Genomic DNA, 57,671 nt, shown 5'->3' with positions numbered 1-57,671 from the left:
CCGCCGAGCAGCACGTGCAGCACCACCCGGACGGCGAGCACCACCAGGGCGAACTTGAGGAACACGCCGTACGCGCTCGCCCACGGCGTGTCCTCGCGGCACGACACGGCGACGTACCCGGCGACCGCGATCACCAGCGCCAGCAGCAGCGGGTTGGTGGTGCGGGCCGCGACGGCGGCCAGGCACAACGCCCACAGCCACCACGCACCGGGGTGCAGGCTCACTCCGCCGCCCTGGCGCGCCGCCGCGCGGTCCACACCCCGAGGCCGGCCAACGCGGCGATCACCACGATCCCGATCACCAGGCCGACCGCGCCGCCCGAGTCCGGCGTCGGCTCGGCTCCTGCTTCCGGTGACGCGCCGTCCGTCGGCACGACCGGACTCGACGAAGTGCCGCCGACCGTCGTTTCCTCGGCGGAGGAAGGCGGCGTGGTCGTCGTCTCCGCCGTGGTGGTGGTCGTCTGCTGCGTGGGTTCGGCGGTCGGCGGGCCGGGCTGCCGCGGCGCGGGCGGTTGCGGCTGATTCGGTTGGCCGGGTTGACCCGGTTGCGCCGGGTTCGGCGCGGGTTGCCCGGGGTCGGGCGCGGGGGGCGCCGGTGGGGCGGGCTTCGGCGCGGGCGCCGGCGGCGCGATGCCCGGCGGCTCGCCCGCGCCGAACGACCAGCCCTCGACGGTGCCCGGCGCGGGGTCGTACGCGCTCGCGCTCGTGCTGCTGTAGACCCACGACTCGCCGGGCCGGCCGTGCCAGTAGCCCCAGTAGGCCGTGGTCGGCGACGTGGTCCGGCACGGGTCGCTGCTCGGCTTGCCGTTGATCCGGCACACGAACCCCGGCTGGAGGGCGGCGAACGTGTAGCCGAATCCGGCGGCGCTGAGCGCGTCCGTCCCCGTGGCGGGGTCACCGGGCGCGCACCCGGTCTGCACGCCGCCGCCCAACGAGCGGAAGTCCACGACGACCGTGACGCCCGCGCAGTCAGCCGCCTGCGCGGTCAGCGGGGCGTTCGTCATCGCGAGCCCGACGACGGCCGCCGCCGTCAGCGCTCGCGCCCACCGGCCGGTCACTTCCGCGCATCCGCGTACCGCTTGCGCGACAACAGGACCGTGAGCACCCCGCCGACCAGCAGCAGCGCGCCGACCCACAGCGCCGGGCCGACGTCCGCGCCAGTGCGGGCCAGGTTGCCCCGGTTGGCCGTCACGGCCACCACCGCGGCGGTCGTGGTGGTGGCCGTGACGGAGGCGTCCGTCGTGGTGGTGGTCGCGTCGGTGCCGGTGGTCGTCGTGGTGTCGGTGCTCGTGGTGGTGGCCGCGGTCGACGACGTGGTGGTGGCCGGGCAGTCCAGCACCGGCGTGCCCGGCGTGCCGCCGTCGGCCGTCAGGTCGCCGAAGCCGACGCCGACCAGGCCGAGGACGCCCTGCGCGCTGGCGCGCAACGACGAGGCATGCTGGAAGCCCGTCGCGTCGAACGCGATCGCGCCCCGGTCGGCCTCGGCGGCCGTGCAGCCGACCTGGAGCGAGGTGAGGAACCGGACGGCGAGGTCCGCGGTGGCCGTGCGGCCGCCCGCGCGCAACGCCTGCGCGGCCAGACCGGTGCTGTTGGCGTTGCCCGCGTCGGTCGCGCCCTCGTCGCGGAAGCCGCCGCCGGGCTGCTGCACGCCCTCCAGCCAGTCGAGGGCCTCGCCGGCCGCGGCGGTGTCGCCGACGGCCACCAGCGCCTGCACGGCCATGGACGTGGCGTCCACGTGCGACACGCAGGGCGTGGCCTCCAGGATCAGCGGGAAGCCGCCGTCCCCGCACTGCTGACCGACGAGGTAGTCCACGGCGGCCCGCGGCGCGCCCTGCGCGCGGTCCAGGGCGAGCACCGCGAACGCCTGGCTGAACCCGTTGGAGAAGTCGCCGTACTGCGACTTGTTGACGAACCGGCCGGACGGGGCCTGCAACGCGGTGAGGCCCGCGATCAGGTCCTCGCCGCCGAAGTCCGACGGGTCGCCGCCGCGGACCTGGACGGCCAGCGCCAGCTTCGCGTAGGAGCCCGCGAACGACTCGGCGGGGTCGTCGAAGTGCAGGTAGTTGGCGATGACCTCCGGCCGGGCGAGCCACGCGAGCGCCTTGTCCGCGCTGTCGGAGGCCACCCCGGCGGCGGTGAACGCGAACAGCGCGTCCAACGTCGAGCCCTGGTCGGGGGAGGTCGTGCCGGGGTAGAGGAAGTGGTCGCCGTCGACGAGCTGCCGGGCCAGCCACCCCGCGGCGGCGTCGCTCGCGTCCGTCGTCGGCACCGCCCGCGCCTCGTCCTGGCTCCGGGCGGCGGGGGCGAGCGCGAGCGCGGTGACAGCGGCGGCGGCGATGACGGCGGCGGTCCGTCTCAACGACATGTTCTGCCTTTCCGGGGCGCAAGGCGCGAGCGGACCCCGGACAGCCGTGCTCGCCGCTTCCCGGGCTCCGACCCGTTGACCTCGACGGTGTCAGGAGCGTGGCACGCGCGACGGGTGTTCGGGCTCGTCCCCGGGAGGGGCCTACCGTTGCGGGTCAGCGCCGGATTTCGACCGGCTTCCCCCGTTTCGCGCGCGATTGCCGATCGTCTGTCAAGGACCCTGTCGTGTCAATCCGCCTCTAGCGCGATGCTGCTCACCCCTACGTACGGTTACCGTCGGTCGATTCGATCTGGGGAAGAGGGGTGTTCGATGACGACTCTGGCGTCCGTGCGCGACGGCTTGGTGGCGTGGGTCGCACGGCGTTCGGCGACGCGGTGGGTGCTGGGCAAGATCGGTTCGCGGGCGTTGTCGCTGCTCCCGGACCGGGCGCTGGTCCCGTTGAAGCGGGACGGGGTGGTGCCGGTCGCCGAGTTGGAGCGGATGCGGGAGGCCGGCGCGGTGCACCGGATCCCGGTGCCGTTCGGCTTGCGGGTGTGGTTGGTCACGGGGCAGGACGAGGCGAGGAAGGTGCTGTCCGACACAGGCGCGTTCAGCAACGACTACGCGCGGCTCGGCGCGGCGGTCGGGCGCATCGAGCAGTCGCCCGGCGGCCTCGGCTTCGCCGACCCGCCCGACCACACCCGGCTGCGCAAGCTGCTCACGCCGGAGTTCACCATGCGTCGGCTGTCGCGGCTGGTGCCGCGCATCGACGCGATCGTGACCGAGCGGCTGGACGCCATGGAGGCCGTCGACGGGCCGGTCGACCTGGTCAAGGAGTTCGCGCTGCCGATCCCGTCGCTGACGATCTGCGAGCTGCTGGGCGTGCCCTACGAGGACCGCGACCGGTTCCAGGAGCTGGCGGCGGCGCGGTTCGACCTGTTCGGCGGCGCGGGGCAGGCGTTGGGCGCGATCTCGGAGTCGCTGTCCTACATGGAGGAGATCGTGCGCCGCGAGCGCCGGTCGCCGGGCGACGGGCTGATCGGCTCGATCATCCGCCAGCACGGGGACGACGTGAGCGACGTCGAGCTGGCGGGCCTGGCCGACGGCGTGCTGACCGGGGGGTTCGACACCACGGCGTCGATGCTGGCGCTGGGCGCGATCGTGCTGCTGAAGGACGACGCGGCGCGTGCCGCGATGCGTGACGACGACGCGGCCGCCGCGCCGCTGGTGGAGGAGCTGCTGCGGCACCTGAGCGTGGTGCAGGTGGCGTTCCCGAGGTTCGCCCGGCACCCGCTGAAGGTCGGCGACCAGCAGGTGGAGGAGGGCGACGTGGTGATCGTGTCGCTGTCGGCGGCCAACCGCGAGGACGCGTCGGACTTCGACCCCTCCCGGCCGCCGACGTCGCACCTGGCGTTCGGGTACGGCGCGCACCGGTGCGTGGGGGCGGAGCTGGCCCGGATGGAGCTGCGCGCCGCCTACCCCGCGCTGCTGCGCCGGTTCCCGGGCCTGCGCCTGGCCGCCGCGCGGCCCGCGTTCCGCACCGCGTCGATCGTGCACGGCGTGGACTCGCTGTTCGTCCACACGCGCTGAGCGTTGAACTCGGGGGTCCCGGACGTAGGACACACGCGTTCCGGACGTAGGACTCACGCGTGAGTCCTACGTCCGGGACCCGAGTGTCGAACGTTGGGGACCCCCGAGTTCCACGTTCGGGATGATCTTGTAGTGCTGCTTAACGCGCGGTCACGAGGTTTCACTTTTCTTGAAGACGGTCGTGGGGGACGGTGGCCTCATGACCGGACGTGGCGCGGTGCGGATGGGACTGCTGGCCCTGCTGTGGGGCTCCTGCTTCCTGTGGATCGACCTGGCCCTGACCGGCCTGTCGCCGGCGCAGATCACGGTCGCGCGCTCCGCGCTGGGCGCGGCCGTCCTGCTCGTCCTGGCCCGCGCGAGCGGCCAGCGGCTGCCCCGGGGGCTGTGGGGCCGGCTCCTGGTCGCCGCGTTCTTCTGCAACACCCTGCCGTTCCTGCTCTTCGCCGTGGGCCAGCAGACCGTCGACTCCGGCGTGGCGGGCGTCCTCAACGCCACGACCCCGCTGTTCTCGCTACTCATCGGACTCGGGCTCGGCACGGACCGCGGCCTCACACCCGCCCGCGTCACCGGCCTGGTACTCGGCTTCGCGGGCGTCCTGCTGATCTTCGCCCCCTGGCGGCACGGCGTGTCGGGCGTCGGCGCGCTCGCGCTGCTCGGCGCGGCGGTCAGCTACGCGGTCGCGTTCGCCTACATGGGGCGCAGGCTCGTCGGCCACGGCGGGCCCCTGGCCGTCTCGGCCGCCCAGCTCACCGCCGCCACCGGCCTGAGCGCCCTCCTGCTGCCGTTCGACCACGCCCCGACCACGCCCAACGCCACCGCGATCGTCGCCGTCGTGGTGCTCGGCGTCTTCGGCACCGGGGCCACGTTCGTCCTCAACTACCGGATCATCGCCGACGAGGGCCCGACCAGCGCCGCCACGGTCGGCTACCTGCTGCCCGTGGTCTCCGTCGCGCTGGGCGCGCTCGTGCTGGACGAGCCGCTGACGGTCCGCGTCGTGGCGGGCATGGCCGTGGTCCTGGTCGGTGTCGCCCTGACCCGCTCGCCCACGCCCGCCCGGACCGCGGGTGAGCCGGCCGGGCGCCGCTGAGGTTCCCGATGACGCCGTTCCGCCGACGGGACGTCCCCATCGGTGCCAAGCTCGACCCATGGGGACGACCGCGCTGGTGCTGCCGCTCGCGGACCGCGACGCGGACCTGGGGACAGTTGGCGGGAAGGGCGCCTCCCTGGCCCGGCTCGCCGCCGCCGGGCTGCCCGTGCCGGACGGCTTCCACCTGACCACCCACGCCTACCGCCGGTTCGCCGCGGACCTCGACGGCGAGATCCGCGCGGCGCTGTCCGGCGCCGACCCGGCCGTCGCCATCGCCGCCGCCTTCGAGCGCCGCGACCTGCCGGCGGAGGTGGCCGACGCGATCCGCGCGCACCTGCCGGCCGGCCCGGTCGCGGTGCGGTCGTCGGCGACCGCCGAGGACCTGCCCGACCTGTCGTTCGCGGGCCAGCACGACACGTTCCTCGACGTGACCGGCCTCGACGCGGTGCTGGCCGCGGTCAAGCGCTGCTGGGCGTCGTTGTGGACGGCCCGGGCCATCGCCTACCGGGCCCGCCACGACATCACCGACGTGGCCATCGCCGTGGTGGTGCAGGAGATGGTGCCCGCCGAAGCGGCGGGTGTGCTGTTCACCGCCAACCCGGTCACGGGCGCGCGCACGGAGACCGTGGTCAACGCCGCGCCCGGCTCGGGGGAGGCCCTGGTGGGCGGGTCGGTCACGCCCGACGAGTACGTGGTGACCGCCGACGGCGGGATCCGCCGGTCGGGCGACCTGCTGCCCGACGCCCGGGTGCGGGAGCTGGCCGCGCTCGGCACGCGGATCCAGGACCTGTTCGGCGTGCCGGTGGACGTCGAGTGGGCCGTGGCGGGCGACCGGGTCGCGGTGCTCCAGGCGCGGCCGATCACCGCGCTCGCCGAGGTCTGGAACGACACCCTGCGCGGCGACTACCTGTGGACGTGCGCGAACCTGCGCGAAGCGGTGCCGAGCGTGATGACGCCCGCCACCTGGTCGCTCGCCCGCGCGCTCGCGCAACCCCCGATCGCGGGGCACCCCACGTCGGGCAACATCGGCGGCCGGTTCTACCTCAACCTCAGCGCCGCGCTGGCGGTCGGCCGGGCGCTCGGCCTCGGCCGCTTCCTGCTCCGGACGGCGGAGCAGCACTTCGGTCGCATCCCGGCGGGCGTGGAGGCGCCGCCGCTGCCGCTGTCGCGCCCGGCCGTGCTGCGCGCCGCGGTCGGCGCGGTGGTGCCGTTCCTGCGGCAGGGCCGGGAGTACCGGGCCAGGATCGACGGCCTGCTGGCCGCCGCGCCGGCCCGCGCGGAGGGGCTGCACGCCGCCTTCCGCGCCGCCGCCACGCCCGCCGAGCTGCTCGCCCTGTGGGAGTCCGACGTGCACGACGTGCTGCACGTGGAGGCCAGGGTGTTCGACGCCGGCGCGCGCACCGGCTCCCTGTCGGCGCTGAAGGTCCGCCGCCGGCTGGAGCGGCTGGTGGGGCCGGAGGACGCCACCGCGTTGCTGACCGGCGCGCACGGCGCGGCGGGGGAGCTGGAGAGCCTGGGCCCGGTGCTGGGCCTGGCGCGGCTGCGGCGCGGCGAGATCACCCGCGAGGACTACGTCCGGCAGTACGGCCACCGGTTCGCCGACGAGTTCGAGGTGTCCGCGCCGCGCCCGGCCGAGGACCCGGACTGGCCCCGCCCGGACGACCACGGCGTCGACCCGGAGGAGCTGCTGGCCCGGCAGGCGGCGGTGCGCGACGCCGCGTGGGAGCGGCTGCGGGCGGCGCACCCCGGCCGGGTCGCCGCGATGCGCCGCCGGGTGGCGCGGGTCGCCCGGCTGGCCCGGCAGCGGGAACGCGCGCGGACGGAGTTCGCCCGCACGTTCGCCGTGCTGAGGGCGTTCCTGGTGCGCGCGGGCGAGGTGACCGGGCACGGCGACGCCGTGTTCTTCCTGTCGATCGACGAGACCGTGCGCGTGCTCGGCGGCGACGGGACGCCGCTGACGGCGGTGCCGGCGCGGCGCGCCGCCTACGACCGGTACCGCGCGCTGCCGCCGTACCCGACGGTGATCCGCGGCCGGTTCGACCCCGAGGCGTGGGCCGCCGACCCGAACCGCCGGTCCGACGTCCACGACGCCTCCGCCGCACCCCCGGGCGACGAGGTGTCCGGCTTCCCCGGCGCGGCGGGCGTGGTGGAGGGCGTGGCGCGGGTCGTCCACGACGTCGCCGGGGGCGAGGCGCTGGAGCCGGGGGAGGTGCTGGTGACCACGGTGACGAACATCGGCTGGACCCCGCTGTTCCCGCGCGTCGCCGCCGTGGTCACCGACGTCGGCGCACCGCTGTCGCACGCCGCGATCGTCGCCCGTGAGCTGGGCATCCCGGCCGTCGTCGGCTGCGGCAACGCCACCTCCCGCATCAGGACCGGCGACCGCGTCCGGGTGGACGGCGGGCGCGGCGCGGTCACCGTGCTGGGCTGAGCCCGCGCGCCGGGGCTAGGTGCCCGGAGGCAGCACGGTCGCCGGGCACGCGGGAGCCGGTGCCGTGCGCGCTGCGCCGTGGTGACCCCGCCCTTCGTTCGAGTGACCGTTGCGGCAGCCGGAGTATTCCAATGCGGTGACGGGATCGTTACAGTCAGTTTCTGGGAACGCTCCCAGAAACGACAACGAAGGGGTTGTTGTGCGAAATCTGCTGGCGGCGGTGGCCGCTGTGGTGTCGATAGCCGGTTTGGTGGTGATCGGCGGGACCAGCACGGCGGGTGCGGCTCCCGTCTGCGCCGTGGACTACAAGCTCAACCAGTGGTCCAACGGGTTCACCGCCAACGTGACCGTGACCAACCAGTCCGCTCCGGTCACCTCGTGGAAGCTCACCTGGACCTTCTCGGGCAACCAGGCGGTCACCTCCGGGTGGAGCGCCGACGTGAGGCAGTCCGGCGCCGTGGTGACGGCGTCCAACATGCCGTGGAACGGCACGCTCGGCACGGGCGCGAGCGCCCAGTTCGGCTTCCAGGCGTCCTACAGCGGCACGAACGCGGTCCCGACCGACTTCGCGTTCAACGGCGTCTCGTGCAGCGGCGACGGTCCGACGACCACGTCCACGTGGCCCACGGACACGTTCACCACCACCACGACGACGACCACGTCCACGACGACGACCACGTCCACCGTGCCGGTCGGCTGCGGCACGGCGACGGTGTGCGACGACTTCGAGCAGCAGACCGGGTCCACCCCGGGCGGCCGCTGGACCGTCGGCGCGGCCAACTGCACCGGCCAGGGCTCGGTCGCCATCGACAGCTCGGTCGCGCACAGCGGCCGCAAGTCGGTGCGGGTCAACGGCGCGTCCGGCTACTGCAACCACATCTTCTTCGGCACGCCGATCTCCGGGTCGTCCACCGTGCACGGCCGGTTCTACGTCCGCCACACCACGGCCCTGCCGATGGCGCACGTGACCTTCATGGCCATGAAGGACGCGAACGACGGCGGCAAGGACCTGCGCATGGGCGGCCAGAACGCGGCGCTGCAGTGGAACCGCGAGTCCGACGACGCCACCCTGCCCGAGCAGAGCCCGACCGGCGTGTCGAAGAGCAAGCCGCTGCCGACCGGCCAGTGGAACTGCGTGCAGTTCACCGTCGACCCGGCGGGCCGGCTGTCCACCTCGCTGAACGGCTCGGTGGTCGAGGGCCTGGTGGCCGACGGCGTGTCCACGCCCGACATCGACTCCCAGTGGCTGCGCAAGACCAACTGGCGGCCCGGCGTCACCGACCTGCGGCTGGGTTGGGAGAGCTACGGCGACGGCGCGAACACCCTCTGGTACGACGACGTCGCGGTGGGCTCGTCCCCGATCGCCTGTTGAGCACGGACGTGGGGAGGGCCGGCGGACCGACCCTCCCCACGCGCCGGTGATCAGGCCGCGGTCACCGAGATGTCGTCCAGCACGAACGAGGTCTGGTAGGACCAGTCCTCCGCGCCGACGAAGCTCAGCGTGACGCTCTGGCCCGCGTACGCGCCCAGGTTGAAGGTGCGCACCTGGTAGCCCGAGGGGTTGAGGTTGGTGTAGGTCGCCAGGGTGGTCGAGCCCGCCTTGACGGTCAGGGTGTCGAACACGTCCGGCTCGTACTCGTCGGTGCTGATCTTCAGCCACAGCGACAGCGTGGTGTTGGCGCAGCCCGCCGGGATGGTGACGGTCTGGCTCAGCGTCTCGGTGCTGGTGTAGCCGTAGCCGCCGATCCAGGAGGAGCGGGAGCCGGTGCGCGGCGCGCCCGCACCGGTCCAGGCGCCGATCGTCCAGGTGCCGTCGGACCAGCCGGTGGTGCCGCTCTCGAACCCGCCGTTGACCAGCTTCTCGCCGGGCGCGGCGCACGCGCCGCCGGCCGGGTTGACGGTCCAGGAGAACGTGGCGCTCGAGGACTTGCCGGCGCTGTCGGTCACCGTGGCGGTGACGGTGTAGGCGCCGGCGGTGGTCGGCGTGCCGGAGATCAGGCCGGTGCCGGCCGCGATCGCCAGGCCGGGCGGCAGGCCCGTGGCCGACCAGGTGTAGGGCGGGGTGCCGCCGGACGCCTTCAGCTGCAGGCTGGTGGCGACGCCGACGGTGCCGGTCTGGTTGCCCGGCGGGGTGACCGCGGGCGTGCCGGGGCCGGGGCCGCCGCCGGTGTTGACGAACAGCAGCTGGTTCGGCGAGCCGGTGCCGGGGCTGGTGATCTTGTTGGCGGTGGAGTTGGTGATCATCGCGGCGGCGACCTGCGCGGGCGTCAACGACGGCGTGGCGCCGAGCAGGAGGGCCGCGCCACCCGCGACGTGCGGCGCCGCCATGGACGTGCCGCTGATCGTGTTGGTGGCCGTGTCGTTGGTCATCCACGCCGAGGTGATGTTCTGGCCCGGGGCGAAGATGTCCGTGCACGTGCCCCAGTTGGAGAACGAGGCGCGGGCGTCGGTGTTGGTGGAGGCGTTCACCGTGATGGCCTCGGCGACGCGGGCCGGGGTGAAGTTGCAGGCGTTGGCGTTGGAGTTGCCCGACGCGATGGCGTAGGTGACGCCGTCGGCGATCGAGTTGCGCACCGCGGCCTCGCCGGTCGGGTCGCTGCCCGAGCCCCCGAGGCTCATGTTGGCCACGGCCGGGCCGGAGGTGTGGTGCCCGGTGACCCAGTCGATGCCCGCGGCGACGCCCGCGAACGAGCCGGAGCCCGAGCAGTTGAGCACCTTGACCGCGATCAGCCGCACGCCCTTGGCGACGCCGTGCGCGGTGCCGCCGACCGTGCCGGCGACGTGGGTGCCGTGGCCGTTGCAGTCGGTGTTGTTGGTGTCGACCGTGTTGGTGCCCCAGGACGCGCGCCCGCCGAAGTCGGAGTGCGTGGTCCGGATGCCGGTGTCGATGATGTACGCGGTGACGCCGGAGCCGTCGTTGGGGTAGGTGTAGGACGAGTCCAGCGGCAGGTCGCGCTGGTCGATCCGGTCCAGGCCCCAGGAGGGCGGGTTCGGCTGGGTCGCGGTGGTCTTGACCTCGCCGTTCTGCTGGACGTAGGCCACGCCGGGCTCGGCGGCGAGGCGGCGCGCGGCCCGTTCGGACAGCGTGCCCGCGAAGCCCTTGAGCGCGTGGCGGTAGGTGTAGTCGACCTTGGCGTCGTACTTGGCGCTGAGGTCGGCGGTGAGCGCGTCGACGCTCTGGGTGGACAGCTCGTCGTAGACGACGATGTAGCTGTCCTTGATGGCGGTCGGGTTGCCCGTGCCGACGATGTCGCCCTCGGCCGCGGCCGGTGTGGCGCCGGTGGCCAGCGCCGCGGCGGTGACCGCGACCGTGGCGAGCCCGATCAGGGCACGTCTGGATCCGCGAACGTCTCCCATTGCAGGGTTCTCCCTCGTGCAGGGGTTCCGGCAGGCCCACTGCGGGACGGGCCGGCCGGGGAGCGGAGGTTCTGCGATCACGTTCGCGCGGACGTGATCGGCAACGTTAGAGCAGCGCCGGGGACCGGACAATCGGCCGGCAGTGGGAACGACCTGCGGAGTTCCGAACGGCGACCGTTTCGGGGCGCGGTCGCCGCTCGGGTGCGGGGGAGGGGCTCGGCGGCGGCCTCAGGGCCTGCGGCCGCGGAACGTGCGGCGCAGGTCGTCCACCCACGCGTCGGGGTTCTCCCAGGGGATGAAGTGGCCGCCGCGGTCGTGCGCGGTGACGTTGACGTGGTTGAACCACCCGGCCAGGGGACCGTCGCGGAACGCGCGGACGCGGTCCTCGGCGGTGTGCACGCCCGGCGGGTTCTCGTGGGTGACGAAGGTGATGCCGACCGGGGCCTGCACGACCGGGGTGCGGTCGTGGGAAGGGCTCCAGGGGTGGCGGTTGGCGTTGGCGTAGTAGCGCATCGACGTGGCGATGGAGTTGTTCACCCAGTAGATCGTGGCGTGGGTGAGCAGGTCGTCCTTGGTGAACACCGATTCGACGTCGCCGCCGTTGTCGCTCCAGGCGTGCCAGCGGCGCAGCAGCCAGGCGAGCAGCCCGGCGGGGGAGTCGCTCAGCGCGTGGGCGAGGGTGGCCCCGTCGAGCACGTGCACCGCGAGGTGCGAGGCCCAGCGGTGGTCCAGCTCGACGATGCGGGCCCGGACGTCGGCGGGCTGGTCGTCGGTGAGGGGCCGGTTGCGGGCGAAGTCCCAGGCGCGGGGGCCGGTGAAGAAGTCGAGCGGCAGCCCGGAGCCGATGTGGATGCCGTACAGCGAGTCGGCGTACTTGTGGCCGAGCTGGCTGGAGACGATCCCGCCGATGTCGCAGCCTCCCGCCGCGTACCGGTCGTGGCCTAGGGTCCCGGTCATCAGGCTGTGCCAGAGGTCGGCGACCTTCCAGAAGTTGACGTCCGGGAAGCCGGTCAGCGGGCCGGGGAAGCCGAAGCCGGGCAGCGACGGCACGATGACGTCGAACGCGTCGGCGGGGTCGCCGCCGGTCGCGGCCGGGTCGGCGAGCGGGTCGATCACCTTCGACCAGTGCCAGAACGTCCACGGCCAGCCGTGGGTGAGGATGAGCGGGATCGGGCGGGGGCCGCGGCCGGGTTTGCGCAGGAAGTGCACCGGGACGCCGTCGACGGTGACCCGGTGGTGCTCGTAGGCGTTGATGGCGGCCTCGGCCTCGCGCCAGTCGTAGCCGTCGCGCCAGTGGGCGACCAGCTCGCGGAGGTAGCCCGCCGGGACGCCGTAGGACCAGTCCTCGTTCCCCTCGTCCACCGGCGGGCGGGTGAGCGCGAGCCGGGCGCGCAGGTCGTCCAGGACCTCGTCGGGCACGTGGATCGGCGTGGGCTCCAGGGGGAACGCGGTCATGGCGTGGTTCCTCTTCCCGCGGCGACGGGCCGGACACCCCGATGGGATGACGCTCGCCCCACTGGTCAACGATCTCGATAACTTCAGTGTTGACTAAAACAAGTCTTGCCCCGGTGGCTCGGGCACCACCGGGGCAAGACTCCACCAAAAACGGCCGAGACGATCAACCCGCGACGTACTGCCGGAGGTGCTGGGCGGTCAGCGTGCCGCCGTGCTCGACCAGGTCGGCCGGGGTGCCGGTGAAGACGACGCGGCCGCCGTCGTGGCCCGCGCCGGGGCCGAGGTCGATGATCCAGTCGGCGTGCGCCATGACGGCCTGGTGGTGCTCGATCACGATCACCGTGTTGCCGTCGTCCACGAGCCGGTCGAGCAGGGCAAGCAGCTGGTCCACGTCGGCGAGGTGCAGGCCGGTGGTGGGCTCGTCCAGGACGTAGGTGGACGCCTTCTCGGCCATGTGGATGGCGAGCTTGAGCCGTTGCCGCTCGCCGCCGGAGAGGGTGGTGAGGGGCTGGCCGAGGGAGAGGTAGCCGAGGCCGACGTCGACGAGCCGGTCGAGGATCGCCTTGGCCTGCTTCTCGGTGAAGAAGTCGCGGGCCTCGGTGACGGACATGGCGAGGACCTCGCTGATGTTCTTGCCGCGCAGGGTGTGGGTGAGGACTTCGGCGGTGAACCGCTTGCCCTCGCACTTCTCGCACACGGTGGCGACGCCGGCCATCATCGCGAGGTCGGTGTAGACGAGGCCGATGCCCTTGCACTGGGGGCAGGCGCCTTCGGAGTTGGCGCTGAAGAGGGCGGGTTTGACGCCGTTGGCCTTGGCGAAGGCGGTGCGGACGGGGTCGAGCAGGCCGGTGTAGGTGGCGGGGTTGGAGCGGCGGGAGCCGCGGATGGGCGACTGGTCGACGGTGACGACGTCGTCGCGGTGGGCGAGGGAGCCGTGGACGAGGGAGCTCTTGCCGGATCCGGCGACGCCGGTGACGGCGGTGAGGACGCCGAGGGGGATGTCGACGCTGACGTCCTTGAGGTTGTGCAGGGTGGCGCCGGTGATGGGGAGCCGGCCGGTGGGGGTGCGGACGTGGTCGCGGAGGCGGGCGCGGTGGTCGAGGTGGCGGCCGGTGAGGGTGTCGGAGGCGCGGAGTTCGGCGACGGTGCCGGTGAAGGTGATGTGGCCGCCGGCGACACCGGCGCCGGGGCCGAGGTCGACCACGTGGTCGGCGATGCGGATGGTCTCGGGTTTGTGCTCGACCACGAGGACGGTGTTGCCCTTGTCGCGCAGGCGCAGGAGGAGTTCGTTCATGCGCTGGATGTCGTGGGGGTGCAGGCCGGTGGTGGGTTCGTCGAAGACGTAGGTGATGTCGGTGAGGGCGGAGCCGAGGTGGCGGACCATCTTGACGCGTTGGGCCTCGCCGCCGGAGAGGGTGGCGGCGGGTCGGTCGAGGCTGAGGTAGCCGAGGCCGATCTCCACGAGGTTGTCGAGGAGTTCCTTGAGGGTGGTGAGCATGGGGCCGACGGAGGGGTCGGTGATCTTGGCGACCCAGTCGGCGAGGTCGCTGATCTGCATGCTCGAGCAGTCGGCGATGGTGAGGCCGTCGATCTTGGAGGAGAGGGCGGCGGCGTTGAGGCGGGCGCCGTGGCAGTCGGGGCAGGTGGTGAAGGTGACGGCGCGGTCGACGAAGGCGCGGATGTGGGGTTGGAGGGATTCGCGGTCCTTGCCGAGGTAGAGGCGTTGGACTTTGACGAGGAGTCCTTCGTAGGTGACGTTGGTCTTGCCGATTTTGACTTTGGTGGTGTCGCGGTTGAGGAGGGCGTCCCATTCTTCGTCGGTGAAGTCCTGGAGTTTTTTGTCGGGGTCGTAGAAGCCGGAGTGGACGTAGGTCTGGACGTACCAGTTGTCGACGGTGAAGCCGGGGACGGTGATGGCGCCTTCGTTGAGCGATCTGGTGCGGTCGACGAGTTGGTCGGGGTCGACGGTGGAGACGCGGCCGAGTCCTTCGCAGTGGGTGCACATGCCTTCGGGGAGGTTGAAGCTGAAGGCGGCGGAGGTGCCGATGTGGGGTCGGCCGAGTCGGCTGAAGAGGATGCGGAGCATGGTGTGGGCGTCGGTAGCGGTGCCGACGGTGGAGCGGGAGTTGGCGCCCAGGCGTTCCTGGTCGACCACGATGGCGGCGCTGAGGTTGCGGAGGGCGTCGACGTCGGGGCGGCCGAGGCTGGGCATGAAGGATTGGATGAAGGCGGTGTAGGTCTCGTTGATGAGTCGTTGTGACTCGGCGGCGATGGTGCCGAAGACGAGGGAGGACTTGCCGGAGCCGGAGACGCCGGTGAAGACGGTGAGGCGGCGTTTGGGGATGTCGAGGGAGATGTCGGCGAGGTTGTTCTCGCGGGCGCCGCGGACCTGGATGGCGTCGTGGCTGTCGGCGGGTGCGGGCATGCGTGTTTCCCCCTGGTTTGTTTATGTCGTAAGGTGACCGGCGCACGATACTTTAGGGCGTAAAGGGGCGGCAAGTGGCAGTGTTCGCGGGGCAGGGTGACGCGGGGCGGTCGTTGCGGTTGTTGTGGCGTGCGCCGGGTGGTGGTGGTCCGGGGTTGTCGGTGGACGCGATCGTGGACGCGGCGGTGGAGGTGGCGGACCGGGAGGGTTTGGCGGGGTTGTCGATGCGGGCGGTGGGGGAGCGGTTGGGGCGTTCGGCGATGGCGTTGTACGCGTACGTGCCGGGCAAGGCGGAGTTGGTGGACCTGATGTGCGACCGGGTGTTGGGCGGGTTCCCGGCGCAGTACCCGGTGGACGCCGGGTGGCGGGTGGCGTTGCGGGCGTGGGCGGTGGACGCGCGGGGGTTCTTCCTGGCGCACCCGTGGGTGTTGCAGGTGTCGCAGGCGCGGCCGGTGTTGGGGCCGAACGAGTTCGCGATGGTGGAGGGGTTGTTGGGGATCCTGCGGTCGACGGGGTTGGGTGCGCCGGTGGTGCGGGGTGTGGTGGGTGCGGTGGTGCAGTTCGTGCGGGGTGCGGCGGGGGTGGTGGCGGAGGCGCGGCGGGCGGCGCGGGAGACGGGGTTGTCGGACGAGGAGTGGTGGTGGTCGCGGTCGGGGGTGTTGGCGGAGGTGGCGCCGGATTTCGCGGAGCGGTTCCCGTTGTCGGCGTGGTTGGGGGCGGAGGGGTCGGGGGCGGGGGTGTCGTTCGTGGAGCGGGGTGCGGTGGAGGCGTTCGAGGTGGGGTTGGAGGTGTTGTTGGACGGGGTGGAGGCGGCGGTGGCGCGGGCCGGTGGGGCGTCGTCGGTGGGGTAGGGTGTGGCGGTTCGCGCGGCTCGGGGAGGTGGGACCCATTTTCGGTGGTGTGCGTCGGGTCGCTTCCGGCCGTGTCGTGGCGGTGTGAGGGGCGCCTGCGGGTTTCTTCGCGAGAGGCGTTTCACGGTGAGGGTCTTCGAGGTCGTCGCGCGGCTGCGTGCCGCGGGTTGTGTGTTCGCCGAGGACGAGGCGCGGGTGTTGGTGGAGGCCGCGCGTGGTCCGGAGGAGTTGGCGTCGTTGACGGCGCGTCGGGTGGCGGGGGCGCCGTTGGAGCACGTGGTGGGGTGGGCGGAGTTCTGCGGGTTGCGGGTGGTGGTGGGTCCGGGGGTGTTCGTGCCGCGGCGGCGGACGGGGTTGTTGGCGCGGTTGGCGGTGGAGGGGGCGCGGCCGGGTGGGGTGGTGGTGGATCTGTGTTGCGGGTCGGGTGCGGTGGGTGCGGTGGTGGTGGACCGGGTGCCGGGGGTGGAGTTGCACGCGGTGGACGTGGATCCGGTGGCGGTGGCGTGTGCCCGGCGGAACGTGGGTGGGGGTCGGGTGTACGAGGGTGATCTGTACGGGCCGTTGCCGGTGTCGTTGGCGGGGCGGGTGGAGGTGTTGGTGGCGAACGCGCCGTACGTGCCGACGGGGTCGATCGGGTTGATGCCGCCGGAGGCGCGGGAGTTCGAGCCCCGGGTGGCGTTGGACGGCGGGGTGGACGGGTTGGCCGTGCAGCGGCGGGTGGTCGCGGGTGCGGCGCGGTGGTTGGCGCCTGGTGGTGTGGTGTTGGTGGAGACGGGTGCGGTGCAGGCGGCGGGCACGGTGGAGGCGTTCGCGCGGGGTGGGTTGCGCGCGGAGGTGGTGTCGGACGAGGAGTTGTCGGCGACGGTGGTGGTGGGTCGGTTCGGGGTCAGGTGACGGCGTCGTCGGGGTCGCGGGCGGGTTCGACGGTGAGGCGGGCGGTGGCGCGGGGGCCGTCGGTGTGGAGGGCGGCGCCGGCTTTGCGGAGGGCGGCGAGGGCGGCGTGGTTGTCGGTGGTGGTGTGGGCGACGAGGGTGGTGATGCCGCGTCGGGCGGCTTCGTCCTTGAGGCGGTGGAGGGTGGCGGGGCCGGTGCCGCGGCCGCGGGCGCAGCGGACGAGCCACATGCCGATGTCGCCGTGGGCGGTGAGGCGGGCCATGCCGACGGTGCGGTCGCCGTCGACGATCTCGTAGGCGTCGGGTTGGAGGTCGCGGTAGAAGTCGCGGAACTCGTCGGGTCGGTCGACGGTCCAGCCGGGTGGCATGACGTCGGCGGGGTCGGTGTCGGCGACGGCGAGGCCGAGGAGGCGTTCCACTCCGGAGTCGTCGAGGGGTCGCAGGTGGATCACTTCGCCAGCTCCTTCTCCAGTGGGGTGCGGAAGCGGGGGATGACGCGTGCGCCGTCGAGGCAGGTGGCGAGTCGTTCGGCGGCGCGGGTGATGGCGGCGCGGGCGTCGGCGCCGACGTCGTCGAGGAGGCGCCAGGCGATGTCGCCGTCGGGGCGTTGGGCCCAGCCTCCGACGACGGCGCCGCGCCACCAGACGGTGGGGCCGACGTTGCCGGCGGTGTCGAACAGGTGGGGGCGGTGTCGGTCGGGGAGGTACCAGTCGCGGGTCTGCCAGCCCATGGGGGTGGGGTCGAGGGCGGGCAGGAGGGCGGCGGCGGGTTCGGGTTCGGGGACGGGGTCGAGGTCGTCGGGCAGGGCGTGGCCGGGGCCGGTGGTGAGGGTGACCTGGACGGCGCCGGCGGCGGCGAGGGCCTGGCGGGTGTGGGCGAGGGTCCAGCCGGTCCACCACTTGAGGTCGGTTTCGGTGCCGGGTCCGTAGGAGGCGAGCCAGCGGCGGGCGAGTTCGGCGCGGGCCCCGGCGGGGTCGAGGTCGGGCCAGGGTGTGGCGGGTTCCCAGCGGAACTGGGTGCCGAGCCAGGTGCCGAGGGGGCGGCCGCGGCGGATGCGGCCGTCGGCGGCGAGGACGCGGATGATGCGGCTGGAGACGTTCTGGCGGGTTTCGTAGCGCTTGCCGGGTGCGACGAGGACCTGTTCGAGGAGGGCGGGGACGTCGCGGGTGAGTTCGGTGGTGGTGGCCCGGCCGCGGCGGCGCAGGGCCGCGAGGGTGTCCTCTTCGACCTCGGCGAGGCGTTCGGGGGTCCAGCCGAGTCCGTCGGCGAGGTGGGTGAGGAGCTTGCGGCGTTCGGCGGCGGCGATGGCGGCGCCCGCGGCGGCCTGGACGACGGGTGCGGTGTCGGCGGTGACGGCGAACATGGTGCGGCGCATGCACAGCAGGCGGACGAGGGTGTGCCGGTCGTAGAAGGCAGCTTCGACGGCGGCGACGGAGGGGTCGCGGAGGCGGGCGCAGGCGGAGAGGTGGACGGTGGCGGGGTCGGTGGCGTGCAGCCCGACGAGGGCGTCGGCGACCTGCTCGGGTGTGTCGGTGGGGCGGGCGAGCAGGTGGCGGGTGGCGAGGCGGGCTCGTCGCTGTGCGTCGTCGATCGTGGCGGGCGTCACCCGTCCATCCTCGGCGATTTACCCTGTTCGGCGGAACCGGGATTCGCGGAATCCGGGTGTGGGGCGACTGGGGGCGCGATGTCGGCGACGCGGCTGCTGGTGCTCGGTGTGGTGCGCGGGTACGGGCGTGCGCACGGCTACCTGGTGGGGAACGACCTGATGTCGTGGGGTGCGGGGGAGTGGGCGAACGTCAAGTGGGGGTCGATCTACCACGCGTTGAAGCAGTTGGCGAAGGAGGGGCGGCTGGTCGACGTGGAGGTGCCGCCGGCGCGCACGGACTACGAGATCACCCCGGAGGGGGAGGTGGAGTACCGGCGGTTGTTGCGGGAGGCGTTGCGGCGTCCGGGGACGCGGCCGGACCTGCTGGCGGCGGGGTTGGCGATGTTGCCGTCGTTGGGGCGGGCGGAGGCGGTGGGGTTGTTGACGGAGCGGTTGGCGGCGTTGGAGGCGCGGCGGGACGCGGCGCGGGCGCGGGCGGCGGAGTGGGGTGGGCCGCCGCACGTGACGGAGCTGTTCGGGCTGTGGGAGCACACCGCGTCGGGTGGGGTGGGGTGGACGCGGGGGTTGTTGGCGCGGTTGGGGGACGGGGCGTACCGGATGGCGGGCGAGCCGGGATCGCCGGGTGAGCCGGGCAGCTGGGGTAGGCTCAAATTTGAGTAGCGAGGGGGAGCGCTGAACACAGGGTTGGAGCGGTGCGCGGTCGTGTTCGAGGCCGCCGACCCGCCACGCACGTCCACCGTCGTCTTCTACCCCGCCCCGGACGCGCCCGGTGACGTCGCGGGCTTCGACGACCGGGTCACCGTGGCCGCGCCCGACGGCGCCCGGCGCGCGGTGCCCGCGGTGCGGCTGCCGGTGGCCGAGGCCGTGCCGCTGCTGAGCCGGGCCCGCCGGGCCGCGCACGCCCACCCGGCGGCCGCGTTCTGGGGCGCGGCGGTGGTGGTGGCGTTGCAGCTGGTGGCGCGCGGCCGGGTGCGGCCGGCGGTGACCGACGGCGACTTCGACGCGTGGCTGCTGGGGCCGTTGGACGCCGCGGACCACGCGCGGGTGCGCGACCTGGCCGCGGCGATGCCGCCGCACGCGCGGGCCGTGCCGCTGCCGGGGCGCGACCCGCTGGAGCTGCCCGACGCCGAGCCGCTGCTGCGCGCGTTCCTCGACGCCGTGGCCGACACCATGCCGCGCGGCGCGGCGGCCGTGCACGCGGCGGGCGGCCCGGCGTTCGCGGCCGTGGCCCCGCAGCGGGTGCCGCACCTGCGCGAGTGGGCCGACCAGGGCGTGCGGGTGTCGTTGCGGATCGAGGGCTTCGGCCCGTTCCGGGCCGTGGTGCAGGTGCACAGCCTGGCCGAGCCGGCGCACGTGGTGGACGCCGCGGAGCTGTGGGCGTCGGCGACGCGGCGGTCGCGGTCCGACGCGCTGGTCGCGGTGCGCCGGGCCGCCCGCGCGTGGGCGCCGCTGGAGCGGCTGCTGGACCGGCCGGTGCCCGACGAGGTGGCGTTGCCGGACTCCGACGTGGAGGACCTGCTGGCCCGGGGCGCGGTCCGGCTGGCCGCCGCGGGCGTGGACGTGCACTGGCCCAGGGACTTGGTGCGGGACCTGTCGGCGAAGGTCGTCATCGGCGACCGCCCTGCCGACCGGCCCTCGTTCTTCGGCCCCGACCAGCTCACCTCGGTGGACTGGCGGCTGGCCCTGGGCGACGACCCGCTGACGCCCGCCGAGCTGGACCTGCTCGCCGAGGCCACCCGGCCGGTCGTGCGGCTGCGGGACCGGTGGACGCTGGTCGACCCCGAGCTGGCCCGCCGCGCCCGCGAACGCGACCTCAAACCGGTCTCCGCCATCGACGCGCTCGGCGCGGCCCTGACCGGCACGACCACGGTCGACGGCGTCGAGGTCGAGGTCGCCGCCACCGGCTGGCTGGAGGAGCTGCGGTCGCGCCTGACCGACCTGGACGACGAGCCGATCGCCGCGCCCGCGGCGCTGACCGCGACCCTGCGCGACTACCAGCTGCACGGCCTGCGCTGGCTGCACCGCATGACCTCGCTGGGCCTGGGCGCCTGCCTGGCCGACGACATGGGCCTGGGCAAGACCGTCACGCTCATCGCGCTGCACCTGCACCGCGCCGCCCACGACCCCGGCCCCACGCTGGTGGTGTGCCCGGCGTCGCTGATGGGCAACTGGCAGCGCGAGGTCGAGCGGTTCGCGCCCGGTGTGCCCGTGCGCCGCTTCCACGGCCCGCGCCGCGAGGTCGCGCACGAGGGTTTCGTGCTCACGACCTACGGCACGATGCGCCTGGACGCCGACCGGCTCGCCGGCGTCGAGTGGGGCCTGGTCGTGGCGGACGAGGCGCAGCACGTGAAGAACCCGACCTCCGACACCGCCCGCGCGCTGCGCCGCATCCCGGCCCGCGCCCGCGTCGCCCTCACCGGCACCCCGGTGGAGAACGCCCTGGCGGACCTGTGGGCGATCCTCGACTGGACCACTCCCGGGCTGCTCGGCACCCGCGCCGCGTTCAAGGCCCGCTGGGCCGGGCCCATCGAGGCCGACCACGACCGCGACACCGCCGAGCGGTTCGCCCGGCTCGTGCGGCCGTTCCTGCTGCGCCGCCGCAAGACCGACCCCGGCATCGCGCCCGAGCTGCCGCCCAAGACCGAGACGGACCGGCCGGTCGCGCTCACCCGCGAGCAGGCCGCCCTGTACGAGGCGGTCGTGCGGGAGCTGATGGCCGAGGTCCGCGAGGCCGACGGCATCGCCCGCCGCGGCCGGGTCGTCAAGCTCCTCACCGGCCTCAAGCAGGTGTGCAACCACCCCGCCCAGTACCTGAAGGAGACCTCGCCGCGCCTGGCCGGCCGTTCCGGCAAGCTCGAACTGCTCGACGAGCTGCTCGACACGATCCTCGCCGAGGACGGCGCGGTGCTCGTGTTCACCCAGTACGTCGCCATGGCCCGCCTGCTCGAACGCCACCTGGGCGGCCGGGGCGTCCCCACCCAGCTCCTGCACGGCGGCACGCCCGTCGCCGCCCGCGAGGAGATGGTGCGCCGCTTCCAGGACGGGCGGTGCCCGGTGTTCCTGCTGTCGCTCAAAGCCGCCGGCACCGGCCTCAACCTCACCCGCGCCGACCACGTCGTGCACTACGACCGGTGGTGGAACCCGGCCGTCGAGGACCAGGCCACCGACCGCGCCCACCGCATCGGCCAGACCCGGCCCGTGCAGGTGCACCGCCTCATCGCCGAGGGCACCATCGAGGACCGGATCGCCGCCCTGCTGCGCGCCAAGCGCGACCTCGCCGACGCCGTCCTGGCCCGCGGCGACGCCGCGTTCACCGAACTGACCGACGACGAGCTGGGCAACCTGGTCGAACTCCGGAGCGGCACATGAGCGACCGCGTCAAGGGCTTCCCCGCGTTCGGCAAGGGCGTGCGCCGGGCCCGTTCCTGGTGGGGTCGGGCGTGGCTGCAGGCGCTGGAGGCCACGTCGCTGGACCAGGCGCCGCTGCGGCAGGGCCGCCGGTACGCCCACGCGGGCCTCGTCGGCACCATCACCGTCAGCCCCGGCCGGCTGGCCGCCACCGTCTACGACACCGAGGACACCTACCGGACCGCCGTCCACCTCACCCCGCTCACCGACGCCGAGTGGGACCGGTTCCTGCGCCAGGTCGCCGCCAAGACCGGCCACCTCGCCGCGCTGCTCGACCGGGACATGCCGCGCGAACTGGTCGACGCCGCCACCGACGCGGGCGTGCCGCTGCTGCCCGGGATCGGCGACCTCGACCCCGAGTGCACCTGCCCCGGCTGGGAACTGCCCTGCCGCCACGCCGCCGCCCTCTGCCACCAGGCGTCCTGGCTCCTCGACGCCGACCCGTGGGTCCTGTTGCTGCTGCGCGGCCGCACCCGGGACGAGGTCGTCGCCGGCGCGCGACCCGCGACCGGCGTGCCCGCCACCGTCGCCTACGCCGATCCCGTCCCCGACCTGCCCGACGACCCGCCGCCCGCCGAACCCGGCCCGCTGCCCGAGTTCGACCCCGCGCCCGGCCTCGACGTCGCCGCGCTGCGGCTGCTCGTCGCCGACGCCGCCGCCAAGGCCCGCGACGTCCTCGCCACCGGCCACTGGCCCGCACCCGACGACCGCCGCGACCGCGTCCGCATGGCCGCCACCCACCCCGACCTGCGTGCCCGGCTCGACGTCGACCCGCGTGCCGTCCGCGCCTGGCGGCAGGGCGGCGCGCCCGCGCTCGACGTCCTCGAACACCCCTGGACCCCCGACCGCGCCGACACCGCCCGCGCCCGCGCCGCCTGGACCCGCGGCGAACTGCCCGAACCGGTCGTGTGGCGCAACCGCTGGACCGTCGAGGACCGTCAACTGCGCTACGGCCGCGACGGCCGCTGGTACCCCTACCGCGCCACCGACGGCGCCTGGTGGCCGACCGGCACCCCGCACCGCGACCCCACCGCCGCCCTCGCCGACACCGACTGAACCCCGCGTGCGGCGTCACCGGACGACGGTCGCGGTTCGCGGTGCGACGGAGACTTGAGGACGAAGTCCGCACGGTGCCGACAAGCGGATCCTCGACGCCGTCCCCCGCCGACCACCCCGTAGACCGGTTGAGGGGGCCGGGGCGGGCCGGTAGCGTCGGTCCCGTCCGGCTGATCAAGGTTCGGGTGTCCGGGAGGTCGATCATGACGTGCGTGGTTTCCGGTGGAGTCACGATCGCTCCGGCCGGGGAGCGCGCCGCCCGCTGACCGCGCCGCCGACACGGCGTCGGCCGTAGCGGCCAGACAGAGCGCGCACCCCTCCTCGACTCGGAGCGGTCCTCACCGGCCCGCGGGGTTCCTCCCCCGGGCCGCAGGCATCGCCGCGCGCGGTGCCGTGACCCGCGTACCGCACTCCACGAGGAGAAATCCGTGCGTCCCGCACAATCCGGACCACCCGCACAGCCGTTGACCGCGGCCGAAGGCGGACCGAGCGACGTCACCTACTCCGACGGGACCGTCCTGCGTCCCGCCCGACCCTGGACCACGACCGTCCACGCGTTGCTGCGCCACCTGGAGGACGTCGGCTTCACCGGCGCGCCCCGCGTGGTCGGCGACGGCATCGACGCCGACGGCAACGAAGTCCTGACCTACCTCGACGGAACCATCGTGCACCCGCACGCGTGGACCGACGAGGGCGTCCGGCAGGCCGGTGCGCTGCTGCGCGACCTGCACCACGCCACCGCCGGGTTCCGACCGCCGCCCGACGCGGTGTGGCAGCCCTGGTGGATGCGCCACACCGGCCCCGACACCGTGATCGGGCACTGCGACGCCGGTCCGTGGCACATCGTGGCCCGCGACGGCCTCCCCGTCGGGCTCGTCGACTGGACCCTCGCCGGCCCCGTCGACCGACTCGACGAGATCGCCGCCGCGGCGTGGTGGAACGCCCAGTTGCACGACGACGACGTCGCCGAGCGCAACGACCTGCCCGACGCGGACCACCGCGCCCGGCAGCTGGGACTGTTCCTCGACGGCTACGGCCTCCCGTCCCGCGACCGGGACGGGCTCGTCGGCCGGATGATCGAGTTCGCGATCCGCGACTGCGCCGCCGAGGCGACGTACGCGGGGATCACCCCGGACTCGACCGACCCGGGGCCGCTGTGGGCGCTGTCCTGGCGGGCCCGGTCGGCCGCCTGGATGATCCGCCACCGAGGACTGCTGGAAGGGGCCGTCCGGGGTTAGCCCGGGCCGCTCACGCAGGCAGTCGTGGGGCAGGGTCGGGCCGTCGGCCCGACCCTGCCCTTCCTGGAGCGGCCATCCCGGACCACGGTGTCGCGGTTGCCGCCGCGGCGGGGACGCCGTTCCCGGGCCCGCGGGGCCCCACGGGCGGTGCGGGCCTGTGCCGTCGCGCGCGGCGGGTTCTCAGGCTTGTCCACCTCGGGGTCCAGCCCTGGCCGGTGGCACGTCGGCGTGGCACGGTGAGCCCGCGATCGGCGGTGACGAGAGTCGCCTGAAGGGGAGTGGGGTCCGGGAAGCCGCAGGTGAAGCCCGCTTCACCACACCTGTGGTACCACAGGTGTGGTGGTTCCCCCGGGCCGGCGGGACGACCGGTCCCCAGGCCGGGCGGACCCGCCGCCACCGCCCGGCGGTGACGTCCGCGACCCCCGCGCGACCCGGTCTAGGTGATCACACCCGGCATCACGGCGGCCGTCCGCTTGCGGCGCAGCCACACCTTGCGCGACCCGTCGCCGAACAGCAACGTCCGCGACAGCTCCCACCCGGCGAACTCCGCGTGGATCGCCAGCTGCGTCGTCGCCGTGCGACGGGAGACACCGGCCGGCAGCCGCAGCGGCCGGTACTCCCAGTCCCCGTCGACCACCCCTTCGCCCGCCATCATCCGATCACCTGCATCCCTGCGCCGTCCCCGGACGCGACGTACACGCGCCCGCTGCCTGGATCGACCGCCACCGAGTCCGGCTGGCGGACCGTGGCGTACCGGTGCCGCTCCACCGGCTCCGCGCCGGCCACGTCGAACGCCACCACCTCGTTGCGCTCGGTCAGCGTGATCCACACCAGGTCACGCGCCTCGTCGTAGGCCATCCCGTACGGACCGCCGGGCACCGGGTAGCGCAACCGCATGATCAACGGGCCGGTGGAGAACGCCATCAGCTCGCCGCCGCGCGTGTCCACCACCAGCACCCGGCCGAACCGGTCGGCCACCGCGTTCGTCGCGCCCTCGCCCGCCCGCAGCCCGGCCCCGGGGCCCTCGGCCGCCGGGTCCAGGTCGAACACCGCGCTGCGCGGCCGGTCCAGCACCACCGCCGCGTCGCCCACCGCCACCAGCCGGTCCGGGCTGGAGATGCCGCGCACCACGTGCCCGTCGACCGACACCTGCCGCAGGTCGCGCTGCGCCACCAGGGTCCGCCCGCCGACCCGCGCCACGTCCACCGGCGCGCCCTCCACGCCGCGGCGCGACGTCGTCCCGTCGGGCCGCACCGTCACCACCTCGCCGGCGGGCACCACGGCCTCCACCGCGCCGCCCTCGGCCACCAGGCGCTCCGCCGGGCCCGGCAGCGGCACCACCAGCGGCTCGCCGGACAGGTCCGGCGGGTACAGGGCCACCGACGGCGGGTCGGCCACCGCGACCGCCACCCGGTCGCCCGCCACCGCCACCGCCGTCGCCCGCCCCAGCGGCAGCACGCGGCCCTGCGGCACGGCGGTCTGCGCGGGCGCGGACGCGGGCCGGGCCGGCTCCAGCGTCGCGGCCAGTTGCAGCGGGTCGGCCGGGTTCTCCTCGGTCGCACAACCCGAGACCAGGGCGACCCCGGTGAGCACTACCGCCGCCAGTCGGCGCAACGTCGGACCTCCCGATCGACCCCGTTCAGCCCTCCCAGCATCCATCACCGGGGCACCATCGTCACGCAGGGGGCGGGTGTTGTCGTTGGTCTGGGAAGGTGATAGTCGCGCCCCGGCCGTACACCCGACGCCCTCCCGGCGACTATCCCAGGTGAACGGGGAGGTGTCGCGATGACCGTCGACGAACTGCGCGCCCGGCACGTGCAGCTGCTGCGGGACCGGCGGGTGGCCGACCACCTCGCCCCGCCCGCGCGGGCCGACCCCGCCGACCGCTACCACACCTGGACGCAGGTGGCCGCCGAACCGCCGGGCGAGCGGCTCGCCCGGTTGGCCGGGGTGCGGGTCCACCGCCCGCCGTACCGGGCCGGGCACCTGCACGAGCAGCAGCGCACCCTCGACGCCGTGCAGCCCGAGGTGCTGCACCTGGCCCGCGCCGCGGGCCGCGAACCGGCCGTGCCGGTACTGGCCGGCGTGTTCCCCACCGGCGCCCTCGACGGGATCAGCGTCCCGGTGCCGGGCAGCGGCGTCCTGGTGCTGGTCGACACGTCGCTGCTGGACCTGCTCGACACCGTGCTGAAGATCATGACCGGGGCGCTGCCGAACTACGGCGCGCCGCCGCTGCTGGACGCCGACCAGGCGTCCTACGCGCTGGCCGAGGCCCTCAACGCCCACCTGTACGGTCGCGGCGCGGTCCCGGCGCGGCGGCTGCCCGAGCTGTCCGGGCAGCGCGCCGCGCTGGTCTCGCTGATGGCGCGGCGCGCCACCCAGTTCGTGCTGTCGCACGAGGTCGCGCACGTGCTGGCCGGGCACCTCCCGCACGCCCGCCGCCGCACCGAGCCCGCCACCCCCGTCGGCGCGCTGGACGCGCAGTCCTTCGGCTGGGCCCGCGAGCACGAGGCCGACCGGGTCGCCGCCCTGATCATGCTGCACACCCTGGACGACCTGCCGCCGCGCGAGCTGGAGGCGCACGAGCCGTGCCTGGTCGGCGCGGTGCTGCTGGTGCTGTTCCTGCACGAGGTCACCGACCGGCTCGCCGACGAGCTGGGCCTGGCCGTCCCGTTCGCGGGCAACCACCCGCCGCCGGTGCGGCGCATCCAGACCCTGGTCGAGCACCTGGCCGGCCGCGTCCGCACGCCCCGCGCGCTCGACCTCGCGGGTGACGTCGCCACCTGGCTGGAGGCCCAGCTCGGGGGCGTGCGGGACTGGTTCCGGCTCGTCGACGAGACCCTCCGGAGCCCGCGCGGTCCTACGTCAGCCGGGTGACCTCGCCGGTGTCGAGCTGGTAACTGGCCGCGATCACCTTGACGCCGTGGTGCTGCACCGCGGTGCGCAGCGTCACCGACCGCTCCACCGCGAGCGCGGCGACCCGCTTGGCCTGGTTGTTCACCGCCGCGGCCAGGAACCGGGCGTCGTCGGCGTCGGGCGGGGTGGCCAGCACCGCCGGCTCGATCGACCGCACCAGCGCGCTCACGTCGCCGTAGACCTGGGTCCGGCCGCGCACCACGTCCACGGCCGCCGAGACCGCGCCGCACTTGGCGTGCCCGAGCACGACCACCAGCGGCACCGCCAGGTGCTCGACCGCGTACTCGACGCTGCCCAGCACGCTGGTGTCGAGCACCTCGCCCGCCGAGCGGATCGTGAACAGGTCCCCCAGGCCGTGGTCGAACACCAGCTCCGGCGGAACCCGCGAGTCCGCGCAGCCCAGCACCACCGCGAACGGGTGCTGGCCCTGCACGAGCGACTCCCGCCACCGCAGCGACTCGTGCGGGTGGACCTGCCGGCCGGTGACGAACCGGCGGTTGCCCTCCGCGAGCTTGCGCCACGCGCCTTCCGCGTCCAACTCGGTCGCGCCCTCCGGGGAGCGCCGGGCCGGCGTCCCCGCCCCCTGCGCCGCCGCGGGCGCCCCGGTGACCGCGAGCGTCGCCGCGGTCCCCGCCGTGATGCCGAACAGCCGACGCCGCGTCACAGCGGCCGGCTCACCACTTGATTCACGCACGCACGGAACCTAGACCCGATCGGGGCATTGCCGGCGGAACAAGTCACGCAACTCACACGATCAGTCACATAATGCGACGATCATGACGATTCCGGTCTAACCGGACATTCACGAAAGAAGTAACGGAATCACCCGAGGGGTCGCTCCGGGTAACCGAACTCGATCGCGCTCACGTCGTCCAGCGCCGCCCGGATCGCCGGCGGCAACGTCAGCTCCTCCGCCGCCAGCGACCCCAACAGCTGGGCCGTGTCCCGCGCGCCCACCACCGGCGCCACCACGCCCGGCCGGTCCCGCACCCACGCCAACGCCACGCACAGCGCGCTCGTGCCCAACCCGTCCGCCGCCGTCGCCACCGCCTGCACGATCCGCGCCGCCCGCTCCGTGCGGTGCTGCTCCACGTACCCCGCGAAGTGCGCCGACGCGCCCCGCGAGTCCGACGGCGTGCCGTTGCGGTACTTGCCGGTCAGCACACCGCGCCCCAACGGCGCCCACGGCAGCAGCCCGATCCCGTGGTGCCGCGCCGCCGGCACCACCTCCCGCTCCACGCCCCGCTCCAGCAGCGAGTACTCCACCTGCGTGGACACCAGCGGCGTGTGCCCCGGCAGCGCCGCCGCCGTGCCCAGCTGCCACCCCGAGTAGTTCGACACCCCCGCGTAGCGGACCCGGCCCGACGACACCGCCGCGTCCAGCGCCGACAGCGTCTCCTCCAGCGGCACGTTCGCGTCCCACGCGTGCAGCTGCCACAGGTCGATGTGCTCCACGCCCAGCCGCCGCAGCGACCCGTCCAGCGCGTGCAGCAGCGCGCCGCGCGACGCGCCGCCCCCGAACGGGCCGTCGTTGCGCCGCGCCACGGCCTTCGTCGCGATCACCAGCTCGTCGCGCGGCACGACCTCGCCCAGCAGGCCGCCCAGGATCCGCTCGCTCTCGCCCTCCACGTAGACGTCGGCGGTGTCCACCAGCGTGCCGCCCGCCTCGGCGAAGGCCAGCAGCTGGGTGGCCGCCTCGTCCGCGTCGGTGTCCCGGCCCCAGGTCATCGTGCCCAGGGCCATCCGGGACACCCGCAGTCCGCTGCGCCCGAGGTATCGCTGTTCCACGTCGGGGAGCCTAAGGGGTGATCGACTTTCCGGCGGGTCGTGCCACGCGCCCGTCCAGCGCCGACCGCGTCACGATCCGGGCACGCCCCGCCTGGCCAACCAGGTTACCGACCGGTAGGGTGACCGCTCGTGCGACTGGGACTGAACCTCGGGTACTGGGGCGCGGGCAACGACGCCGCGAACCTCGAACTGGCCAGGGAAGCCGACCGACTGGGCTACTCGGTGGTGTGGGCCGCCGAGGCGTACGGCTCGGACGCGCCGACCGTGCTGGCGTGGGTGGCCGCGCAGACCGAACGCGTCGACGTCGGCAGCGCGATCCTGCAGATCCCCGCCCGGACCCCGGCGATGACCGCGATGACGGCCGCCACGCTCGACTCGCTGTCCGGCGGCCGGTTCCGCCTCGGCCTGGGCGTGTCCGGGCCGCAGGTGTCGGAGGGCTGGCACGGCGTGCGGTTCGACAAGCCCCTGGGCCGCACCCGCGAGTACGTCGACATCGTCCGCGCCGCCCTGCGCCGCGAGCGGCTGCGCTACGACGGCGAGCACTACACGCTGCCGCTGCCCGACGGCCCCGGCAAGGCCCTCACCCTCACCGTGCACCCCGTGCGCGAGCACATCCCCGTCTACCTCGCCGCCGTCGGCCCGAAGAACGTCGAGCTGGCCGGCGAGATCGCCGACGGCTGGCTCGCGCTGTTCCTGTCGCCCGAGCACTCCGGCGACGTCATGGCCTCCCTGCGGGCGGGCCGCGACAAGGCCGGCCGGACGCTCGACGGGTTCGACGTCGCCGCCACCGTGCCCCTGGTCGTCGGCGAGGACTGGCGCGCGTGCGCCGACCGCGTCCGCCCCTACGCCGCGCTCTACGTCGGCGGCATGGGCAGCCGGCAGAAGAACTTCTACAACGACAACGCCGTCCGCATGGGCTTCGCCGCCGAGGCCGCCGAGGTCCAGGACCGCTACCTCGCCCGCGACTACGACGGCGCGATGGCCGCGCTGCCCGTCGAGTTCCTCGACGGCACCTCCCTGCTCGGCAGCCGCGAGCGCATCGCCGACCGGATGCGCGCCTACGCCGAAGCGGGGGTCACCACGCTCACCCTTTCGCCCATGCTGCAAGATCTCGAGCAGGGGATCGCCGCGCTACGGACGGCGACCGAAGCTCTGGATCTGGCAGGAGTGGGTAGTTGAGCTGGTTGCAGGCCATCGTCCTCGGACTCGTCCAGGGACTCACGGAATTCCTGCCCATTTCCTCGTCGGGTCACATCAGGATCGTCTCCACCCTGTTCTTCGGCAACGACGCGGGCGCGTCGTTCACCGCGGTCATCCAGCTCGGCACCGAGGTCGCGGTGCTGATCTACTTCGCCAAGGACATCGGCAACTTCATCGCGGCCTGGTTCAAGGGCCTGTTCAGCAAGGCCGCCCGCGCCTCCGAGGACTACCGGATGGCCTGGTACGTGATCATCGGGTCGATCCCGATCAGCGTGCTCGGCTACCTGTTCAAGGACGAGATCCGCTCGTCGCTGCGCAACCTGTGGATCACCGCCACCGTGCTGGTGGTGTTCGGCCTGCTGCTCGGCCTGGCCGACCAGTTCGCCCAGCACGTGCGCGACAAGCTCCAGCTCCGGGACGCGGTCGGCATGGGCCTGGCCCAGGCGCTCGCGCTGATCCCCGGCGTGTCCCGCTCCGGCGGCACCCTCACCGCGGGCCTGTTCCTCGGCCTGAACCGGCCCGCCGCCGCCCGCTACTCGTTCCTGCTGGCCCTGCCCGCCGTGTTCGGCGCGGGCATCTTCAGCATCCCCGACGTCCTCGACCGCGCCGAGCCCAACGCCGCCTCCGTGCCCCAGATGATCGTCGCCACGATCGTGTCGTTCGCGGTCGGCTACGCCACGATCGCGTGGCTGCTGCGGTACGTCTCCAAGCACAGCTACTCGGTGTTCGTGTGGTACCGGCTGCTGCTGGGCATCGTCCTGATGGGGCTGCTGTCGATGGGGCTCATCAACGCGACATAGGGTTGGCCCCGTGGCTACCGTGATCTTGCTGCGACACGCCCGCTCCACCGCCAACGGAGCGGGCGTCCTCGCGGGCCGCCGACCCGGCGTGCGCCTGTCCGACCGGGGCGAGGAGCAGGCCGCCGCGCTGGTGGCGCGGCTCGCGGGCGTGCCGCTCGCCGCCGTGGTCACCTCGCCGCTGGAACGCTGCCGGCACACCCTCGCGCCGCTGCTCGCCGACCGCGGCCTCGACCCCGTCGTCGAGGACGACCTCGCCGAGGTCGACTACGGCGAGTGGACCGGGCGCGAGATCAAGGAGCTGCTGTCCGAACCCCTGTGGTCGGTCGTGCAGCAGCACCCGTCCGCCGCGGTGTTCCCCGGCGGCGAGGGCCTGGCCGCCGTGCAGTCCCGGGCGGTGGCCGCGATCCGGGCGCACGACGCGCGGATCACCGCCGAGCACGGACCCCGCGCGGTGTGGCTGGCGTGCAGCCACGGCGACGTGATCAAGGCCGTCCTCGCCGACGCCCTCGGCGTTCACCTGGACGGGTTCCAGCGGATCGTGGTGGACCCCGCGTCCGTGTCCGTCGTCCAGTACACCGAGACCCGGCCGTTCGTGCACCGCGTCAACGACAACGGCGGCGACCTGCTCGGCCTCGTGCCCCCGCCGGAGAAGACCGACGACCCGCCGTCCTCCGACGCCGTCGTGGGCGGCACGACCGGGGCCTGACCGGCGACCGCGTGGCCCCCGGACAGTGCAGGGTAGTCCGGGGGCCACGGCGTGCCTGGCCGGGGCGGGCGGCCGCGTGGGATCGATCGTATTGGCGACGACGCCCCGGTGAACGCCCCGCTACGGCCCGTCGTCCGGGCGGCGTCGGGGTGGTCGCGCAGGTCAGCGGCGGCGACCCGGCGCCGCGCGCCCGCCATAACCGCAGATCAACGCCCGTGGAAACACGGCGGAAACAAACCGCGCAAGCGGTCGGGCGACGCAACCGGCTGGACCGTTCGGCCCGCGCCGATCGAACCGGACCTGTGAGAAGTTAACAACCCGGCGTGCGCCCTTGGTCACAGTCCGAGGCGGGTGACCGCGTTGTCCTCCAACGGGTTGGCCGTGCGGATGTAGCGGTGCACCGTGCGCGGGTTCGTCCACCGGCCCTGCCGCATGATCTCCCGGTCGCTCGCCCCGCCCAGCGCCGCCTGCGTCGCGAACCCCGCCCGCAGCGAGTGCCCGCCGAACAGCGCCGGGTCCAGCCCGGCCCGCGCCGCGTACCGCTTCACCACGTCCGACACCGCCCGGTCCGACATCGACCGCGCGCCCAGCCGGCCGTGCCTGCTCACCGACGGGAACAGCGGGCCCCGCACCACGCCCGGCACGTAGCCGTGGCAGCGGTGCGTCGGCGACGGCTCGCCCTCGTGCTCCAACAACGCCCTCGGGTCCGGCGCGGCCAGCACGTCCACCCAGTCGGCGAACGCGCACACCGGGCACGTCGGCCGCCGCGCGCCGCGGGGCAGCACGACCCGCTGCCGGTGCGCGCCGGTCTGATCCGTCTTCGTGACGCCCAGCTCCACCAGCAGCAGCGGCTCGTGCGTGCGCGGGTCCACGTCGACCGCGACGTCCTCGACCGCCACCGCCGCCAGCTCACTGCGCCGCAACGCGCCCGCAAACCCGACCAGGAGCAGCAACGCGTCCCGCCGCCGGGCCACGCCCGTGGGCCACCCCGGCGGCGGCCGTTCGGCCAGCAACGCCTCCAGCGTGCCCAGCAGCACCGGCCGCTTGCGCCGCGGCTGCGCCTGCCGGGTCCGGCGGATGCCGCGCAACGTCAACCGCACCACGTCCGACCGGGTGGGGGAGGGCAGACCGCCCGCGGCGTGCACCGCCGCGATCGCCGCCGCCTTGCGCTCCAGCGTCGACGGGCCGAACGCGGGCGTGCCGTCGGGCTTGGCCGCGTCCGCCGCCACCGCCAGGTACACCGCCACGTCCACCGGGTCGGCGGGCAGGGCCACCCGGCCCTCGGCCTGGCACCACGCCGCCCAGCCGACCCAGTCGGAGCGGTAGGCGCGCAGGGTGTTCGCCGACTGCGCCGCCCGCAGGTAGCCCGACAGCGCCTCGGCCTGCTCCTCGTCGAACCGCCGCCGCACCTGCTCCAGCGCGGCGAAGTCCACCAGCGCCCCGTGCGCCACGCGGTCCAGCTCCGCGCGCACCGGCTCCGGCAAGGTCACGTGATCACCCTAACAGCTTCGACACGGCCAATGTCTTCAGTGTGGAGTAATAGACCACTTGACCAGGGTGACTACTATGCGAAACCGTGCGCGCCCTACAACACCCGGACGTGGAGGACCTTCGCCTCACCGCCGTCCTGAGTGCGCTCGCGGACCCGGTCCGACTGCGGATCGTGGCCGAACTCGCTCGGTCGGGTGGCATCGTCTGCGGGCAGTTCGACGTGCCGGTCAGCATGTCCACGCTGTCGCACCACCTGAAGGTGCTGCGCGAGGCCGGGGTGCTGCGGGTGACGCCCCAGGGCAGCTACCGCACCCACGAACTGCGGCGCGAGGAGATGGAGCACCGCTTCCCCGGCGTGCTGGACTCGATCACCCGGGCCATCGGCGAGCCGTGACGGCCGCCGGTCACCAGCCCGGCAGGAACAGGCAGAACGGGTGGCCGGCCGGGTCCAGGTAGACCCGGACGCCCTCCTGCGGCTGGAAGTCGGCGAGCGTGGCGCCCAGCGAGACCGCGTGCGCGCCGGCCGTCTCCAGGTCGTCCACCTGGATGTCCAGGTGCGCCATCATCCGCTGGTCGCCGTCGACGGCGGGCCAGGTGGGGCGTCGGTAGTCCGGCTCGGTCTGGAACGACAGCCCCGCGCCGCCCTCGGGCGGGCGCACCGTGGCCCAGCCGGGCTCGTCCGTGCCGAGCGGCCAGCCGAGCAGGTCGCGGTAGAAGCGGGCCAGGGCCTGGGCGTCGGGCGCGTCGAGGACGGTCGCGGTCAGTTTCAGCACGATCCGATTCTCACTCCGCCGGGTGAATCCCGCACTCCGGGTCACGCGATGGTGACGGTGTCCCCCGGTCGTGCGACGTCGGCGTGGGCGCGCCCGGCGGCCTCGGCCGGGTCCAGGGCGGGGCCGAGGTGGGTGAGCAGCAGCCGGCGCGCGCCGCGGGCGGCCGCGGCGGCGTCCTCGGGGGAGCAGTGGTGCGGTCCGCTGCCGTCGGCCTCGCACAGGAACAGGTCCGCGCCGTCGGCGAGGTCGTCCAGCGCGGGGCAGGCGCCGGTGTCGCCGGAGTAGGCGAACACCGCGTCGCCGTGGGCGGCGCGCAGGCCGAACGCGGGCAGCCCGTGGCGCACGGCGCGGCTGTCCAGGGTGAGGTCGCCGACCTCGGCGCGGTGGCCGTCGTGCAGTTCCCGCACGTCGAACGCGGCGGCGGCCGGGTTGGGCGCGGCGCCGGCGAGGAAGGTCTCCAGCCGGTCGGCGAGGCCGGGCGGGCCGTAGAGCGGGACGGGCGGGCGCGGCGGCAGGTCGGCGAACAGCAGCGCGTAGTAGTAGGGCAGCAGGTCGGCGGCGTGGTCGGCGTGGGTGTGGGAGATCCACACGGCGTCGAGCCGGTCGGGGCGGTGGTGGCGTTGCAGCTCGGCGAGCGTGCCGGGGCCGGCGTCGACCCACACGGCGGTGCGGTCGGTGCGCAGGAGGTACCCGGAGCAGGGGTCGTCCGGGCGGGGGTACGGCGTGGCGGTGCCGAGGACGGTGAGGCGGAAGGTCACGGTGCAGTGTGGCGCAGGACGTGCACGCCCGCCGCCGTCTTCAGGTAGGCCCAGGTGGTGGTGCCGGTGGTGGTGAGGCCGACGTGGGTGGCGGAGGCGCGGGCGAGGTCGTCGGGCAGCGGCACGGCGGTCCAGCCGTCGCCGGTCCAGCGGTGGAACGCGGGCCTGGTCTCGAACGTGCGGCGGCCGGCGCGCACGCCCCAGGTCCAGCCGGCGGCGACGCCGTGGACGGTGAGGCGTTCGGCGTCCGCGGGCCCGGGCACGGCGGTCCACCGGCGGCCGTCCCAGCGGTGGACGCGCAGGCCCTCGGTGTCGCGGCCGTGGCCGAGCCAGACGTCGTCGGGCGCGGTGGCGGCGAGGCGGGCGACGTGGCCGCGTTCGGTGCGGGGTCCGGCGACCTCGGTCCAGCGCAGGCCGTCCCAGTGGGCGAGCACCGGGTACTCGTAGGTGGCGGGGCCCGCGCCGGCGAGCCCGCCGCCGCCCGCCCAGACGTCGTGCGGTCCGGCGGCGGTGATGGTGCGCAGCCCTTCGCGGGTGGAGGACAGGGCGGTGCGCACCCGCCAGGTCGTGCCGTCGTAGTGGAGGGTGTCGCGGCCGGTGCCGACGATGTGCACGTCGTGGGCGGCGACCGCGGCGACGGCTTTGGCCCAGGTGATGGGCGGTGTGGTGACGGTGCGCCAGCCCGTGCCGTCGTAGTGCAGGACGAGGGGGCGGCCGGCGGTGTTGCCGACGGCCCAGACGTCGTCGGGCGCGGCGGCCGAGACGCCGGACAGGCTGGCGGCGGCGGGCAGCTCGGGCAGCGGTTCGACGTGCCAGGTGTCGCCGGTCCAGCGCAGCACGAGGGGCGCGGACGGGCGGCTGGTGAACACGCCGGTGGTGCCCGCGAGCCAGGCGTGGCGATCGCCCGCGGTCGCCAGGTCGGCCAGTGCGGTGCTGGGCGGCAGGGTGGGCACCGGCACGGGTAGGAACAAGCCAATTCCCCCTCGATGGGTCGTCCCCCGACTCATCGCGTGATCCAGCTCATCGGCCCCGGTGCCGGCGCGCCAGCCGCCGAACGGCGGTTTGTGCTTGGGCGCAACGGCACGCGCGCGCCGGGCGGACCGGGATCCGGGCCGGTCGCCGCGACCGGCCCGGTCCGCTGTTCGCGGGGGGACGGTTCCGCGGCCCGATGGCGCGGGCGGCGGTCCGGGTGGCGGGGCGCGGTCGAGGGCGGCCCCGGGGTCCGGGAGGCGGCGGCGTCCCCGGCGGGGTCGTCGGTCCCGGCCGGTCGGGTGGCACGGGTCGGGACCGACGTCGGCCGCGTGGCGACGAGGGCAATCGAACGTGGTGCCCGGCGGGTGGGGAGCCGGCAGTATTCGGTGCGGCTGATCGAGTGATCAACTTGCGTGGGCGGGTCGCGGTCGTGGCGCGGCCCGGGCCCCTGTCGTGACGGGAGTCGATGTGACCAGGACCGAGAAGGCCAAGGCGCTGCGGGCGTTGCACGTGCCGGGCACGCCGCTGGTGGTGCCGAACGCGTGGGACGTGTCGTCGGCGCGGGCGATCGCCGAGGCGGGGTACCCGGCGGTGGCGACCACGAGTGTCGCGGTGGCCGGGGCGTTAGGGTTCAAGGACGGGCACGACATGCCCGCCGACGTGGCGTACGAGGCGGTGCGGCGGATCGCGGCCGCGGTGGACGTGCCGGTGACGGTGGACGTCGAGCGGGGGTACGACGTGCCGGCGGCGGAGGTGGCCGCGCGGCTGGCCGAGGCGGGCGCGGCGGGGTGCAACCTGGAGGACTCCGACCCGTCGACCGCGCGGGTGCTCGACGTGGCCGAGCAGGTGGAGTTCCTGTCGGCGGTGCGCGCGGCGGACGCGGACCTGGTGATCAACGCGCGGGTGGACACGTGGATCCACGGGGACAAGTCGTTCGACGACGCGGTGGCGCGGGCCCGGGCGTACTTCGACGCGGGCGCGGACTGCGTCTACCCGATCCGGATCCCGGCCGACCGGGTGGCGGACTTCGTGGCGGCGGTCGACGGGCGTCCGGTGAACGTGGCGCACGGCCCGGGGTCGCCGACGCCGGCGGAGCTGGCGCCGCTGGGCGTGGCGCGGGTGAGCTTCGGTCCGGGCCTGCACAACATCGTGATGAAGCGGCTCAAGGAGATCGTGACGGCGATGCAGGACGGCGGGAGCCCGTACCGCGGCTGAGCTACCCGTGGGTAACGCCCGTTAGTGTGATCGCCATGCACGAATGGGACGCCGACACGCGGGTGGACGCGGCGGGGGACGGCCGGTTCACGGCCCGGCTCGGCGACCGGTGGGGCGGCGCCGGCGGCCGGCCCAACGGCGGCTACCTCGTCGCGTTCTGCCTGCGGGCGCTCGGCGAGGTGCTGCCGCACCCGGACCCGCTCGCGGTGAGCGCCTACTACCTGCTCCCCGGCGTGGTGGGTCCGGCCGTGGTGGACACCGAGGTGGTGCGCCGGGGCCGGCAGGTGTCCACCGGCGAGGCGCGCCTGTCGTGCCGCGACCGGGAGGTGCTGCGGGTGGTGGCGTCCTTCGCCGACCTGGGCGCGGGAGGGGGCGGGGCCGCGGTGCTCGGCCGGGCCCCGGACCTGCCGCCGCCGGACGAGTGCGTCGACGTCTACGGCGGCCTGCGGCTGCCGGGCGCGACCGTGGCCGACCGGGTCGAGCTGCGCGGGCCCGAGCCGTTCGGCTGGGCGCGGGGCCGGGCGACGGGCACGCCGAGCGCGGAGTTCTGGATCCGGTTCGCCGACGGCCGCCCGGCCGACCCGGCCGGGATGGCGACGCTGGTGGACTCGGTCGCGCCCGCGGTGCTGGAGCTGGGTCACCCGGTCGTGTCGGCCACGGTGGAGCTGTCGGTCCACGTGCACGCCCGGCCCGCGCCCGGCTGGCTCGCGGCGCGGGCCGCCACCCGGCACGTGGCGGGCGGCCACTACGAGGAGGACGTCGAGCTGTGGGACGCCGGGGGGCGGCTGGTGGCCCGGTCGCGGCAACTCGCGGTGCTGTCGGCCCGATAATCGGCGGCCCCGTTCGTCCGCGCTCGATATCCTTGACCCAAATGAACCAGATGTCGCACGCTGACCTGCGTCAACGCCTGTCCGAACTGATGTCGCGGGACCAGCGGCGGCTGGCGCGCAGGCTCGACGGGGCGCGCAAGGTCCGCGACGACGCCGCCCGCGCCGCCGTGCTGGCCGAGATCGAGGCCGAGGTGGAGGCCGCCGAGCTGCGCGTCGCGTTGCGCCGCGAGGCCGTGCCGAAGATCACGTACCCGGCGGAGCTGCCCGTCAGCGAGCGCAAGGACGACATCGCCGCGCTCATCCGCGACCACCAGGTGGTGATCGTCGCCGGCGAGACCGGGTCGGGCAAGACGACCCAGCTGCCCAAGATCTGCCTGGAGCTGGGCCGGGGGGTGCTGGGCCAGATCGGGCACACCCAGCCGCGGCGGCTGGCGGCGCGGACGGTCGCCGAGCGCGTCGCGCAGGAGCTGGACACGCCGCTGGGCTCCGCGGTGGGCTACAAGGTCCGGTTCACCGACCAGTCCGGCGACGACACGCTGGTCAAGCTGATGACCGACGGCATCCTGCTGGCCGAGATCCAGACCGACCGGATGCTGTCGCGCTACGACACGATCATCATCGACGAGGCGCACGAGCGCAGCCTCAACGTCGACTTCCTGCTCGGCTACCTCAAGCAGCTCCTGCCGCGCCGGCCCGACCTCAAGGTCGTGATCACGTCGGCGACGATCGACCCGCAGCGGTTCTCCCGGCACTTCGGCGACGCGCCGGTGATCGAGGTCTCCGGCCGCACCTACCCCGTCGAGGTCCGCTACCGGCCGGTGGTGGACCCCGACGACCCCGACGCCGACCCGGACCGCGACCAGACGCAGGCCATCTGCGACGCGGTGCGCGAGCTGCAGGCCGAGGGGCCCGGCGACGTGCTGGTGTTCCTGTCCGGCGAACGGGAGATCCGCGACACCGCCGACGCCCTCAACGCCCTGGACCTGCGCGACACCGAGGTCCTGCCGCTGTACGCGCGGTTGTCGTTCGGCGAGCAGCACCGCGTGTTCCAGCCGCACCGGGGTCGCCGCGTGGTGCTGGCCACGAACGTGGCCGAGACGTCGCTGACGGTGCCCGGCATCAAGTACGTCGTGGACCCCGGCACGGCCCGCGTCTCGCGCTACAGCCACCGGCTGAAGGTGCAGCGGCTGCCCATCGAGCCGATCTCGCAGGCGTCGGCCAACCAGCGCAAGGGCCGCTGCGGCCGGGTCTCGGCGGGCATCTGCATCCGCCTCTACAGCGAGGACGACTTCGACGCCCGCCCGGAGTTCACCGACCCGGAGATCCTGCGCACCAACCTGGCGTCGGTCATCCTGCAGATGACCGCGATCGGGCTGGGCGACATCGCCGCGTTCCCGTTCATCGACCCGCCCGAGGCGCGCAACATCACCGACGGCGTGCAGCTGCTGCAGGAGCTGGGCGCGATCCTGCCCGCCGAGCAGAAGCTCACCCCGCTGGGCCGCAAGCTCGCCCAGCTGCCCGTCGACCCGCGGCTGGGCCGCATGGTCATCGAGGCCGACCGCAACGGCTGCGTCCGCGAGGTCATGGTCATCGCCGCGGCGCTGTCCATCCAGGACCCGCGCGAGCGGCCCTCGGACAAGCAGCAGGCCGCCGACGAGCAGCACGCCCGGTTCAAGGATCCGGACTCGGACTTCACCGCGTTCCTCAACCTGTGGCAGTACCTGCGGGAACGGCAGAAGGAGCTGTCGTCCAACCAGTTCCGCCGGCTGTGCCGCGCCGAGTTCCTCAACTACCTGCGCGTGCGCGAGTGGCAGGACATCTACCAGCAGCTGCGGCAGGTGGCGAAGACGCTGGGCGTGCACGTCAACGACCAGCCCGCCGAGCCGCGCGCGGTGCACGTGTCGCTGCTGTCCGGGCTGCTGTCCCACATCGGCGTGAAGGACGTGCCCAAGCGGGACGCGGGCAAGCGCGCCGCGACCGAGTACCTGGGGGCGCGCAACGCGAAGTTCGCGATCTTCCCCGGCTCGTCGCTGTTCCGCAAGCCGCCCCAGTGGGTGATGGCCGCCGAGCTGGTCGAGACGTCGCGGCTGTGGGGCCGGACCGTCGCCCGGATCGAGCCGGAGTGGGCGGAACGGCTCGCCGAGCACCTGGTCAAGCGCACCTACAGCGAACCGCACTGGGAGGCGCGGCGCGGCTCGGTCGTCGCCCTGGAGAAGGTCACCCTCTACGGCGTGCCGATCGTGACCGGCCGCAAGGTCAACTACGGGCGGATCGACCCCGGGCTGTCGCGGGAGCTGTTCATCCGCCACGCGCTCGTGCAGGGGGAGTGGACCACCCACCACAAGTTCTTCCACCGCAACCGGGAGCTGCTGGCCGAGGTCGCCGAGCTGGAGAACCGGGCCCGTCGCCGCGACATCGTCGTGGACGACGACACCCTCTACGACTTCTACGACCGGCGCGTGCCCGCCGACGTCGTGTCCGCCCGGCACTTCGACACCTGGTGGAAGAAGACCCGCCACGGCCAACCGGACCTGCTCACGTTCGACAAGGCCATGCTGGTCAACGACCGTGCCGCGGTGACCCCGGACGCCTACCCCGACGAGCTGCGCCGCGGCGGGCTCACGCTGCCGCTGACCTACCGGTTCGAGCCCGGCGCGGCCGTCGACGGCGTCACCGTGGACCTGCCGCTGCCCGCGCTGACCACCCTGCCGGACGACTCGCTGTCCTGGCAGGTGCCCGGCCTGCGCACGGACCTGGTCGTCGCGCTCATCCGGTCGCTGCCCAAACCGGTGCGCCGCAACTTCGTGCCCGTCCCGGACGTCGCCGCCGCGGCGCTGGCCGGCATCGACCCCGACGAGCCGCTGCTGCCCGCCCTGGAACGCGAGCTGCGCCGGCTGACCGGCGTGGTCGTGCCCCGCGAGGAGTGGCAGCTCGACCAGGTGCCCGAGCACCTGAAGCTGACGTTCCGGATCGTGGACGAGCACGACCGGGAGCTGGCCCAGGGCAAGGACCTCGCCGCGCTCAAGGCCCGGCTGCGCGGGCAGCTGCGGGAGACCCTGGCCGCCGCCGCGGGCAACCTGGCCCGCACCGGCCTGACCACGTGGGACATCGGCGACCTGCCCCGCACCGTGCGGCGGGAGCGGTCCGGCATCGTCGTCACCGCCTACCCGGCCCTGGTCGACAAGGGCGACAGCGTCGCCGTGGAGATCCTGGACACGCCGGGACGGCAGCGGCAGGCCATGTGGCGCGGCACCCGCCGGTTGCTGCTGCTCAACACCCCGTCCCCGGTCAAGACGCTGCAACGCGGCCTGAACAACGCCGAGAAGCTGGCCCTGACCCGCAACCCGCACGGCGGCGTCGCGCCCCTGCTCGCCGACTGCATCTCCGCCGCGGTCGACAAGCTCCTGCGCGACGCCGGCGGACCGGTGTGGACCGAGGCGGCGTTCGGCACGCTGCTCGACCGGGTCCGCCGCGGCCTCGGCGAGACCACGTTCGACGTGGTGCACCGGGTCCGGCGCGTCCTGGAAGCCGCCCAGGAGGTGGAGCTGCGCCTCAACGCCGTGCGCGGCCCGGTGTTCGAGGAGTCCTTGGCCGACGTCCGCGCCCAGTTCGCCGGCCTGGTGCACGCGGGGTTCGTCACCGAGGCGGGCGCGGACCGGCTCGCCGACGTGCACCGCTACCTGCAGGGCATCGTGCGCCGGCTGGAGAAGCTGCCCGAGAACGTGCGCCGCGACCAGGACTGGATGGACCGCGTCCACGCGGTGCACGCCGAGTACCGCGAGCTGCGCGCCGCCCTGCCCGCCGACGAGCCCCACGAGGAGCTGGACGAGGTGCGGTGGATGATCGAGGAGCTGCGGCTGAGCTACTTCGCCCAGACCATCGGCACCCGCTACACCGTCTCCGACAAGCGGATCTTCAAAGCCCTCGACGCCGTGCCCCGCTGACCGGCGGGGCTACTCGCAGCGCTCGAGCAACGCCCGCAGCGCGTCGGCCACCACCGCCCGCGTCGGCTCGTCCAACGGCTCCAGCAGCCGCGCGTACCGGCGCATGTGCTCGGCCAGCATCCCGTCCACCAGCTCCCGGCCCCGGTCGGTCAGCCTGATCCGCACCACGCGCCGGTCGGCCGCGTCCGGGACCCGGTGCACCAGGCCCTTGGCCTCCATCCGGTCGACCCGGTTGGTGATCGCGCCCGCCGTGACCAGCGACGCCGACAGGAACGCCCCCGCCGTCATCCCGTGCGGCGAGCCCGCCCGCCGCAGCGTGGTCAGCACGTCGAACTCGCCGGGTTCCAGGTCGAACCGGCCCACGAACTCCCGCAGCTCCCGCTCCAGCAGCCGCGCCAGCCGCGTCACGCGCGTCAGCACCGCCATCGGCGCGACGTCCACGTCCGGCCGCTGGACCGACCACTGCGCCAGCACCAGGTCGACCTCGTCCGCCATCACGCACCCCGACCTTCCGGCCCGGCGCCGCGGCACGGCCGACGACGTGCGCCCGCGATCCCCGCAGCGACGGCAGGCCCCCCTGTGATCCGCACGCCCCCACCGTATTCGTGATCGACAACGCGTGTGGGCCGCACACCGAAAACCGCCGCGACGGCCCAGCCGGGGACTCCGGTCGCGCGGTCGGGCCCTGCGCCGACTCCTCGGTCGCCGTTCCCCCCAACGCAGCAGCCCGCGTCCCGGTTGGCGACCGGCGGTCACGCGCCGTTGCCGCCCCGCAACTGCACGACCACCACCGTGATGTTGTCGTGCCCGCCCGCGCGCAACGCGACGTCCACCAGCTCCCGCGCCACCTCCACCGGCGTCGCCCCGCGCGGCACCACCGCCAGCAGGTCCTCCGGCTCCGGCACGTAGTTCCACAGCCCGTCGCTGCACACCACCAGCAGCCCGGGCGTCTCCAGCTTGAACGTCACCGTCTGCGGCCCCTCGACCCCGGAGTCCGCGCCCAGCCACCGCGACAGCACGTGCGCCCGCCGGTCGGTCATCGCCTCCTCCTCGGTCAACACGCCCTCGGCGACCAGCTGCGCCGCCCACGTGTCGTCCGTGGTCAACCGGGCCGCGCCCGCGTCCGCCACCAGGTAGGCGCGGCTGTCGCCGACCCAGCCCACCGTCGCCGCGTCGTCGGTCACCACCGCCGACACGAAGGTGCACGACGGCGCGACCTCCGCCGCGCCCGGCCGCGCCAACCGGCCCACCGCCTCGTTCGCCGCCACCACCGCGTCCGTCGTGGACGCCTCCGCGTCCATCCCGGACTGCAACCCGGTCAGCAGCACGTCCACCGCGGTGTCCACCGCCGTCTGCGACGCCTGCTCGGCCCGCTCCGACGACGCCACCCCGTCGCACACCACCGCCGCGACCCCGCGCCCCCGGACCCGGCCGAACGCCATCGAGTCCTCGTTGCGCTGCCGCCGCAGGCCCCGGTCGCTCACCCCCGCCACCCCGGGCAGCACGAACTCCACCCGGTCCCGCGCCGACGGCCGCACCCGACCGCACTGCTCGCAGAAACCCTCCGCGTCGAACTCCTCGCCGCCGCACGCGCACATCGGCGGCCACTGCGCCCCCGGACCGCCCACCGGTGTCCGCTGCAGGCGCAGGTTGCGCCCGCACGCCTCGCAGAAGCGGTCCTGCGCCGACACCGGCGACGCGCACTCGGGACAAGATTCCATGGCTACACCAACGTCCTGGGCCGGACCGCGTTCGCGCGGTCGACGAGAGCGATGCGTTCCTCCGGCGTCTCGGCCAGCCGCGCCAACTGCCGGTAGCAGCGCTCCAACCCGAACCGCAGACCCGTCTCGCTCAACTCGCAGTCCACCAGCGTCCCCGCGGGCGCCGACCCGTCCCGCGGCAACGCCTCCAACGCCACACCCAACAGCTCCACCGTCAACCCGGCCCGCCTCGCCACGTCCAACTCCAACCCCGACAGCCTCGCACCGGCCGCCAACACCTCCGCCAGCGCGTCCCCCGCGCCGCCCACCCGGTCACGCGCCGCACCGAGCTGGGCGCGCACCGCCGCCACCTGCGCCGCCACGTGGTGGATCGACGTGTCCGGCACCGAGTGCAGCACCGCCACCGCCGCCTCCCGGTCACCCGCCGCCACCAGCACCCTGGCCAGCCCGAACGCCGCCGTCACGTAGGCGTGGTCGGTCCGCCACACCACCTCGTAGCCCGCCCGCGCCGCGTCCGCGTCACCCAGCAGCTCCGCGCACACCGCCACCGCGAGCTTCGGGGCCGCCTCGCCCGGCAACGCGTCGCGCACCCGCTCGAACGCCTCCCGCGCCTGCCCCGTCCGCCCGTCGACCAACGCCGCCACACCCCGGTACCAGCCCGGGCGCCAGTCGTCCGGCGAGGCCGTGCCCAGGTCGTCGGGGTCGAACGGCGCGTCCAGCTCGGCCAGCTCGGCCACCGCCTCGCCCACCCGGCCCGCCTCGATCAACGCCCGCACCACCTGCAACCGCACCTCGACCGTCCGCACCGGGGCCAGCCGCAGCGCCGCCACCACCTGGTCCGGGTCGCCCGTCGTCGCCGCCGTCGCCAGGAACCCCGCCGCCGGGTCGGCGGTGTCCACCTGGGGCACCGGCAACCCCGTGGCCGCCGCCCGCACGTCCGGCCCGCCCTCCGTGCCGAACGCCCGCCGCTCCGGCGTGAACTGCCGCGACACCCCCGGCCGCGGCGCCCCGTCCTGCTGCGCCAACACCTCCCGCAGCACACCCGTGAGCTGCTCGGCCATCTCCTCCGCCGAGCCGAACCGCCGCTCCGGGTCCGGGTCGGTCGCCCGCAGCAGGAACCGGTGCAACGAGTCGTGCCGGCGCAGCAGCGGCTCCTCCTCCGGGCCGGGCAACGACGCCTTGAACCGGCCGCGGAAGTCGAACGGGAAGCTCATCACCGCCAACGCCCGGCCCACCGTGTACAGGTCGGACGCCACCGACGGGCCGACCGTGCCGATCTCCGGCGCCTGGTAGCCGATCGTGCCGTAGATGGGGGAGTGCCGGTCGCCGATGCGCCGCACCGCGCCCAGGTCGATCAGCTTCAACTGCTCCTCGGTCTGGATCACGTTGTCCGGTTTGAAATCGCAGTACAGCAACCCCACCGCGTGCAGGTAGCCCAATGCGGGCAGCACCTCCAGGGCGTAGGCGATCGCCTGCGGCACGGGCAGCGCCTCCCGACCCTCGGCGCGCGCCTGCCTGATCATGTCCCGGACCGAGGTGCCGCCCACGTACTCCATCACGATGTAGTCGACCAGCTCGCCGCTCACCCGGTCGGCGTGCCGCACGAAGTTGTGGATCTTGACAATAGTAGGGTGCTCCACCTCGGCCAGGAACCGGCGCTCCGCCATCGCCGCCGCCATCGCGTCCGCGTCACCGGAGTCCAGCAGGCCCTTGAGCACCACCCACCGGTCGCTGACCGCGTGGTCGGCCGCCAGGTAGATCCAGCCCAGCCCGCCGTGCGCCAGGCACCCCAGCACCTCGTACTGCTCGTGCAGCACCTCGCCGGGGACCAGCTTCGGCGTGAACGAGTAGTGGTGCCCGCAGTGCGCGCAGAACCCCTCCACCCGGCCCGGCTCGCCGTCCCGGCCCCGCCCGACCTCCCGGCCGCAGCTCGAGCAGAACCGCTTCGCCTCCGGCACCTCGGGGTTGGTCAGCACCGCCGTCTTCGGATCCCGGTAGGGCACCCGCGGCACCTCCACCAGGCCCGCGCCCAACCGGCCGCGCCCGGACGACCGGGTCGGCACCGACGCCCGCCGCGACCGGCCCGTCGACCCCATCGATCCCACCGACCGCGCCGACCGGACCCGGTCCGACCACGGCGCCGTGCCCGGACCCGTGTCACGACCGGTGGCCGGGCCGCTGTAGGCGCCCGTGGCCGCGCCGCCGTCCACCCCGACGGTCCCCGCCTCGCGGACCTCCTCGCCGGTCCCGGCCACGCCCGCGTCGCCCGCCCCCTCGGCACCACGCCCGACCGCCCCGCCGGTCCTCATCGCGCCTCCGTTCCCGCCGACGCCGCGACCGCCACGCCGGCTCCCCCCACACCCGGAGAACGTCCCCGGACCCCGTCGAGTGCCCCGGCCCCGCCCGCCCCCGCGTCGGATCCGCGCATGTCAGTCCCGATACACGGCGACCGGCGGCGCGGGCGGGTCGCCGAGCCACCGCTGGTACAGCCGCGCCCACGTGCCGTCCGCCCGCAGCCGCTCCAGCAGCGCGTTCACCAACCGCACGAAGTCCTCGTCGGCCTTGCGGAACGCCATCCCGTACGGCTCGGCGGTGAACTGCGGACCCACCACCTTCGTGTACGGGTCCTGCGCGGCGAACCCGGCCAGGATCGTGTCGTCGGTCGAGATCGCGTCCACCTGGCCCTGCTGGAGCATCACCAGGCAGTCCGTCCAGTGCGCCACGCCCACCGCGACCGGCCGGGACGGCGCGGCCGCCACGTTCACCAGCGAACTGGACCCCTTGGTCGCGCACACCCGCCTGCCGCCCAGCGACTCCAGGCCCGTGGCGTCGGAGTTCGACGGCACCAGCACCCGCTGCCCGGCCTGCAGGTACACCGTGGAGAAGTTCACCCGCTGCCACCGCTCGCAGGTCGCCGTCATCGTGCGCACCACGATGTCGACGTCGCCGCGCTCCAGCGTCGGCACCCGGTCCTCGGACGTCACCACCTTGAACTGGATCGCGCCCGGGTCGCCGAAGACCGCCCGCGCCACCTCCCGCGCCAGGTCGATGTCGAAGCCCTCCAGCTCGCCCGAGATCGGGTTGCGGAACCCCATCAGGTACGTGTTCTGGTCCACGCCCGCGATCAGCCGCCCCTGCGCCCGGATCCGCGCCAGCGCCGGACCCGCGGGCGGCGACCCCGGCGGCGGCACCGGCCCGGTCGGCCGCAGGCTCGCCGTCGGGTCGCACGACGCCGGCGGCACGTCGGGCGTGCTGGGCGGCGCGGTCAGCTCCACCACGTCCGCCGGGCGCGGCGGCACCGGCGGCCCGCCGCCGATGGGCGGGGCCGTGCTGGGCACCGGCGCGCACCCCGCCGCCACCAGCAGGACCAGCACCGCGAGCGCGAGCCTCATCGGTACTCCTTCAGCCGCTGCCACAACCCGAACGTCGACGCGACCGCCGCCAACGCCGCCAGCACCGCCACGGCGGGCACCACGCCGCCCAACGCCGCCCGCCCCCGCCCGATCGCGTCGGTCAGCTCCGCCCGCGCCGCGCCGATCGCCTCCACCAGGTCGGAGTCCAACGCGTCGAACGCCGCCGCCGCGCCACCCTCGCCCTGACCCAACGCCACCGCCACCGCCGCGGTGTAGTCGCCGTCGTCGTCGGCCGCGCGGATCCTGCGGTGCGCCTCCTGCCACCGCGCGTGGTGCTCCACCGCCTCCACCACCGCCGGGGTGCCGTTCATCGCCCGCACCCGACCCAACAGGTCGGCGAGCGCCCGGTCGGACTCGGCGTACTCGGTGTCGTAGCCCGTGCCGCTGCCCCGCGCGACCAGCGTCAACGTCTCGTCGCCGCGCGCGGTCAGGGTGGTGATCCGGGCCTGCGCCAGCAGGTCCACCAGCGTCGCCTCCCGCTTGCCGGTCGACACGCTGTAGACGGCCAGCAGGCTCGACACGAGCACCCACAGCAGCGAGATCGCGGTCAACGCCGTCGCCACCACCAGGCCCGGGTTGAGCACCCGGTTGGTCCGGCGGGTCAGGTACCGCTGCACGGCCACCAGCACGGCGAGCGACACCGCGCCGAGCAGCGCCTCGGGCCACGGCAGCGACCCGGCGTCCTCCAGGTCGCGCACCACGGACCGGGTCTCCACCCCGTACAGCTCCCGCGCCGCGGGCAGCAGCGTCGTCCGCATCAGCGCCGACGCCTCGCGCAGGTAGGCCGCGCCCACCGGGCTGCCCTGCCGGTTGTGCGCGCGGGCCGTCTCGACCAGCCCCGTGTAGACCGGCAGCCGCCCCGACAACGTCGACAGCGCGTCGGCCAACTCCGGCGAGCGCGTGATCTCCGAGGCCGCCGCCGACAACGCCGCCGCGGCGTCGGCCACGTCCGCCTCGTACCGGCCGCGCAACGCGGCCGACTCCACCCCGCCGGACAGGAACGCGCTGGACGCCGTCGCGTCCGCGTCCGCCATCGCCCGGTAGACCTCCTGGGCGGCGAACGCCAGCGGTTCGCTGCGGTCGGCCAACGCCTCCAGCGCCTGCGCCCGGCGGTGCACCGACATCGCGGTCACCGCGCCCACGAGCAGCGCGACCAGGATCAGGAGCAGCGCCAGCAGGCTCAACCGGCCGGGTGTGCTGTGGGCCAGCCCCGTCACCCGGCGCAGGGCGGCGCGGTTCCGCCGGGCTTCGACCAGCACGACCGCCCCCTTCCCGAGGTGATCGGCGCCACACGCCGCCCGGACAGCGTAGATCGAAAAACGGCCGTCCGGGACGCCAACGGAGCCGACCCGCGGGCGCGCCGCACGGGTTCGCACTCATCGGGTGACGCCCCCACCCCGGCGGAGCCGGTGCCGCGCCCCCGGGCGACCGCGGGAACGAGGGCTTCGGCACGGCGCAGCGCGTCACCGCACCGGGACCGGGGCGGGAACGTCGGCGCGGCGAAGACCCGCGCGGCCGGTCGGCGCACGGAGGTGGCCCGGCGGGGTCAACGCGGCGGGGTCAACGCGGCGGTCGGCGTGGCCGGGCCGCGCGGCGGAGGCCGGCGTGGCGAACTCCTCGGCGACGCCGGATCCGTCCGCCGGGGGTCAGCGCGGCGGCAGGGGCAGCGGCAGGGCGGGCAGCCCGTCGATGCTGACCCCGTTGAACTCCTTCTTCTCGCAGTACTGCGCGAACTCCTCCTCCGACTTGCGGTCGAAGTACTCCTCGTGCAGCGTCCGCTCGCCGCGGTAGTCCATGAACGGCACCGCGAACCCGCACGTGTCGCTGATCAGCTTCGCGGTCACCACCACGACCGCCCGCAACGCCGACCCGTCCGCGTCGCCGAACCCGGCCACCAGCTCGGCGAACCTCGGGTCGTCCCGGAACACCGGCTCGCCCGTGCCGTGCACGCGCACGATGTTCGGCGGACCGTCGAACGCGCACCACATGAGCGTGATCCGCCCGTTCTCCCGCAGGTGGGCGATCGTCTCGGCGTGGCTGCCGCCGAAGTCCAGGTACGCCACCCGCCGCTCGTCGAGCACCCGCCACGTGCCCTTGCGGCCCTTCGGGGACAGGTTCACGTGCCCGTCCGCCGACAGCGGCGCGGTCGCGGTGAAGAACACCGGCTGGTCCTCGATGAACCGGCGCAGCCGTCCGTCGATCCGTTCGTAGGTCTTACCCATGCCGCCAGTATCACCCGCCGACCACGCAACGCCGCCGGAAAATCGCTCCCGGTGGGACCGGTGACCGGCGGTTCACCCGCCCCGACCCGGCCGTTCCGCCCCGGTCACCGCGTCGAGCCCCCGCCGCAGCAGGTCCCGCTCGGCGTCGTTGCCCGCCAGCTCCCACGCCCGCCGGTAGGCCGCCGCCGCCTCCTCGTCCCGGCCGAGCCGCCGCAGCAGGTCCGCCCGCACCGCGTGGCACAGGTGGTAGCCGTCCAACGCCGACGCCACGCCGTCGACCAGCGCCAACGCCGCCTCCGGCCCGTCGGCCTCGGCCACCGCCACGGCTCGGTTCAACGCCACCACCGGGCTCGGGGCCAACGCGATCAGGTGGTCGTACAGCGCCACCACCTGCGCCCAGTCCGTCGGCGGCGGGTCGCTGTGCACGGCGTTGATCGCGGCCTGCACCTGGTACGGACCGGGCCGGCCGCGCCGCAGGCACCACCGCACCAGCTCCCGCCCCTCGGCCAGCAGCGCCGCGTCCCACCGCGAGCGGTCCTGGTCGGCCAGCCGCACCAGCCCGCCGTCCGGCCCGGTTCGCGCCGGCCCCCTGGCGTGCAGCAGCAGCATCAACGCCAGCAGCCCGACGACCTCCGGCTCGTCCGGCATCAGCTCCACCAGCAACCGGCCCAGCCGCACCCCCTCCGCGCACAGGTCGCCGCGCACGAGCGCGCCACCGGAGCTGGCCGAGTAGCCCTCGTTGAACACCAGGTACACCACCGCCAGCACGGCCCGCAGCCGGCCGGGCAGCTCGGCGTCGTCGGGCACCCGGTAGGGGATGCGCGCGTCCCGGATCTTCGCCTTCGCCCGCACCAGCCGCTGCGCCATCGTCGGCTCCGGCACCAGGAACGCCCGCGCGATCTCCGCCGTGGACAACCCGCCCAGCAGCCGCAACGTCAACGCCACCCGGGCCGCCGGGTTCACCGCCGGGTGGCAGCACGTGAAGATCAACCGCAGCCGCTCGTCACGCACCGCCCCCACCTCCACCGCGTCGAACCCGGCCTGTGCCTCGCGGGCGTGCAGCACCGCGGCCTGGGCCTGCCGGTCGTCCCGCACGGACTCCCGGCGCAGCCGGTCGATCGCCCGGTTGCGGGCCGTGGTGATGATCCAGCCCGCCGGGCTCGGCGGCACCCCGGTCTCCGGCCAGCGCCGCACCGCCTCGGCGAACGCGTCCTGGACCGCCTCCTCGGCGACGTCGAGGTCGCCGAAGGCGCGGACCAGCACCGCCACCGCCCGGCCGTACTCGGCCCGGAAGACGCCCTCGACCGCCGTCACGTCAGCCCGGCATGTCCTGGAACGGCCGCACCTCGACCGGCAGCCGGCACGCCACCGCCAGCCGCCGCGCCCACTCCAGCGCCACGTCCAGGTCCGGCACGTCGATGATGCTGAACCCGCCGATGTGCTCCTTGGTCTCCGCGAACGGGCCGTCGCTGACGACCAGCCCGCCGTCGCCGTCGTGACGCAGCGTGGTCGCCGACTCCGGCGCGTGCAGCCCGCCGGCGAACACCCACACCCCGGCCTCGCGCATGTCGGCGTCCACCGCCTGCACGTCCTCCACGATCTCCCGCATCACCTCGGGTCCCGGCACGTCCCCGCCGGTCGGCTCGATCACGCTGATCAGGTACTGGGTCATCTCGTGCTCCTCCGGAATCGGTGTCCCCGCACCCCCTACACGAACGGCGGAGCGCCACCTCGACACGACGCCGGAAGAAATCCTCAGACGATCCCGACGAGCTTGCCCACCCGACGCCCGTGCTCCAGGTCGTCGTGCGCCTGCCGGATCTCGTCCAGCCGGTACACCGCGGTCGGACCGAGAGTCGCCGCGCCGCCCGCGACCCGGTCGAGGAACCGTTGCAACACCTCCGCGGGCAGGTCGGCGCTCTCCCCGTGGTAGGCGGTGAGCCGCACGCCCTTGGGCAGGTAGCCGATGGGGTAGAAGTCCCGCACGAGCCACTGGTCGGACAGCATCCCGGTGAAGCACACCGTGCCGTGCACCCTCGTCGCGGCCAGCGTGTCCGGCAACGTGGGCGTGCCGACCAGCTCCAACGCCGCGTCCACCCCGTCCGGGAACAGCTCCCGCACCCGACCGGCCACCGCGCCGTCGTCCACCAGCGGGTGCGCCACCCCGTGCTCGCGCAGCACGTCGAGCCGCTCCGGGCGACGCGTCGTGGCCAGCACCGTCGCGCCCAGGTCGCGCGCCAGCGCGGTCGCGGCGAACCCGAGCGCCGACGTGCCGCCGCGGATCAGCAACGACTGGCCCGCCCGCAGGTCCAGGCCCGTGGTCAACGAGCCGTACGCGGTCTGCAGCGTCTCCGGGACCGCGCCCAGCACCTCCCACGGCAGGTCCGAGTCGAACGGGATCAGCACCTCGCGCGGCACGACCACGTACTCGGCGTACCCGCCGTCGAACACCCGCCCCATCCCGCCCATCATCGCCGCGACCTGCCGGCCGACCGGCAGGTCGCAGTCGCTGTCCACCACGCCGACCGCCTCGATGCCCGGCACGCGCGGGAACGTGACGCCCTCGGCCAGCCCCAACCGGGTGTGCAGCTCCGACCGGTTCAACCCGAACGCGCGCACCCGCACCCGCACCCAGCCCGGCGGCGGCTGCGGCACCGGCAGCTCCGCCACGGCCAGGTTCTCCACCGGCCCCGGCCCGCTCAGCACGACCGCCCGCATCGTCGCGCTCATCCGTGGTGCTCCAGGACCGCGGTCAACATGCGCACCAGCTCCTCCCGCTCGGCCGCCGACAACGGCGCGAGCAACGCGTCCTGGGCCTGCCCCAGCACCCGGTCCAGGTGCCGCAGGTGCGCCACCCCCGCCGGGGTGATCGTCACGATGTTGCGCCGCCGGTCGCCCGGGTCGGGCCTGCGCTCCACGTGCCCCCGCTCCGCCAGCTCGTTGACCGTGGCCACCACGTCGCTGCGGTCCACCCCGCCGCGCCGCCCCAGCTCCGCCTGGCTGGCCGGCCCGAACTCGTCCAGCGCCGCCAGCAGCGAGTAGTGGTAGCGCCGCGCGCCGACCGCCCCGAACCCCTCCGACACCAGCCGGTGCGCGTGGGTCGTGGTCTGCCCGAGCAGCCAGCTGGCCGTGCCGCGCAACCGCCGGGGCGCGCCCGAAGTCTCCATGCGGCCGCACCCTACCAACTCGTTGGCCACGCCAACGAACACGGGGGTGCTCCCGCCCGACGACCGGGTGGGGCCGGCCCGCCCTTCACCGGGACGGCGCGCCACCGACCCCCGCGCCTCACACCAACCCGGGGTGCCCGAACTGGGCGATCCTCAGCCCGCCCTCGACCACCACCGTGTCCACCAACCGGAACCCCAGGCCCTCGTACAACGCGATCGCGGGCGCGTTCGCCGCGGCCGTCGACACGATCGCCGGCCCGCCCTCCGCCATCACCTGCTCCACCAACCGCCGCGCGAACCCCAACCGGAAGTGGCTCGGCGCCACGCACAACCGGTCGATGTCCAGCACACCGTCGACCTTCGCGTAGCCGACGAACGCCACCAGCCCGTTGTCGACGTACCCGCCGAGCCATCTCAACGGGAGCGTGCGGATGTCCTCGACCGACTCGTGCAGCGCGGGGATCGCGGTGCTGCCGATCAACTCCGCCTCGACGGCGTAGGACTGCCGCGCGATCTCGCGCACCGCCGCCACCGTGTCGTCGTCGGACAGGTCCAAGGGAACGATCATGCGGCCACCTGCCTGTGTGGGGAACCAGCGCGGGGAGAGATGTGCCGAAGGTTGCCATTCGCCGCACCGTTCAACCCCACCGCCCCGCCCCGTCCCCTCCGGTCGCCGACCGGTTCCTCGCCACCACCGCCCGTCACGGTCGATAATCCGACCGGGGCACCTTGGGGGAGGACTCGTGCGAATCCGCGTGCTGGGACCGGTCACGATCGACGCCGCCGCAGGAGGACTGGGCGGACCCAAGCCCAAGGCGCTGCTGGTGGCGCTGCTCAGGCGCCCGCGGCAGGTCGTCGCCACCGAACGGCTCGTGGACCTGCTGTGGGACGACTCGCCGCCCACCTCCGCCACCGCCCTCGTGCACACCTACGTCTCGCAGGTCCGCCGCGTCCTCGCGGCCGCCGGACTGGCCGACGCGGTCCGCACCCGCGCGCCCGGCTACCTCCTCGACGTCGAACCGGGGGAGTGCGACGTCCACGTCTTCGACCGGGAACACGACCGGGCACGACAGGCCGAACGCGCCGGCGAGCACGAACGGGCCCACGACGGCTACCGCCGCGCCCTGTCGGTGTGGCGCGGGCAGGCCCTCGGCGGCGTCGACGCCAGGTTCGCCACCGCCTGGGCCGACGACCTGCACGAACGCCGACTCGCCGCCCGGGACGGCCTCGCCCGCGTCAGCCTGGCGCTGGGCCGCGCCGAGGACGCCGCCGACGAACTGCGCGACCTCGTCGGCGAACACCCGCTGCGCGAGGAGAGCCGCGCCCTGCTCATGCGCGCCCTGGCCGAATCCGGGCGGCAGGCCGACGCCCTGGAGGTCTACCGCGACGGCCGCCGTCGACTGCTCGACGAACTGGGCCTCGAACCCGGCCCGCGCCTGCGGGACCTGCACACCGCCATCCTCGACGGCTCCCTCGCCACCGCGCCCCCCGCCGCCCGCGCCACCGCGCCGTCCCGCCCGGCCGTGCAGGCGCCCGAACGACCGGTCGCCCGCACCCTCCCACCCGACATCGGCGACTTCACCGGCCGCGCCGCCGAACTGACCGCCGTCCTGGCCCTGGGCGACACCCCACCCGACCACCGCACCACCACCCCGGTCGTCGTCGTGTCCGGCGCGGGCGGAACCGGCAAGTCCGCGCTCGCCGTGCACGCCGCCCACCGCCTCGCCCAGCGCTACCCCGACGGCCAGCTCTTCGCCGACCTGCGCGGCTTCGGCGCCGAACTGAGCCCGTTCGCCACCCTCGCCCGGTTCCTCACCGCCCTCGGCGTCCCCGCCGCCGAACTGCCCACCACCCTCGACGACCGCATCGCCCTGTACCGGCAACGCCTCGCCGGCCAGCGGCTGATCGTCGTGCTCGACAACGCCCGCGCCGAACACCAGGTGCGGCCCCTGTTACCCGGCGAACCCGGCTGCCTCGTCCTGCTCACCAGCCGCTCCCGCCTGGCGGGACTCGGCGGCGCCTCCGCCGTCGAACTCGAGGTCTTCGACACCGCCTCCGCCGTCGAGATGCTCGGCAAGATCATCGGCCCGGACCGGGTCGCCGCCGCGCCGGACGACGCCGAACGCATCGCCGCGCTGTGCGGCGGCGTGCCGCTGGCCCTGCGCGCCGCCGGCGCGAAGCTCCTCGCCCGACCGCACTGGCCGCTGAGGTCCCTGGCCACCCGCCTCGCCGACGAACGCCGCCGGCTGGACGAGCTGACCGTCGGCGACCTCGCCATCCGGTCCTCCCTGTCGCTCAACTACGCCGAACTGGACGACCACCGCCGCCGCGCCTTCCACCTGCTGTGCCTGCTCGACCTGCCCGACTTCGGCTGGTGGGTCGCCGCACCGCTGCTGGAGGTCGACCTCGCCGAAGCCGAGGACGTCGTGGAACACCTCGTGGACCTCCGGCTGCTCGACGTCGTCGGGGTCGACCCGATCGGCCGCGTCCGCTACCGCTTCCACGACCTCGTCCAGCTCTTCGGAGCCGAACAGGCCGCCCGGCACGAACACCCGGACACCGTCACCGCCGCCGTCGCCCGCACCCTCGCCACCTGGGCCGCCCTCGTCGACACGGGCGTGCGCCGCCTGCCGCGAGTCACCCTCGGCCTGCCCGTCGCCCTCCCCGCGGACCACGCCGAACCCCACCCCGACCTGGTCGCCGAGGTCGAGGAGGACCCCCTGGGCTGGCTCCGGGCCGAGACCGGAGCCGTCGTCCGCGCCGTCGAACAGGCCCACCGGCTCGGCGTCGACCGCGCCCACACCCTGCTCGTGTCCTCCCTGCTGTCCTCCGCCTTCGCCATCCGCAACGAATTCGACGGCTGGCGACGCACCCACGAGATCGCCCTGGAACTCGCCCGCGAGGGCGACGACCGCCACGCCGAGGCCGTCGTGCTCGTCGGCCTCGGCCAACTGCACTACGAGAAGGACGACTTCGCCACCGCCCTGACCCACTTCGACCAGGCCCTGCGGCACGCCGACGTCCTCGACGACGACACCGCCCGCGCCGTGTGCCTGGTCGGCATCGGCACCGTGCACCGCGAACTCGGCCACGTCGACCTCGCCCGCGACACCCTCACCACCGCCGCCGAACTCGGCGCGCGCCTCGGCCACGACAGCGTCGTGGCCGCCGCCGACTACGGCCTGGGCTCCCTGCTGCGCGACCACGGCGACCTCGCCGACGCCGCGGACCGGTTCCGCACCGCCGCCCGCCGGTACGCCGCCGCCGACGACCCGCGCGGCGAAGCCCTCGCCGTGCGCGGCCTGAGCCTGTGCCACCGCGCCCTCGGCCGGTACCGGGAGGCCGCCGAGGCCGGCGACCGCGCCGCCGGCGCGCTCCTGGCCCTCGGCGACGAACTGGGCGCGACCTACGCCCGACAGGCGTGGGCCAAGGCCCGCCTGCGCCTGCCCGAGACCACCGACCTCGCCGCCACCCTCGCCGACTGCCTCACGGTGTGCGAACGCGGCCGCGACCGGTTCGGCGTCGCCCTCGTCACCCGCACCCTCGGCGAACTCCACCTCGCCCGCGGCGACCTCGACACCGCCCGCGAGCACCTGACCACCGCGCTGGACCTGTGGACCGAACTCGACCTGCCGGTCTGGCGCGCCCGCACCCTGCGCGACCTGGCCGCCGCCGACCCCGCCCGACAGGACGAGCACTGGGCCGCCGCACGCGACCTGCTGCACGGCACCGGGGCGCGGGAGGAGCGGGAACTCGCCGCCACCACACCTCAGCGGTGGCGCGACACCGTCCGCGACCTGGCACAACAGCACACCTAGAGGAAACTTCCAGGTCCGCCGGCCGCACCTGCACACCGCTTGGAGCAGATGTGCAGGTCTGATCACCAAGCTTCCGGTTGTCACCGAAACCGACACCGGAAGCGAGGTGAACACGATGTCCACCGCACGGACACCACGCCCGGACGCCACACCGCGAACCACCCGGGGCGAGATCGTCACCCGTGCGGAGAGCTGGCTGTGCCCGCCCGTGCCGTTCAGCACCACCCGGTTCCACCAGAACGAGCACGGCATCTACCGGGCCGACGACACCGGCTACGCCTGCATGGCCTGGGGACTGCCCGGCATCCCGCCCGACCACCGCGGCGGGCTCGACCTCACGGGCCTCACCACGATCAGCCTCCCGATCACCGTCACCGACCTCCTGGCCGGCGACCTCCTCGTCGACACCGGCGCCCACGTGGCGCTGTTCCACGAATGGGCCGACGCCGACCGCACCGCCTGCTGGGTCTTCGCACAGCTCCCCGGCGCCGGCGCCACCCACGGGCTCGTCCCGCACCACACCCACCTCGACGCCAGGCGCCACCCGCGCCTGACCCGATGACCCCCGGAAGGGAACGCACCATGTCGCACCGCACCGGCCCGACCCTGCGCGGGATCCTCCTCGCCGCCGCCGTCACCGGCGGCACCCTGCTCGCCCCCGCCGGCCCGGCCCTCGCGCAGGACGACATCTCGATCCAGTTGACCTGCGAGATCAGACCCAACCACCTCCGCACCACCCGCGCCGAGATCCTCGCCCGGTCCCAGACCTGGATCAACGAAGGCGTCCCGTACAGCCAGAACAACTGCTACCGCAACGTCCACGGCGAGTACCGCGCCGACTGCTCCGGCTTCGTGTCCATGGCGTGGGGCGTCCGGTACAGCTACACCACCTTCATCCTGGAGAACGTCTCCCACGAGATCCCCCGCGCCGACCTCCAGCCGGGCGACGCGCTCAACGACTGGGACTCGCACGTCGCGCTGTTCGTGCGCTGGGCCGACGCCGCGAAGACCATGCCGGTGGTGCGCGAACAGGCCGGCCCCGACGGCTCCCGCACGGTCGAGCGGACCTGGACCGCCGCCCAGGCCGCCCAGTACGTCCCCATCCGCTACGACCACCTGGTCGAAGCCGCACCGCCCACCGACGCGGCCGACCCGATGTACCACCAGATCCGCAACGCCGACACGACCTGGACCGGCTTCCAGCCCATGTCCGGGTACGACACCGACGCGCCGGCCGACGCCAAGGACGTGGCCGTCGCCACCGCCCCGGACGGCAGCGCCCACACCGTCATCATCGGCGCGGACGACGTCGTCTACCACCAGGTCCGCAACGCCGACACCACCTGGACCGGCTTCCAGCCCTTGTCGGGCAACGGCACTACCACCCCCGCCAAGGGCAAGCGGGTCGCCGTCACCGCCGGGCCCGACGGCAGCGCCCAGGTCGTGATCATCGGCTGGGACGACAAGGTCTACCACCAGACCCGCACCCCCGACGGCAACTGGACCGGGTTCCAGCCGGTCAACGGCATGGACACCACCCTCCCCGCGGCCGGCAAGGACGTCGCCATCGACACCCTGCCCGACGGCAGCGCCCACCTCGTGATCGTCGGCGCGGACGACGTCGCCTACCACCGCGTGCGCACCGGCGTCGACTGGACCCCGTTCCGGGCGCTCGCCGGGAACGGCACCACCACCCCGGCCAAGGCCAAGCGGGTCGCCGTCACCGGCATGGCCGACGGCCGCGCGCAGGTCGTCATCGTCGGCTGGGACGACAAGGTCTACCACCAGATCCGCAACGCCGACACGACCTGGACCGGGTTCCAGCCCGTCAACGGCATGGACACCACCACCCCGGCCGCGGGCAAGGACGTCGCCATCGACGCCCACCCGGACGGCAGCGCCCAGCTGCTGATCGTCGGCGGCGACGACGGCATCTACCACCGCGTCCGCAACGCCGACACGAGCTGGACCGGGTTCCGCCCGGTGGCCGGCATCGGCACCACCCTCGCCAAGGGCAGCCAGGTCTCGCTCTCCGCGGACGACGACGGCAACGCCCAGATCGTCGTCGTCGGCCACTGATCCCCCACCCCCGGGGGGGGGGGGGGGGGGGGCCGGCGGGGGGGGCCCCCCCCCCCCCCCCCGCAGCCGCACCGGGGGGGGGGGGGGGGGGGGAGAGGGGAGAAGAAGGAAGTGGGAGT

At 74.4% G+C, this 57,671-nt stretch carries 48 protein-coding genes and 1 riboswitch (1 of these 49 running past the window's edge); of the genes, 21 read left to right on the top strand and 27 right to left on the bottom strand.

The genetic code is table 11. The features are described 5' to 3' along the window. The 3 genes in view from ACWEFJ_RS06075 to ACWEFJ_RS06065 are tightly spaced (each overlapping or abutting the next) and all read right to left on the bottom strand, a layout consistent with a single transcriptional unit that may run on beyond the window. Positions 1–224, bottom strand: the beginning of a protein-coding gene (locus ACWEFJ_RS06075; protein WP_449713083.1) for an energy-coupling factor transporter transmembrane component T. Its footprint begins 838 nt before the window's first position; only the first 224 of its 1,062 coding nucleotides appear in the window; the start codon lies at positions 222–224; its stop codon lies beyond the left edge, outside the window. Then, the gene (locus ACWEFJ_RS06070) at positions 221–1,057 is read right to left on the bottom strand and encodes a hypothetical protein (protein WP_449713082.1); all 837 of its coding nucleotides are present in this window, start codon (positions 1,055–1,057) and stop codon (positions 221–223) included. Before ACWEFJ_RS06070 ends, ACWEFJ_RS06075 begins: the two co-directional genes overlap by 4 nt. Continuing rightward, a complete protein-coding gene (locus ACWEFJ_RS06065) occupies positions 1,054–2,364 on the bottom strand; it encodes a peptidase (RefSeq protein WP_449713081.1) in 1,311 nt (436 codons plus the stop codon). Before ACWEFJ_RS06065 ends, ACWEFJ_RS06070 begins: the two co-directional genes overlap by 4 nt. 90 nt (positions 2,365–2,454) lie before the next feature. Beyond that, positions 2,455–2,587: riboswitch (cobalamin riboswitch) on the bottom strand. Positions 2,588–2,673: 86 nt separating this feature from the next. Between ACWEFJ_RS06065 and ACWEFJ_RS06060 the strand changes: the two genes are divergently transcribed. The 4 genes from ACWEFJ_RS06060 to ACWEFJ_RS06045 all read left to right on the top strand — a co-directional run bounded on the left by ACWEFJ_RS06060 (position 2,674) and on the right by ACWEFJ_RS06045 (position 8,823). Then, complete coding sequence (locus ACWEFJ_RS06060; protein WP_449713080.1) at positions 2,674–3,933, top strand: cytochrome P450; 1,260 nt, start codon at positions 2,674–2,676, stop codon at positions 3,931–3,933. 199 nt (positions 3,934–4,132) lie between these two features. Further along, positions 4,133–5,020: a DMT family transporter gene (locus tag ACWEFJ_RS06055; protein WP_449713079.1), complete on the top strand. Its 888-nt coding sequence runs from the start codon at positions 4,133–4,135 to the stop codon at positions 5,018–5,020. A 58-nt stretch (positions 5,021–5,078) separates the two neighbouring features. After that, complete coding sequence (locus ACWEFJ_RS06050; RefSeq protein ID WP_449713078.1) at positions 5,079–7,451, top strand: PEP/pyruvate-binding domain-containing protein; 2,373 nt, start codon at positions 5,079–5,081, stop codon at positions 7,449–7,451. Positions 7,452–7,650: 199 nt separating this feature from the next. Next, entirely contained in the window at positions 7,651–8,823 is a 1,173-nt protein-coding gene (locus ACWEFJ_RS06045) for a cellulose-binding domain-containing protein (protein WP_449713077.1), read from the top strand. Between the two features lie 50 nt (positions 8,824–8,873). Here the strand turns inward: ACWEFJ_RS06045 and ACWEFJ_RS06040 are convergent, their stop codons facing one another. The 3 genes from ACWEFJ_RS06040 to ACWEFJ_RS06030 form a co-directional block, all read right to left on the bottom strand. Next, positions 8,874–10,808 (bottom strand): S8 family peptidase, encoded by a 1,935-nt coding sequence (locus ACWEFJ_RS06040; protein ID WP_378094769.1) that lies wholly within the window; start codon positions 10,806–10,808, stop codon positions 8,874–8,876. A 228-nt stretch (positions 10,809–11,036) separates the two neighbouring features. Beyond that, entirely contained in the window at positions 11,037–12,263 is a 1,227-nt protein-coding gene (locus tag ACWEFJ_RS06035; RefSeq protein ID WP_449713076.1) for an epoxide hydrolase family protein, read from the bottom strand. Positions 12,264–12,426: 163 nt separating this feature from the next. Continuing rightward, entirely contained in the window at positions 12,427–14,688 is a 2,262-nt protein-coding gene (locus ACWEFJ_RS06030; RefSeq protein WP_449713075.1) for an ATP-binding cassette domain-containing protein, read from the bottom strand. Positions 14,689–14,762: 74 nt separating this feature from the next. Here ACWEFJ_RS06030 and ACWEFJ_RS06025 point away from each other — a divergent pair, with 74 nt between their 5' ends. Together ACWEFJ_RS06025 and ACWEFJ_RS06020 are read left to right on the top strand one after the other, a co-directional pair. Next, entirely contained in the window at positions 14,763–15,539 is a 777-nt protein-coding gene (locus ACWEFJ_RS06025; RefSeq protein ID WP_449713074.1) for a TetR/AcrR family transcriptional regulator, read from the top strand. A gap of 126 nt (positions 15,540–15,665) precedes the next feature. Then, the gene (locus tag ACWEFJ_RS06020) at positions 15,666–16,433 is read left to right on the top strand and encodes a putative protein N(5)-glutamine methyltransferase (protein ID WP_449713073.1); all 768 of its coding nucleotides are present in this window, start codon (positions 15,666–15,668) and stop codon (positions 16,431–16,433) included. Here the strand turns inward: ACWEFJ_RS06020 and ACWEFJ_RS06015 are convergent. Continuing rightward, positions 16,426–16,884: a GNAT family N-acetyltransferase gene (locus ACWEFJ_RS06015; protein ID WP_449713072.1), complete on the bottom strand. Its 459-nt coding sequence runs from the start codon at positions 16,882–16,884 to the stop codon at positions 16,426–16,428. The genes ACWEFJ_RS06020 and ACWEFJ_RS06015 overlap by 8 nt on opposite strands. Further along, positions 16,881–18,038: a winged helix DNA-binding domain-containing protein gene (locus ACWEFJ_RS06010; RefSeq protein WP_449713071.1), complete on the bottom strand. Its 1,158-nt coding sequence runs from the start codon at positions 18,036–18,038 to the stop codon at positions 16,881–16,883. Before ACWEFJ_RS06010 ends, ACWEFJ_RS06015 begins: the two co-directional genes overlap by 4 nt. Before the next feature lie 78 nt (positions 18,039–18,116). On the opposite strand from ACWEFJ_RS06010, the gene ACWEFJ_RS06005 reads away from it, so the two are divergent. The 4 genes from ACWEFJ_RS06005 to ACWEFJ_RS05990 all read left to right on the top strand — a co-directional run bounded on the left by ACWEFJ_RS06005 (position 18,117) and on the right by ACWEFJ_RS05990 (position 23,739). Further along, entirely contained in the window at positions 18,117–18,698 is a 582-nt protein-coding gene (locus ACWEFJ_RS06005) for a PadR family transcriptional regulator (RefSeq protein ID WP_378094757.1), read from the top strand. Between the two features lie 42 nt (positions 18,699–18,740). After that, entirely contained in the window at positions 18,741–21,407 is a 2,667-nt protein-coding gene (locus ACWEFJ_RS06000; RefSeq protein ID WP_449713070.1) for a DEAD/DEAH box helicase, read from the top strand. Next, positions 21,404–22,501: an SWIM zinc finger family protein gene (locus ACWEFJ_RS05995; RefSeq protein WP_449713069.1), complete on the top strand. Its 1,098-nt coding sequence runs from the start codon at positions 21,404–21,406 to the stop codon at positions 22,499–22,501. The genes ACWEFJ_RS06000 and ACWEFJ_RS05995 overlap by 4 nt, the downstream gene beginning before the upstream one ends. 428 nt (positions 22,502–22,929) lie before the next feature. After that, on the top strand, positions 22,930–23,739 hold the full coding sequence (locus ACWEFJ_RS05990) for a phosphotransferase (RefSeq protein ID WP_449713068.1): 810 nt from the start codon (positions 22,930–22,932) through the stop codon (positions 23,737–23,739). 436 nt (positions 23,740–24,175) lie between these two features. Here ACWEFJ_RS05990 and ACWEFJ_RS05985 read toward each other — a convergent pair whose 3' ends face one another. Together ACWEFJ_RS05985 and ACWEFJ_RS05980 are read right to left on the bottom strand one after the other, a co-directional pair. Further along, complete coding sequence (locus tag ACWEFJ_RS05985) at positions 24,176–24,391, bottom strand: DUF5703 family protein (protein WP_378092225.1); 216 nt, start codon at positions 24,389–24,391, stop codon at positions 24,176–24,178. Continuing rightward, positions 24,391–25,353 (bottom strand): YncE family protein, encoded by a 963-nt coding sequence (locus ACWEFJ_RS05980; RefSeq protein WP_449713067.1) that lies wholly within the window; start codon positions 25,351–25,353, stop codon positions 24,391–24,393. The genes ACWEFJ_RS05985 and ACWEFJ_RS05980 overlap by 1 nt, the downstream gene beginning before the upstream one ends. 171 nt (positions 25,354–25,524) lie before the next feature. On the opposite strand from ACWEFJ_RS05980, the gene ACWEFJ_RS05975 reads away from it, so the two are divergent. Then, positions 25,525–26,616 carry a hypothetical protein gene (locus ACWEFJ_RS05975; RefSeq protein WP_378092217.1) on the top strand — a complete coding sequence of 364 codons (1,092 nt, stop codon included), beginning with the start codon at positions 25,525–25,527 and terminating at the stop codon, positions 26,614–26,616. Here ACWEFJ_RS05975 and ACWEFJ_RS05970 read toward each other — a convergent pair. Both ACWEFJ_RS05970 and ACWEFJ_RS05965 read right to left on the bottom strand, forming a co-directional pair. Continuing rightward, complete coding sequence (locus ACWEFJ_RS05970; protein ID WP_449713066.1) at positions 26,600–27,319, bottom strand: carbonic anhydrase; 720 nt, start codon at positions 27,317–27,319, stop codon at positions 26,600–26,602. The genes ACWEFJ_RS05975 and ACWEFJ_RS05970 overlap by 17 nt on opposite strands. A 158-nt stretch (positions 27,320–27,477) precedes the next feature. Beyond that, entirely contained in the window at positions 27,478–28,443 is a 966-nt protein-coding gene (locus ACWEFJ_RS05965) for an aldo/keto reductase (protein ID WP_378092213.1), read from the bottom strand. A 129-nt stretch (positions 28,444–28,572) separates the two neighbouring features. Here ACWEFJ_RS05965 and ACWEFJ_RS05960 point away from each other — a divergent pair, with 129 nt between their 5' ends. The 3 genes from ACWEFJ_RS05960 to ACWEFJ_RS05950 are packed head-to-tail and all read left to right on the top strand — an operon-like array spanning position 28,573 to position 31,149. Further along, positions 28,573–29,622 carry an LLM class F420-dependent oxidoreductase gene (locus ACWEFJ_RS05960; protein WP_378092212.1) on the top strand — a complete coding sequence of 350 codons (1,050 nt, stop codon included), beginning with the start codon at positions 28,573–28,575 and terminating at the stop codon, positions 29,620–29,622. Continuing rightward, on the top strand, positions 29,619–30,443 hold the full coding sequence (locus tag ACWEFJ_RS05955; RefSeq protein WP_378092210.1) for an undecaprenyl-diphosphate phosphatase: 825 nt from the start codon (positions 29,619–29,621) through the stop codon (positions 30,441–30,443). The genes ACWEFJ_RS05960 and ACWEFJ_RS05955 overlap by 4 nt, the downstream gene beginning before the upstream one ends. A gap of 10 nt (positions 30,444–30,453) precedes the next feature. Further along, on the top strand, positions 30,454–31,149 hold the full coding sequence (locus ACWEFJ_RS05950) for a histidine phosphatase family protein (RefSeq protein ID WP_378092208.1): 696 nt from the start codon (positions 30,454–30,456) through the stop codon (positions 31,147–31,149). Positions 31,150–31,484: 335 nt separating this feature from the next. Here ACWEFJ_RS05950 and ACWEFJ_RS05945 read toward each other — a convergent pair whose 3' ends face one another. Next, complete coding sequence (locus ACWEFJ_RS05945) at positions 31,485–32,639, bottom strand: site-specific integrase (protein ID WP_378092206.1); 1,155 nt, start codon at positions 32,637–32,639, stop codon at positions 31,485–31,487. 86 nt (positions 32,640–32,725) lie between these two features. Between ACWEFJ_RS05945 and ACWEFJ_RS05940 the strand changes: the two genes are divergently transcribed. Then, positions 32,726–33,034 carry an ArsR/SmtB family transcription factor gene (locus ACWEFJ_RS05940; RefSeq protein WP_449713065.1) on the top strand — a complete coding sequence of 103 codons (309 nt, stop codon included), beginning with the start codon at positions 32,726–32,728 and terminating at the stop codon, positions 33,032–33,034. Positions 33,035–33,044: 10 nt separating this feature from the next. Here the strand turns inward: ACWEFJ_RS05940 and ACWEFJ_RS05935 are convergent, their stop codons facing one another. The 3 genes from ACWEFJ_RS05935 to ACWEFJ_RS05925 are packed head-to-tail and all read right to left on the bottom strand — an operon-like array spanning position 33,045 to position 35,142. Continuing rightward, on the bottom strand, positions 33,045–33,410 hold the full coding sequence (locus ACWEFJ_RS05935) for a VOC family protein (protein WP_449713173.1): 366 nt from the start codon (positions 33,408–33,410) through the stop codon (positions 33,045–33,047). 44 nt (positions 33,411–33,454) lie between these two features. Beyond that, positions 33,455–34,171 carry an MBL fold metallo-hydrolase gene (locus tag ACWEFJ_RS05930; RefSeq protein ID WP_378092202.1) on the bottom strand — a complete coding sequence of 239 codons (717 nt, stop codon included), beginning with the start codon at positions 34,169–34,171 and terminating at the stop codon, positions 33,455–33,457. After that, positions 34,168–35,142 carry a hypothetical protein gene (locus ACWEFJ_RS05925; RefSeq protein ID WP_449713064.1) on the bottom strand — a complete coding sequence of 325 codons (975 nt, stop codon included), beginning with the start codon at positions 35,140–35,142 and terminating at the stop codon, positions 34,168–34,170. The genes ACWEFJ_RS05930 and ACWEFJ_RS05925 overlap by 4 nt, the downstream gene beginning before the upstream one ends. Positions 35,143–35,611: 469 nt before the next feature. Between ACWEFJ_RS05925 and ACWEFJ_RS05920 the strand changes: the two genes are divergently transcribed. The 3 genes from ACWEFJ_RS05920 to hrpA are packed head-to-tail and all read left to right on the top strand — an operon-like array spanning position 35,612 to position 41,132. Continuing rightward, the gene (locus ACWEFJ_RS05920; protein ID WP_378092198.1) at positions 35,612–36,358 is read left to right on the top strand and encodes an isocitrate lyase/PEP mutase family protein; all 747 of its coding nucleotides are present in this window, start codon (positions 35,612–35,614) and stop codon (positions 36,356–36,358) included. 35 nt (positions 36,359–36,393) lie between these two features. Next, positions 36,394–37,188 (top strand): thioesterase family protein, encoded by a 795-nt coding sequence (locus ACWEFJ_RS05915; protein WP_449713063.1) that lies wholly within the window; start codon positions 36,394–36,396, stop codon positions 37,186–37,188. Between the two features lie 41 nt (positions 37,189–37,229). Then, positions 37,230–41,132: an ATP-dependent RNA helicase HrpA gene (gene hrpA / locus ACWEFJ_RS05910; RefSeq protein ID WP_449713062.1), complete on the top strand. Its 3,903-nt coding sequence runs from the start codon at positions 37,230–37,232 to the stop codon at positions 41,130–41,132. Positions 41,133–41,141: 9 nt separating this feature from the next. On the opposite strand, the gene ACWEFJ_RS05905 is transcribed toward hrpA, so the two are convergent. The 11 genes from ACWEFJ_RS05905 to ACWEFJ_RS05855 form a co-directional block, all read right to left on the bottom strand. After that, positions 41,142–41,627 (bottom strand): MarR family winged helix-turn-helix transcriptional regulator, encoded by a 486-nt coding sequence (locus ACWEFJ_RS05905; RefSeq protein WP_378092192.1) that lies wholly within the window; start codon positions 41,625–41,627, stop codon positions 41,142–41,144. Between the two features lie 257 nt (positions 41,628–41,884). Beyond that, positions 41,885–42,853 carry a protein phosphatase 2C domain-containing protein gene (locus ACWEFJ_RS05900; RefSeq protein ID WP_449713061.1) on the bottom strand — a complete coding sequence of 323 codons (969 nt, stop codon included), beginning with the start codon at positions 42,851–42,853 and terminating at the stop codon, positions 41,885–41,887. A 2-nt stretch (positions 42,854–42,855) separates the two neighbouring features. Further along, complete coding sequence (locus ACWEFJ_RS05895) at positions 42,856–45,162, bottom strand: tetratricopeptide repeat protein (RefSeq protein ID WP_449713060.1); 2,307 nt, start codon at positions 45,160–45,162, stop codon at positions 42,856–42,858. 120 nt (positions 45,163–45,282) lie between these two features. Beyond that, positions 45,283–46,245 (bottom strand): glutamate ABC transporter substrate-binding protein, encoded by a 963-nt coding sequence (locus ACWEFJ_RS05890; RefSeq protein WP_449713059.1) that lies wholly within the window; start codon positions 46,243–46,245, stop codon positions 45,283–45,285. After that, positions 46,242–47,525: a hypothetical protein gene (locus tag ACWEFJ_RS05885; protein WP_449713058.1), complete on the bottom strand. Its 1,284-nt coding sequence runs from the start codon at positions 47,523–47,525 to the stop codon at positions 46,242–46,244. Before ACWEFJ_RS05885 ends, ACWEFJ_RS05890 begins: the two co-directional genes overlap by 4 nt. Positions 47,526–47,912: 387 nt before the next feature. After that, positions 47,913–48,488 carry a pyridoxamine 5'-phosphate oxidase family protein gene (locus tag ACWEFJ_RS05880; RefSeq protein ID WP_378092182.1) on the bottom strand — a complete coding sequence of 192 codons (576 nt, stop codon included), beginning with the start codon at positions 48,486–48,488 and terminating at the stop codon, positions 47,913–47,915. A gap of 72 nt (positions 48,489–48,560) precedes the next feature. Next, entirely contained in the window at positions 48,561–49,802 is a 1,242-nt protein-coding gene (locus ACWEFJ_RS05875) for an RNA polymerase sigma factor (RefSeq protein WP_449713057.1), read from the bottom strand. A gap of 1 nt (position 49,803) precedes the next feature. Then, positions 49,804–50,160: a YciI family protein gene (locus tag ACWEFJ_RS05870; protein ID WP_449713056.1), complete on the bottom strand. Its 357-nt coding sequence runs from the start codon at positions 50,158–50,160 to the stop codon at positions 49,804–49,806. Positions 50,161–50,243: 83 nt separating this feature from the next. Then, a complete protein-coding gene (locus ACWEFJ_RS05865) occupies positions 50,244–51,206 on the bottom strand; it encodes a zinc-binding dehydrogenase (RefSeq protein ID WP_449713172.1) in 963 nt (320 codons plus the stop codon). Positions 51,207–51,214: 8 nt separating this feature from the next. Next, entirely contained in the window at positions 51,215–51,655 is a 441-nt protein-coding gene (locus ACWEFJ_RS05860) for a MarR family winged helix-turn-helix transcriptional regulator (protein ID WP_378092176.1), read from the bottom strand. Between the two features lie 118 nt (positions 51,656–51,773). Then, on the bottom strand, positions 51,774–52,223 hold the full coding sequence (locus tag ACWEFJ_RS05855) for a GNAT family N-acetyltransferase (protein WP_378092174.1): 450 nt from the start codon (positions 52,221–52,223) through the stop codon (positions 51,774–51,776). Between the two features lie 175 nt (positions 52,224–52,398). Here ACWEFJ_RS05855 and ACWEFJ_RS05850 point away from each other — a divergent pair, with 175 nt between their 5' ends. The 3 genes from ACWEFJ_RS05850 (at position 52,399) to ACWEFJ_RS05840 (ending at position 57,552) form a co-directional block, all read left to right on the top strand. After that, positions 52,399–55,473: an AfsR/SARP family transcriptional regulator gene (locus ACWEFJ_RS05850; RefSeq protein WP_449713055.1), complete on the top strand. Its 3,075-nt coding sequence runs from the start codon at positions 52,399–52,401 to the stop codon at positions 55,471–55,473. A 115-nt stretch (positions 55,474–55,588) separates the two neighbouring features. Then, a complete protein-coding gene (locus ACWEFJ_RS05845) occupies positions 55,589–56,035 on the top strand; it encodes a hypothetical protein (protein WP_378092168.1) in 447 nt (148 codons plus the stop codon). A gap of 20 nt (positions 56,036–56,055) precedes the next feature. Continuing rightward, positions 56,056–57,552, top strand: coding sequence for a hypothetical protein (locus ACWEFJ_RS05840; RefSeq protein ID WP_449713054.1), 1,497 nt, complete (start codon positions 56,056–56,058; stop codon positions 57,550–57,552). Positions 57,553–57,671 lie beyond the last annotated feature (119 nt).

The organism is Actinosynnema sp. NPDC004786 (genome assembly GCF_053601135.1).
Note: the sequence above shows the minus strand (reverse complement) of the source record. Positions and strands in the feature narration are given on the sequence as shown.

Excerpts from the sequence above, each read along its gene's own strand:
- ACWEFJ_RS05865 (WP_449713172.1), bottom strand. The coding sequence starts at position 51,206 with ATGCGGGCGGTCGTGCTGAGCGGGCCGGGGCCGGTGGAGAACCTGGCC.
- ACWEFJ_RS06040 (WP_378094769.1), bottom strand. The coding sequence starts at position 10,808 with ATGGGAGACGTTCGCGGATCCAGACGTGCCCTGATCGGGCTCGCCACG.
- ACWEFJ_RS05870 (WP_449713056.1), bottom strand. The coding sequence starts at position 50,160 with ATGACCCAGTACCTGATCAGCGTGATCGAGCCGACCGGCGGGGACGTG.
- ACWEFJ_RS06035 (WP_449713076.1), bottom strand. The coding sequence starts at position 12,263 with ATGACCGCGTTCCCCCTGGAGCCCACGCCGATCCACGTGCCCGACGAG.
- ACWEFJ_RS06050 (WP_449713078.1), top strand. The coding sequence starts at position 5,079 with ATGGGGACGACCGCGCTGGTGCTGCCGCTCGCGGACCGCGACGCGGAC.
- ACWEFJ_RS06060 (WP_449713080.1), top strand. The coding sequence starts at position 2,674 with ATGACGACTCTGGCGTCCGTGCGCGACGGCTTGGTGGCGTGGGTCGCA.
- ACWEFJ_RS05905 (WP_378092192.1), bottom strand. The coding sequence starts at position 41,627 with ATGGCGGACGAGGTCGACCTGGTGCTGGCGCAGTGGTCGGTCCAGCGG.
- ACWEFJ_RS06055 (WP_449713079.1), top strand. The coding sequence starts at position 4,133 with ATGACCGGACGTGGCGCGGTGCGGATGGGACTGCTGGCCCTGCTGTGG.
- ACWEFJ_RS06005 (WP_378094757.1), top strand. The coding sequence starts at position 18,117 with ATGTCGGCGACGCGGCTGCTGGTGCTCGGTGTGGTGCGCGGGTACGGG.
- hrpA (WP_449713062.1), top strand. The coding sequence starts at position 37,230 with ATGAACCAGATGTCGCACGCTGACCTGCGTCAACGCCTGTCCGAACTG.
- ACWEFJ_RS05890 (WP_449713059.1), bottom strand. The coding sequence starts at position 46,245 with ATGAGGCTCGCGCTCGCGGTGCTGGTCCTGCTGGTGGCGGCGGGGTGC.
- ACWEFJ_RS05860 (WP_378092176.1), bottom strand. The coding sequence starts at position 51,655 with ATGGAGACTTCGGGCGCGCCCCGGCGGTTGCGCGGCACGGCCAGCTGG.
- ACWEFJ_RS06065 (WP_449713081.1), bottom strand. The coding sequence starts at position 2,364 with ATGTCGTTGAGACGGACCGCCGCCGTCATCGCCGCCGCCGCTGTCACC.
- ACWEFJ_RS05985 (WP_378092225.1), bottom strand. The coding sequence starts at position 24,391 with ATGGCGGGCGAAGGGGTGGTCGACGGGGACTGGGAGTACCGGCCGCTG.
- ACWEFJ_RS05845 (WP_378092168.1), top strand. The coding sequence starts at position 55,589 with ATGTCCACCGCACGGACACCACGCCCGGACGCCACACCGCGAACCACC.
- ACWEFJ_RS05975 (WP_378092217.1), top strand. The coding sequence starts at position 25,525 with ATGACCGTCGACGAACTGCGCGCCCGGCACGTGCAGCTGCTGCGGGAC.
- ACWEFJ_RS05855 (WP_378092174.1), bottom strand. The coding sequence starts at position 52,223 with ATGATCGTTCCCTTGGACCTGTCCGACGACGACACGGTGGCGGCGGTG.
- ACWEFJ_RS06030 (WP_449713075.1), bottom strand. The coding sequence starts at position 14,688 with ATGCCCGCACCCGCCGACAGCCACGACGCCATCCAGGTCCGCGGCGCC.
- ACWEFJ_RS05915 (WP_449713063.1), top strand. The coding sequence starts at position 36,394 with ATGCACGAATGGGACGCCGACACGCGGGTGGACGCGGCGGGGGACGGC.
- ACWEFJ_RS05880 (WP_378092182.1), bottom strand. The coding sequence starts at position 48,488 with ATGGGTAAGACCTACGAACGGATCGACGGACGGCTGCGCCGGTTCATC.
- ACWEFJ_RS05895 (WP_449713060.1), bottom strand. The coding sequence starts at position 45,162 with ATGAGGACCGGCGGGGCGGTCGGGCGTGGTGCCGAGGGGGCGGGCGAC.
- ACWEFJ_RS05995 (WP_449713069.1), top strand. The coding sequence starts at position 21,404 with ATGAGCGACCGCGTCAAGGGCTTCCCCGCGTTCGGCAAGGGCGTGCGC.
- ACWEFJ_RS05840 (WP_449713054.1), top strand. The coding sequence starts at position 56,056 with ATGTCGCACCGCACCGGCCCGACCCTGCGCGGGATCCTCCTCGCCGCC.
- ACWEFJ_RS05900 (WP_449713061.1), bottom strand. The coding sequence starts at position 42,853 with ATGGAATCTTGTCCCGAGTGCGCGTCGCCGGTGTCGGCGCAGGACCGC.